The 56,319-nt window shown below is 75.2% G+C and carries 55 protein-coding genes and 1 pseudogene (1 of these 56 cut by a window edge); 26 read left to right on the top strand and 30 right to left on the bottom strand.

What is annotated here, in order from left to right:
• A pseudogene (locus LPU43_RS17805) lies at positions 1-332 on the top strand (hypothetical protein) (it extends 72 nt beyond the left edge of the window).
• Positions 333-381: 49 nt separating this feature from the next.
• Positions 382-855: an HNH endonuclease gene (locus tag LPU43_RS17800; RefSeq protein WP_229401575.1), complete on the top strand. Its 474-nt coding sequence runs from the start codon at positions 382-384 to the stop codon at positions 853-855.
• Between the two features lie 229 nt (positions 856-1,084).
• Here LPU43_RS17800 and LPU43_RS17795 read toward each other — a convergent pair whose 3' ends face one another.
• Entirely contained in the window at positions 1,085-1,813 is a 729-nt protein-coding gene (locus tag LPU43_RS17795) for a TioE family transcriptional regulator (protein ID WP_229401574.1), read from the bottom strand.
• A gap of 46 nt (positions 1,814-1,859) precedes the next feature.
• Here LPU43_RS17795 and LPU43_RS17790 point away from each other — a divergent pair, with 46 nt between their 5' ends.
• A complete protein-coding gene (locus LPU43_RS17790) occupies positions 1,860-3,083 on the top strand; it encodes an erythromycin esterase family protein (RefSeq protein WP_229401573.1) in 1,224 nt (407 codons plus the stop codon).
• 17 nt (positions 3,084-3,100) lie between these two features.
• Here LPU43_RS17790 and LPU43_RS17785 read toward each other — a convergent pair whose 3' ends face one another.
• Positions 3,101-3,916 carry a GNAT family N-acetyltransferase gene (locus tag LPU43_RS17785; RefSeq protein WP_229401572.1) on the bottom strand — a complete coding sequence of 272 codons (816 nt, stop codon included), beginning with the start codon at positions 3,914-3,916 and terminating at the stop codon, positions 3,101-3,103.
• 198 nt (positions 3,917-4,114) lie between these two features.
• On the opposite strand from LPU43_RS17785, the gene LPU43_RS17780 reads away from it, so the two are divergent.
• Complete coding sequence (locus tag LPU43_RS17780) at positions 4,115-4,681, top strand: maleylpyruvate isomerase N-terminal domain-containing protein (RefSeq protein WP_229401571.1); 567 nt, start codon at positions 4,115-4,117, stop codon at positions 4,679-4,681.
• A 102-nt stretch (positions 4,682-4,783) separates the two neighbouring features.
• Here LPU43_RS17780 and LPU43_RS17775 read toward each other — a convergent pair whose 3' ends face one another.
• The 6 genes from LPU43_RS17775 to LPU43_RS17750 all read right to left on the bottom strand — a co-directional run bounded on the left by LPU43_RS17775 (position 4,784) and on the right by LPU43_RS17750 (position 9,789).
• Positions 4,784-5,677 carry a hypothetical protein gene (locus LPU43_RS17775; protein WP_229401570.1) on the bottom strand — a complete coding sequence of 298 codons (894 nt, stop codon included), beginning with the start codon at positions 5,675-5,677 and terminating at the stop codon, positions 4,784-4,786.
• A gap of 60 nt (positions 5,678-5,737) precedes the next feature.
• On the bottom strand, positions 5,738-6,214 hold the full coding sequence (locus LPU43_RS17770; protein WP_229401569.1) for a DnaJ family domain-containing protein: 477 nt from the start codon (positions 6,212-6,214) through the stop codon (positions 5,738-5,740).
• 90 nt (positions 6,215-6,304) lie between these two features.
• On the bottom strand, positions 6,305-6,871 hold the full coding sequence (locus LPU43_RS17765; RefSeq protein WP_229401568.1) for a GNAT family N-acetyltransferase: 567 nt from the start codon (positions 6,869-6,871) through the stop codon (positions 6,305-6,307).
• A 55-nt stretch (positions 6,872-6,926) separates the two neighbouring features.
• Positions 6,927-7,769 (bottom strand): SDR family NAD(P)-dependent oxidoreductase, encoded by an 843-nt coding sequence (locus tag LPU43_RS17760; protein WP_229401567.1) that lies wholly within the window; start codon positions 7,767-7,769, stop codon positions 6,927-6,929.
• The gene (locus LPU43_RS17755; RefSeq protein ID WP_229401566.1) at positions 7,766-9,082 is read right to left on the bottom strand and encodes a flavin-containing monooxygenase; all 1,317 of its coding nucleotides are present in this window, start codon (positions 9,080-9,082) and stop codon (positions 7,766-7,768) included. The genes LPU43_RS17760 and LPU43_RS17755 overlap by 4 nt, the downstream gene beginning before the upstream one ends.
• A 62-nt stretch (positions 9,083-9,144) precedes the next feature.
• Positions 9,145-9,789: a TetR/AcrR family transcriptional regulator gene (locus tag LPU43_RS17750; RefSeq protein WP_229401726.1), complete on the bottom strand. Its 645-nt coding sequence runs from the start codon at positions 9,787-9,789 to the stop codon at positions 9,145-9,147.
• Between the two features lie 78 nt (positions 9,790-9,867).
• Between LPU43_RS17750 and LPU43_RS17745 the strand changes: the two genes are divergently transcribed.
• On the top strand, positions 9,868-11,217 hold the full coding sequence (locus tag LPU43_RS17745) for an MFS transporter (protein ID WP_229401565.1): 1,350 nt from the start codon (positions 9,868-9,870) through the stop codon (positions 11,215-11,217).
• A gap of 58 nt (positions 11,218-11,275) precedes the next feature.
• Positions 11,276-12,418 (top strand): hypothetical protein, encoded by a 1,143-nt coding sequence (locus tag LPU43_RS17740; RefSeq protein ID WP_229401564.1) that lies wholly within the window; start codon positions 11,276-11,278, stop codon positions 12,416-12,418.
• A gap of 14 nt (positions 12,419-12,432) precedes the next feature.
• On the opposite strand, the gene LPU43_RS17735 is transcribed toward LPU43_RS17740, so the two are convergent.
• Positions 12,433-13,914, bottom strand: a complete 1,482-nt coding sequence (locus LPU43_RS17735; RefSeq protein ID WP_229401563.1) for a peptide MFS transporter — start codon at positions 13,912-13,914, stop codon at positions 12,433-12,435.
• A 223-nt stretch (positions 13,915-14,137) separates the two neighbouring features.
• Between LPU43_RS17735 and LPU43_RS17730 the strand changes: the two genes are divergently transcribed.
• Complete coding sequence (locus tag LPU43_RS17730) at positions 14,138-14,479, top strand: RNA polymerase-binding protein RbpA (RefSeq protein WP_229401562.1); 342 nt, start codon at positions 14,138-14,140, stop codon at positions 14,477-14,479.
• 65 nt (positions 14,480-14,544) lie between these two features.
• Here the strand turns inward: LPU43_RS17730 and LPU43_RS17725 are convergent, their stop codons facing one another.
• From LPU43_RS17725 to LPU43_RS17710, 4 genes are read right to left on the bottom strand one after another with little or no spacing between them, the layout of a single operon-like run.
• A complete protein-coding gene (locus LPU43_RS17725; RefSeq protein ID WP_229401561.1) occupies positions 14,545-15,072 on the bottom strand; it encodes an FxsA family protein in 528 nt (175 codons plus the stop codon).
• 49 nt (positions 15,073-15,121) lie between these two features.
• The gene (locus LPU43_RS17720; RefSeq protein WP_229401560.1) at positions 15,122-15,910 is read right to left on the bottom strand and encodes a polyprenol monophosphomannose synthase; all 789 of its coding nucleotides are present in this window, start codon (positions 15,908-15,910) and stop codon (positions 15,122-15,124) included.
• A gap of 38 nt (positions 15,911-15,948) precedes the next feature.
• Entirely contained in the window at positions 15,949-17,547 is a 1,599-nt protein-coding gene (gene lnt, locus LPU43_RS17715) for an apolipoprotein N-acyltransferase (protein WP_229401559.1), read from the bottom strand.
• 33 nt (positions 17,548-17,580) lie between these two features.
• Positions 17,581-19,185, bottom strand: coding sequence for a methyltransferase domain-containing protein (locus LPU43_RS17710; protein ID WP_229401558.1), 1,605 nt, complete (start codon positions 19,183-19,185; stop codon positions 17,581-17,583).
• A gap of 74 nt (positions 19,186-19,259) precedes the next feature.
• On the opposite strand from LPU43_RS17710, the gene LPU43_RS17705 reads away from it, so the two are divergent.
• Entirely contained in the window at positions 19,260-19,844 is a 585-nt protein-coding gene (locus LPU43_RS17705; RefSeq protein WP_229401557.1) for a helix-turn-helix transcriptional regulator, read from the top strand.
• A 416-nt stretch (positions 19,845-20,260) separates the two neighbouring features.
• Here the strand turns inward: LPU43_RS17705 and LPU43_RS17700 are convergent, their stop codons facing one another.
• From LPU43_RS17700 to kdd, 6 genes are all read right to left on the bottom strand, one after another.
• A complete protein-coding gene (locus tag LPU43_RS17700) occupies positions 20,261-21,595 on the bottom strand; it encodes a glutamate mutase L (RefSeq protein ID WP_229401556.1) in 1,335 nt (444 codons plus the stop codon).
• On the bottom strand, positions 21,592-21,984 hold the full coding sequence (gene kal / locus LPU43_RS17695) for a 3-aminobutyryl-CoA ammonia lyase (protein ID WP_229401555.1): 393 nt from the start codon (positions 21,982-21,984) through the stop codon (positions 21,592-21,594). The genes LPU43_RS17700 and kal overlap by 4 nt, the downstream gene beginning before the upstream one ends.
• Positions 21,981-22,733: a lysine 5,6-aminomutase subunit beta gene (gene kamE / locus LPU43_RS17690; RefSeq protein WP_229401725.1), complete on the bottom strand. Its 753-nt coding sequence runs from the start codon at positions 22,731-22,733 to the stop codon at positions 21,981-21,983. Before kamE ends, kal begins: the two co-directional genes overlap by 4 nt.
• Positions 22,734-22,843: 110 nt before the next feature.
• Positions 22,844-24,403, bottom strand: a complete 1,560-nt coding sequence (gene kamD / locus LPU43_RS17685) for a lysine 5,6-aminomutase subunit alpha (protein WP_229401554.1) — start codon at positions 24,401-24,403, stop codon at positions 22,844-22,846.
• 73 nt (positions 24,404-24,476) lie between these two features.
• On the bottom strand, positions 24,477-26,051 hold the full coding sequence (locus LPU43_RS17680; protein ID WP_229401553.1) for an amidohydrolase: 1,575 nt from the start codon (positions 26,049-26,051) through the stop codon (positions 24,477-24,479).
• 5 nt (positions 26,052-26,056) lie between these two features.
• Positions 26,057-27,118 (bottom strand): L-erythro-3,5-diaminohexanoate dehydrogenase, encoded by a 1,062-nt coding sequence (gene kdd, locus LPU43_RS17675; protein WP_505845693.1) that lies wholly within the window; start codon positions 27,116-27,118, stop codon positions 26,057-26,059.
• Positions 27,119-27,261: 143 nt separating this feature from the next.
• Between kdd and LPU43_RS17670 the strand changes: the two genes are divergently transcribed.
• The 3 genes from LPU43_RS17670 (at position 27,262) to LPU43_RS17660 (ending at position 31,679) form a co-directional block, all read left to right on the top strand.
• Entirely contained in the window at positions 27,262-28,668 is a 1,407-nt protein-coding gene (locus LPU43_RS17670; protein ID WP_229401552.1) for a KamA family radical SAM protein, read from the top strand.
• Between the two features lie 340 nt (positions 28,669-29,008).
• Positions 29,009-30,661 carry a ribosomal protection-like ABC-F family protein gene (abc-f, locus tag LPU43_RS17665; RefSeq protein ID WP_229401551.1) on the top strand — a complete coding sequence of 551 codons (1,653 nt, stop codon included), beginning with the start codon at positions 29,009-29,011 and terminating at the stop codon, positions 30,659-30,661.
• Between the two features lie 64 nt (positions 30,662-30,725).
• Positions 30,726-31,679: an aminoglycoside phosphotransferase family protein gene (locus tag LPU43_RS17660; RefSeq protein WP_229401550.1), complete on the top strand. Its 954-nt coding sequence runs from the start codon at positions 30,726-30,728 to the stop codon at positions 31,677-31,679.
• Between the two features lie 481 nt (positions 31,680-32,160).
• Here LPU43_RS17660 and LPU43_RS17655 read toward each other — a convergent pair whose 3' ends face one another.
• Both LPU43_RS17655 and LPU43_RS17650 read right to left on the bottom strand, forming a co-directional pair.
• Positions 32,161-32,796, bottom strand: a complete 636-nt coding sequence (locus tag LPU43_RS17655; protein ID WP_229401549.1) for a response regulator — start codon at positions 32,794-32,796, stop codon at positions 32,161-32,163.
• Entirely contained in the window at positions 32,793-34,013 is a 1,221-nt protein-coding gene (locus tag LPU43_RS17650; RefSeq protein ID WP_229401548.1) for a sensor histidine kinase, read from the bottom strand. The genes LPU43_RS17655 and LPU43_RS17650 overlap by 4 nt, the downstream gene beginning before the upstream one ends.
• A 224-nt stretch (positions 34,014-34,237) precedes the next feature.
• Here LPU43_RS17650 and LPU43_RS17645 point away from each other — a divergent pair, with 224 nt between their 5' ends.
• Genes LPU43_RS17645 through LPU43_RS17635 form a run of 3 tightly spaced genes read left to right on the top strand, consistent with a single transcriptional unit; the run spans position 34,238 to position 36,610 of the window.
• Positions 34,238-35,275 (top strand): ABC transporter permease, encoded by a 1,038-nt coding sequence (locus LPU43_RS17645; RefSeq protein ID WP_229401547.1) that lies wholly within the window; start codon positions 34,238-34,240, stop codon positions 35,273-35,275.
• Positions 35,272-35,952, top strand: coding sequence for an ABC transporter ATP-binding protein (locus LPU43_RS17640; protein ID WP_229401546.1), 681 nt, complete (start codon positions 35,272-35,274; stop codon positions 35,950-35,952). The genes LPU43_RS17645 and LPU43_RS17640 overlap by 4 nt, the downstream gene beginning before the upstream one ends.
• A 46-nt stretch (positions 35,953-35,998) precedes the next feature.
• Entirely contained in the window at positions 35,999-36,610 is a 612-nt protein-coding gene (locus tag LPU43_RS17635) for a histidine phosphatase family protein (RefSeq protein ID WP_229401545.1), read from the top strand.
• Here LPU43_RS17635 and LPU43_RS17630 read toward each other — a convergent pair.
• Together LPU43_RS17630 and LPU43_RS17625 are read right to left on the bottom strand one after the other, a co-directional pair.
• Positions 36,540-37,046, bottom strand: coding sequence for an Lrp/AsnC family transcriptional regulator (locus LPU43_RS17630; RefSeq protein WP_229401544.1), 507 nt, complete (start codon positions 37,044-37,046; stop codon positions 36,540-36,542). The genes LPU43_RS17635 and LPU43_RS17630 overlap by 71 nt on opposite strands.
• A gap of 52 nt (positions 37,047-37,098) precedes the next feature.
• Positions 37,099-38,241, bottom strand: a complete 1,143-nt coding sequence (locus tag LPU43_RS17625) for an acyl-CoA dehydrogenase family protein (protein ID WP_229401543.1) — start codon at positions 38,239-38,241, stop codon at positions 37,099-37,101.
• A gap of 43 nt (positions 38,242-38,284) precedes the next feature.
• Here LPU43_RS17625 and LPU43_RS17620 point away from each other — a divergent pair, with 43 nt between their 5' ends.
• From LPU43_RS17620 to LPU43_RS17610, 3 genes are all read left to right on the top strand, one after another.
• Positions 38,285-38,602 carry a hypothetical protein gene (locus LPU43_RS17620; protein WP_229401542.1) on the top strand — a complete coding sequence of 106 codons (318 nt, stop codon included), beginning with the start codon at positions 38,285-38,287 and terminating at the stop codon, positions 38,600-38,602.
• A 120-nt stretch (positions 38,603-38,722) separates the two neighbouring features.
• Positions 38,723-38,944: a hypothetical protein gene (locus LPU43_RS17615; protein ID WP_229401541.1), complete on the top strand. Its 222-nt coding sequence runs from the start codon at positions 38,723-38,725 to the stop codon at positions 38,942-38,944.
• A gap of 49 nt (positions 38,945-38,993) precedes the next feature.
• Positions 38,994-39,923, top strand: a complete 930-nt coding sequence (locus LPU43_RS17610) for a 5'-3' exonuclease (RefSeq protein ID WP_229401540.1) — start codon at positions 38,994-38,996, stop codon at positions 39,921-39,923.
• A gap of 124 nt (positions 39,924-40,047) precedes the next feature.
• Here LPU43_RS17610 and LPU43_RS17605 read toward each other — a convergent pair whose 3' ends face one another.
• Entirely contained in the window at positions 40,048-42,843 is a 2,796-nt protein-coding gene (locus tag LPU43_RS17605) for a DEAD/DEAH box helicase (protein ID WP_229401539.1), read from the bottom strand.
• A gap of 86 nt (positions 42,844-42,929) precedes the next feature.
• Between LPU43_RS17605 and LPU43_RS17600 the strand changes: the two genes are divergently transcribed.
• From LPU43_RS17600 to LPU43_RS17575, 6 genes are all read left to right on the top strand, one after another.
• A complete protein-coding gene (locus LPU43_RS17600; protein WP_373321739.1) occupies positions 42,930-43,694 on the top strand; it encodes an HAD family hydrolase in 765 nt (254 codons plus the stop codon).
• Positions 43,695-43,791: 97 nt separating this feature from the next.
• Complete coding sequence (locus LPU43_RS17595) at positions 43,792-44,520, top strand: TetR/AcrR family transcriptional regulator (protein WP_229401538.1); 729 nt, start codon at positions 43,792-43,794, stop codon at positions 44,518-44,520.
• Positions 44,521-44,727: 207 nt separating this feature from the next.
• Complete coding sequence (locus LPU43_RS17590; RefSeq protein WP_229401537.1) at positions 44,728-45,444, top strand: tryptophan 2,3-dioxygenase family protein; 717 nt, start codon at positions 44,728-44,730, stop codon at positions 45,442-45,444.
• Positions 45,445-45,496: 52 nt separating this feature from the next.
• Positions 45,497-46,789 (top strand): tryptophan 2,3-dioxygenase, encoded by a 1,293-nt coding sequence (locus LPU43_RS17585; RefSeq protein ID WP_306416148.1) that lies wholly within the window; start codon positions 45,497-45,499, stop codon positions 46,787-46,789.
• Positions 46,786-47,964 (top strand): aminotransferase class V-fold PLP-dependent enzyme, encoded by a 1,179-nt coding sequence (locus tag LPU43_RS17580; protein WP_229401535.1) that lies wholly within the window; start codon positions 46,786-46,788, stop codon positions 47,962-47,964. Before LPU43_RS17585 ends, LPU43_RS17580 begins: the two co-directional genes overlap by 4 nt.
• On the top strand, positions 47,961-48,989 hold the full coding sequence (locus LPU43_RS17575; protein ID WP_229401534.1) for a methyltransferase: 1,029 nt from the start codon (positions 47,961-47,963) through the stop codon (positions 48,987-48,989). Before LPU43_RS17580 ends, LPU43_RS17575 begins: the two co-directional genes overlap by 4 nt.
• Before the next feature lie 43 nt (positions 48,990-49,032).
• On the opposite strand, the gene LPU43_RS17570 is transcribed toward LPU43_RS17575, so the two are convergent.
• Complete coding sequence (locus LPU43_RS17570) at positions 49,033-50,049, bottom strand: methyltransferase (RefSeq protein WP_229401533.1); 1,017 nt, start codon at positions 50,047-50,049, stop codon at positions 49,033-49,035.
• A 110-nt stretch (positions 50,050-50,159) separates the two neighbouring features.
• Between LPU43_RS17570 and LPU43_RS17565 the strand changes: the two genes are divergently transcribed.
• Positions 50,160-50,903 (top strand): zf-HC2 domain-containing protein, encoded by a 744-nt coding sequence (locus tag LPU43_RS17565; RefSeq protein WP_229401532.1) that lies wholly within the window; start codon positions 50,160-50,162, stop codon positions 50,901-50,903.
• 51 nt (positions 50,904-50,954) lie between these two features.
• Here the strand turns inward: LPU43_RS17565 and LPU43_RS17560 are convergent, their stop codons facing one another.
• The 3 genes from LPU43_RS17560 to LPU43_RS17550 all read right to left on the bottom strand — a co-directional run bounded on the left by LPU43_RS17560 (position 50,955) and on the right by LPU43_RS17550 (position 53,482).
• Entirely contained in the window at positions 50,955-51,440 is a 486-nt protein-coding gene (locus tag LPU43_RS17560; RefSeq protein ID WP_229401531.1) for a PepSY domain-containing protein, read from the bottom strand.
• Positions 51,441-51,512: 72 nt separating this feature from the next.
• Complete coding sequence (locus LPU43_RS17555) at positions 51,513-52,793, bottom strand: sensor histidine kinase (RefSeq protein ID WP_229401530.1); 1,281 nt, start codon at positions 52,791-52,793, stop codon at positions 51,513-51,515.
• Positions 52,790-53,482, bottom strand: coding sequence for a response regulator transcription factor (locus tag LPU43_RS17550; RefSeq protein WP_229401529.1), 693 nt, complete (start codon positions 53,480-53,482; stop codon positions 52,790-52,792). The genes LPU43_RS17555 and LPU43_RS17550 overlap by 4 nt, the downstream gene beginning before the upstream one ends.
• Before the next feature lie 102 nt (positions 53,483-53,584).
• Here LPU43_RS17550 and LPU43_RS17545 point away from each other — a divergent pair, with 102 nt between their 5' ends.
• A complete protein-coding gene (locus LPU43_RS17545) occupies positions 53,585-54,043 on the top strand; it encodes a septum formation initiator (RefSeq protein WP_229401528.1) in 459 nt (152 codons plus the stop codon).
• 69 nt (positions 54,044-54,112) lie between these two features.
• Here LPU43_RS17545 and LPU43_RS17540 read toward each other — a convergent pair whose 3' ends face one another.
• Positions 54,113-54,412: a TraR/DksA family transcriptional regulator gene (locus LPU43_RS17540; RefSeq protein ID WP_229401527.1), complete on the bottom strand. Its 300-nt coding sequence runs from the start codon at positions 54,410-54,412 to the stop codon at positions 54,113-54,115.
• A 497-nt stretch (positions 54,413-54,909) separates the two neighbouring features.
• On the opposite strand from LPU43_RS17540, the gene LPU43_RS17535 reads away from it, so the two are divergent.
• Positions 54,910-56,160: a low temperature requirement protein A gene (locus tag LPU43_RS17535; RefSeq protein WP_229401526.1), complete on the top strand. Its 1,251-nt coding sequence runs from the start codon at positions 54,910-54,912 to the stop codon at positions 56,158-56,160.
• Between the two features lie 25 nt (positions 56,161-56,185).
• Here LPU43_RS17535 and LPU43_RS17530 read toward each other — a convergent pair.
• Positions 56,186-56,319: SIP domain-containing protein (locus LPU43_RS17530; RefSeq protein ID WP_229401722.1), on the bottom strand; the 134-nt coding region annotated here is incomplete at its 5' end.

Raw genomic sequence — 56,319 nt, 5'->3', positions numbered from 1 at the left:
ACCGAGCGCATGCCGCACGACGAACTGGTCGACATGTTGCGCCGCGCCGGCCTGGCCGAGCCGGACCCGCGGGCCGCCGACACCACGCTGGGCGGCCCGGGCGAGGGCACTTACCACGGCCGTGGCGTCGGACGCCGCGAGTCCGCGGGCGGGGTGGGCGCGGAGACCGGCTGGCCGGACCAGCCGACGCGCGATCCCGCCGGGCTGGCCGGGCTACCGCGCAGCGACCTGCGGCTGGGCGACGAGACCACCGGCGGCCGGGCCGCCGAGCAGGCGATCGGCGCGCGCCCGGCGAGTCCGACACCGAGATCGACAACGGCACCCGACGCTGATCCCGCCCGGGCACGCCGTGTGGCGGCGCGGGTGCCCTAGGCTTCCCGCGTGCTGTCAGGAGTGCAGGGACTGTCGCGCCACTTCACCCAGGAGTCGCTGAGGGCGTACCTGCTCCAGCGCTCGCAGCGGCAGCCCGGCGGGTGCCTGATCGTGCGCGGCTACGGCAGCAGGCGCGGGGTCCACCAGAAGGTGGCCGGCCGGGCGTGGGCTCACGTCGCCGCGTACGCGGTCTTCGTCGGCGGCTACCAGCCGGGCCTGGAGGTCCACCACGAGTGCGGCGTGCCGGACTGCATCGAGCCGAGCCACCTGCGGCAGCTCTCCCACGCGGAGAACTGCCGCACCCGCTCGCAGCGGCCGCAGTGCCGCAACGGCCACGACCGCGAGCCCGACCCGGAGACGGGCCGCTACCGCAAGGTCTGCCGGCGCTGCAACAGCGAGGCGCAGAGGCGGTGGCGGGAACGCCAGGCCGCCGAGGTCGCCCGCGCCCGGGCCGCAGTCGGCGTCGCCCCGTCCACGCCCTGATCGGCTTCGACCGGGTGGGTGTGGGCTCGCCGTATGGCGGGCTCACAGACCCGACTACACCAGCGTAACTCATTACGCACAAGAACTGTCATTATGGTGTGCTGATGTTATGCCCCCTTTGTCCGGCTTATTTGCGGGATTGCTGTTAACAACAATCCGATAATCAAGGCAAGCGGCGGTGCGAATCGGCGGGACGTGCGGTGGGGAAGAGGCCGGGGGCGCGGCGCGGTTACGGACGCTGGCTGGCGCGGAGGTAGGCGTCGAGGGCGGCGGCACCGGCGAGCATGGCGCGGCCACGGGCCGACAGTCGGGCATGCCAGTCGCGCAGCGCCGATTCGAGAGGCGCGACGCCTCCGGCGGCGCAAACCTGGACGATCAGCGGGGCGATCTGCGCCAAGGGGTAGCCGCCCCGCCGGAGCTGGTGGACGAGCAACGCGTCGCGCACGTCCGCCGCGCCGTAGACCCGGTAGCCCGTCCGCCGGTCGCGGCCCGGCCGGACCAGGCCGGCGCGCTCCCACGCCCGCAGGGTGGCCGGGCGCACGCCGAGCCTGCGCGCCAAGGGGCCGACGAACGTGTCGCCGCGCTCCGCCGCCACGGGAGCGAGGCCGCCGAGCGCGTCCTCCACCGCCTGGAAGGTGCGGCGGTCGTCGAGGAGTTGCGCGTGGCTCTCGTCGACGCGCCGCAGCGCGTCCTCGACCGCGCCCCGGTTGACGGCGCGCATGATCTCCGCAGCCGTGGGGTGGCCGTGCCCGGGCACGAGGGCGAGGAACGCGCACAGCGCCTGGGCGTGCAGCGGCGTGTAGGCGCGGTAGCCGTGCGGGCTGCGCTCGGCCACCGGGAGGATGCCGGCCGCCTCGTAGTTCCGGACCGCCTGCGTGGACAGCCCGTGCGACCGCGCCAGGTCGACCGGCCTGAGCCGACCACCGTGTTGAGGGTTTAGCCGCACCGTCCTGCCCATGTCGCGGAAAAGTCTCCACCGTCGCTTCAACGATAGCGTTGAAGATATGACTGTCGCTGTCGAGGACGCCGCCCATCCCGTCGACGCCGCCACCGTCCTGGGGCTGCTTCCGGCCAGGCCACGGCTGCTCGCCCTCGGCGAGCCCACCCACGGCGAGGACGTCCTGCTCGAGGTGCGCAACGAACTGTTCCGGCAACTCGTCGAGCGGGAGGGCTACCGCACGATCGCCATCGAGAGCGACAGCGTGGCGGGCCTGGTCGTCGACGACTACGTCACCTCGGGCGCAGGCACCCTCGACGAGGTCATGCGGCGCGGCTTCAGCCACGGGTTCGGCGCGTCCCCGGCCAACCGGGAACTCGTGCGCTGGATGCGCGCGTACAACGACGGCCGGCCGGCGGCCGAGCGGCTGCGCTTCGTCGGGTTCGACGGCCCCCTGGAGATCACCGGTGCCGCGAGCCCCCGGCAGGCCCTCACCGCGCTGCACGCCTACCTCGCCGCCCGGACCGACGACGACCTGCTCACCCACGACGTGCAGACCCTCGACCGGCTGCTCGGCGACGACGAGCGGTGGACGGAACCCGCCGCGATGACGGACCCGTCCCGCTCCGTGGGGCGCACGCCCGAGGCCGAGCGCCTCCGGCTGCTCGCCGACGACCTCGTGGCCCTGCTCGACACCCAGGCGCCGCGCCTGATCGCGGCCTCCTCGCGGGACGACTGGGACCGGGCGCGCATGTACGGGCGCACTGCCGTCGGGCTGCTGCGGTACCACCACCGGATGGCCGACCCCGCGCCGAGCCGCATGGCGGGGCTGTTGGCCACGCGGGCGTCGATGATGGCCGCCAACCTGCTCGCCGTCGCCGAGCGCGGCCCCGCGCTGGTGTACGCCCACCACGCGCACCTGCAACGGCACGAGAGCACGATGCGGATGTGGCAGGGGCCGGTGCGGTGGTGGAGCGCCGGCGCGATCGTCGACGCCCGACTCGGCCAGGAGTACGCCGTGCTCGCTACCGCCCTGGGCACGATCCGCCACCACGGGGTGTCGACCCCGCCACCGGACACCGTCGAGGGGCTGCTGTACGCGCTGCCACAGGACCGCTACGTCGTCGACGTCCGCAGGCTGGCCGCCGCCCTCGGCGACGTGCCGCCCGCCGCCCGGGTCTCCCCCTGGTTCGGGTACGCGCCGCTGGACCCGGCGCACCTGGCGGGCAACGACGCGATCGTGTTCGTCCGGGACGCGCCGGCGGGGCGGACGTGGTGGCCGGCGGCCTGACCGGCGACGGTGCTCCTTCAGGGGGTGAGGGCGTGCTCGGTGAAGTGGCCGCAGGCGGTGAAGCCAAGGCGGCGGTAGACGGGCTCGCCGTCGGCGGACGCCTGCAGCACCGCGATCTCGTAGCCCGCGTCGCGGGCGGTGTGCAGGGTGGCCACAGTGACGGCGCCGCCGTAGCCGCGGCGGCGGGCGGTGGCGAGGGTGGCGATGTTGTAGATCCCGGCAACGCCCGCGTGCAGGAAGACCTCGGCGGAGCAGACGGGACGGCCGTCGACGTAGCCGACGAGGTAGCGGGCGGGGCAGTCGGCGTTGAGCGCCAGGTCGGCGGCGTCGGCGAAGAACCGGCGCACCGTGGCGGCGGGCGGGTCCCAGTTCGCGGCGAGAACCGTGGCGTAGTCGGCGAGCTGCTCCGCAGTGGTCACCAGGCGGATGTCCAGGCTGTCGGCGCGCGCCTCGGGCAGCGGGCCGCGCAGGTCCTTCCACATGCCGGTCTCGGTCTCCGACGCCTCCAGGCCGGCGGCCCGGAGGTACTCGGCGAGATCGCCCGGCGTGGAGGCGGGGCCCACCCACCAGGAGAAGGGGCGGCTGGTGGCGGCCAGGGTCCGGGCCGTCTCCGTGGCGCGGACCGGGGCGGTGGCCGGGGTGAAGCGGGCCGCCGCGACGATGTTGAAGGTGTCGTCGGCGAGACCGCTGTCGGCGATCAGCAGGTCGCCGGTCTCGGTGACGGAGGCGCCTTCCAGGTGCCGGTGCAGGTGGCAGGCGTGCTCGGCGAGGTTCTGCTCCATCGCCAGCAGAAGGCCGGGTTCATCGATCGGCGGGAGATTTGTGGAATTCATGGTGATTCATTGCAGCACGCCACCTGAGGTACCCGCAGGGTGGGGGCTGGCCGACCTCGCGGTGCGCACCGCCGCCGACCGTCCCGCGCCGCCGTCGCCTGAAGCGGGTGCCGGGCGTACCCGTCGGTGACCTGTGGGTGGTACCGGCGCGTGGTGGGTGCCCGTAGGATCGCGGCCGACGATCTGGGGGGTGACGGGGTGGACGGGTCACACGTGCGGGCCGCGTCCGGTGAGGTGCTGCGGGTGCTCGGCGCGCACGTCGACCGGGACTGGGCCGTGCCCGCCGGCACGCTGGAGTGGAGCTGCCTGGCCACGGCGGCGCACGTGGCGCACGACCTGCTCGCGTACGCCGGGCAGGTCGTCGGCCGGCCGGCGGACGGCTACCTGCCGTTCGACCTGACCGTCTCCCCCAGCGCGACCCCCGCCGACGTCCTGGCCGTCGTGGCTGCCTGCGCGGAGCTGCTGGCCACCGCCCTCGACGCCGCCGGCCCGCAGCAACGGGCCTGGCACTTCGGCGCCTGCGACCCGAGCGGGTTCGCGGCGATGGGCGTCGCCGAGTCCCTGCTGCACACCCACGACATCACCCGGGGCCTCGGCGTGACCTGGCGACCGCCCGCTCCGCTCGCCGCCGCCGTGCTGGAGCGGCTCTTCCCCGACGCCCCGCCCGGCCCGCCCGTCGAGGTGCTGCTCTGGATGACCGGGCGCGCGGAGTTCGACGGCCGCCCCCGCCGCACCTTCTGGACGTGGCAGGCCGCGCGGCCGTGACACGGTGATCATCGCCATGGGGCTTCCGGAAAGCCCTTCCCGCAGCGAGGGATCGGGTCGGCGGTCATCCGTGGCTGTCGCGGCCCTGGTGCGGGCGGTGGGTCAACTCTGCCGTACCGGTTGCGCCGGCGGACCCGCCGCCCGCACCAGGCCCACCACCACGAGCGCGTACGCGGTCAGCTTAACGGCGGCGGTCAACGCCGGAACCGGGGCCGGCATGGACAGCGTCGGGGTGATGGCGAACCGGCCGAACAGGGCACCGTCGTAGGCGGCGATGGGCAGGGGCGTCGCCGTGAGAGCCGCGTCCAGCAACGGCAGGGCGACGGCGGCGAGCAGCGCAGCGCCCCCGGCGGCCAACCACAGGGCCCGCCGGGCGAGCGCCACGGTCAGCACGAGCGAGGCCAGCGCCAGCAGCAGCGGCGCCACCACCGCCACCACCGCCAGGCCCGCCGCAGTCGCCGCCTCGCCCGGATCCGAGTTGTCGTACATGTCCCGTGCATCGACCAGAACGCGCCACACCTGCACGACCCGGACGAGCGCGTACCCCACGACGAGGGTCACGGCGAGCGCGCCACCGGCGAGGGCGAGACGCCGTCGGACGGCCGGGACCGGCCGCCGCGCCTGCTCGCCGCCGCGTGCGGCGAGCCACAGCAGCAGCACGACCGCGAAGGCGGTGCCCGCCCAGGTCGCCGCCAGCCCTTCCGTGAACGTGTGCCACCCGTCGACCTCGACGGGGGAATCGCGGTACACGGTCCAACCACTTGTCGCCGGTTCGGTGACGGGCATGGTGCGGACCGCGTCGACGGCGGGCACGGCGAGCGCGACCGGCAGCGCCCACCCCGGCGACGGCAGCCTGGCCAGCAACACGTACGCCAGCAGCAGGAGCACCACCAGCACCTCGGCGTAGCGCAGGAGCGGACGGTCGGTCAGGACCCCGAGGACGTGACCGACGGCGAGCAGGGCCGCAGTGAGCAGTGCGACGGCGGTGGGACGCACCCGAGCATCCTGGCACCGACCCGCAGCAGCCGCTGCCCCTCGTGTGACCGGCCCCGGGGGTCAGGGACGGCGACGCCAGGGGCGCCACCAGCCCCGACTGCTGCGCCCCGGGGTCACAGGGACCGTAGCGGCGGGGGCCTGCGCCCGGGCCCGCTCCCGGTCGGCGCGCCAGCCGCGCACCACCTCGTCGGCGTTGACGGGCCGCACGACGACCTGCGGGCCGGTGGGGTTGCGCAGCCAGGCGAGGACCTCCCGGTTGAGGTCGCCCACGTACGCCCGCACGGACGCCTCGGTGGGCAGGTCCCGCACCTCGTGAGGCACTTTCTCGACCCGGCGGCGCAGCAGCAGCGGGGTGGGCAGCAGCAGGTCGCCGGGGATCTGCTCGCGCTCCAGGAAACTCTTGATCCACCACGACTCGTCGTAGGGCAGGTGCCGCCCCGGCAGCGGCTTGCCCGCACCGGGCAGGTTGTCGAACTCGCCGCGTTCCTGGGCGGCGCGGATCTGCGCCTCGGCCGCGGCCTCCCAGCGATCGGTCACCTCGCCACCTCCCTGCGATCCACCGTAGCGGCCGTCCGAGGGGACAGCGCCGGGCCGAGGTGGCGCATTCCCCGGAGGGAAGCCGCGTGGTCAGGCGCTCGGGCGGGGCGGTGCCCGCCGTACGTGCCGGTGCCCGTCGTGGGGGAACGGCTCCCGGGCGGGCAGGACCTCCTCGAACAGGTAGCCGGCCTTCTCCGCCACCCGGCACGACGCGGTGTTGTCGACCTCGTGCAGCAACTCCAGCCGGGTCAGGCCGGCGGCGGCGAACCGGGCGAACGCCCACCCGGTGACCGCCTCGACGGCCCGGGGCGCGACGCCGCGCCCGCGCGCCCAAGCGGCGGTCCAGTACCCCACCTCGGCGTGCGCGCGGCCGGGCAGGACCTCCTTGACGACGACGGTGGCGACCAGCCGGTCGCCGCCGTGGGGCTGCGGCTCCACGACGGCGAAGTCGAAGCGCCGGTCGGCGGCCCAGCCCTGCCGGCTGCGGGCCATCCAGCGCCGCGCGTCGCGGGCGTCGGCGATCGGCCGCCGGACCCGGCGGCGCAGCACCGGGTCGCGATGGGCCTCCACCAGGGCGGCCACGTCGGTGTCGCACCACGGGCGCAGCAGCAGTCCGGGGTGGTGGGCCGTCGCGGGGGCGCGCAGGATGACCGGCATCCCCGTAGTGTGGCCCGGCGCGGCCGTCGGCGGTGTCCCGTGCCGGCGGTCGCCGTCACGGGCTGCGGGGCTCCTGCGCCGCCGGGTCGCGGTGGCGGGCGACCAGCCCGGCGGCCAGCGGCGCCGCGTCGAGGTCCCCGGCGGCGACCCGCCCGGCGACGGTACGGCGCACGAGGCGGTCGGCGAGCGCGGGCGCGTGCCGGGCGAGGGCCATCTCGAGGCGCCCCCGGGCGGTGGTCGCCACGTCGCGGGGGGCCCGGCGGGCGGTGGCGGCGCGCAGGATCGCCGCGACGACGCCCTCGACGGGCTCCGGGCGGGACACCCCGCTCAGGGACAGCCCGGCTGCGGCGGTGCTGTCGTGGATCGGCGAGGCGACCATGCTCGGATAGACGACGCTGACGCCGACGTGGGTGCCGACCTCCAGGCGCAGGGCGTCGGCGTACGCGACGAGGGCGCGCTTGCTGACCCCGTACGCGGCGGCCAGGGGCAGCGGCAGCACCGCCATCCGGCTGGCCACGAAGACGACCCGGCCGTGGGCGGCCACGAGGGCGGGCAGGGCCGCGGCGGTGGTCCGCCAGGCGGCGAGCAGGTTCACCTCGAGCTGCCGGCGCACGGTCTCGTCGGGCGACAGCTCGGCGGGGGCGGGTCCGCCGACGCCGGCGTTGTTGATCAGCAGGTCGAGGCCGCCGAGCCGGTCGACGGCGGCGGCCACGGCGGCCGGCGCGGCGGCCGGGTCGGTCAGGTCGGCGGCGAGCACCGGCACGTCGGGGTCGTCGTGGGCGTGCAGGTCGAGGCCGACGACGCGGGCGCCGCCGGCGGTCAGCGCCGCGCCGAGGTGGCGGCCGAAGGTGCCCCGGGCGCCGGTGAGCAGGACCCGCCGGCCGGTCAGGGCGCTCACGACGCGGCCCGGGCGGCGCGGCGGGCCCCGGCGGTCAGCTCCCGGCCCAGCTCGGCCAGGTAGGCGTCGAAGTCGACCCGCATCGCGGGCCGCCGCTGCCCCCAGCGGGCGGTGGCGGCGAGCAGTTCGGCGCGGCAGGCGGCCCGCTGTGTGGCGGGGTCGGGTGGGGCGTACCGGCCGGCCAGGTGAGCGGCGACGAGCCGGGCCTGCGCCTCCACGAGGGGGAACGCCGCCCCGGTGGACTGCATCAGCCCGACGAACATCAGGCCGGGGGCGTCGAGGTGGAACACGTGCCGGTACAGCGGCAGGGTGTCGGCGCCGTCGCCGAGCAGCGCCGGGTCGAGGAAGGGGATCTCGACGCGGTAGCCGGTGCACCAGACGACCAGGTCGACGGCGTCGACGCGGCCGTCGGTGAACGTGACGCGGTCGCCGTCGAAGGCCGCGATGCCGGGGCGGGCCTCGATGTCGCGGTGGGTGAGCCGGGACAGCAGCGCGTCGGAGAGGGTGGGGTGGTCCTGGAGGAATCCGTGGGCGGGGGTGGGCAGGCCGTAGCGGGCGGGCGGGCCGACGGTGGCGGCGAGCATCGCCTGGGTGACCCGTTGGCGCAGCCGCCAGGGCAGCCGGCGGGCCAGGGCCCCGTTGAGGGTGTCCGAGGGGCGGCCGAGCAGGTACTTGGGCACCACCCACACGCCGCGGCGCAGGGACAGCAGGGTGCGTCGGGCGGTGTGGGAGGCGTCGACGGCGATGTCCATGGCGGAGTTTCCGCCGCCGACGACGAGCACGCGCCGGCCGGTGAGCTGGTCGGGGCCCCGGTAGGCGTGGCTGTGGAGCTGTTCGGCGGCGCAGTCGCCGGGGTAGCCGGGCTCGGGGAGCCGGGGCACCCGGTTGTGGCCGTTGGCGACGACGACCGCCTCGACGGTGACCTCGGTGGGCCCGTCGGGGCCGGTGGCGCGCACCGTCCAGCGGCCGTCGGGGGTGCGGGTGACCCGGTCGACGGTGTGCCGCAGCCGGACGGCGGCGAGCAGGCCGAAACGGTCGGCGTAGTCGTGCAGGTAGCCGGCGACGCGGGTGTGGTCGGGGTAGTCGGGCCAGTCCGCCGGCATGGGGTGGTCGGCGAACTGGGTGCGGGCCCTGCTGGTGTTCAGGTGCAGGGTGCGATAGGCGGGCGAGTCCGGCGCCCCGTACACCCACAGGCCGCCGACCTGCTCGCCGGCGTCGAAGCAGACGGCGTCGACCCGGGCGTCGGCGAGGGCCTTGAGGGTGGCCAGGCCGGCGGCGCCGGCGCCGATCACCGCGATCCTCGGTGCGCCCATGGTTTCCTCCCCCGACCGTTAATCCAACGACGGTTGGATAATGCGCGGGTCGCCGACCGGCGTCAAGGGGCGGTCGGGCCGTAGAGCCCGTGCAGGACGCGGTGCAGCCAGGCGCGGAACTCGCGGCGCTCCCCCTGCTCCGGCCCTCCCGGCACGGCCAGCGCCACCACGTGCCCGTGCACCGCCCACACCAGGCCGCGCACGGTGACGCGGGGGGTGGGATCGACCAGCGCCCCGGCCGCCGCCGCGTCGCGCAGCAGCCCCTCGACCAGGTCGTACAGCGGGGTGGAGTAGCGCTGGTCCAGCTCGGCGTGCCGGTGCGGCTCCAGCCAGCGACGCAGCCACAGCGCGGTGGTCTCCGGCCGGGCCTCGAGGAAGTCGACGAACACGTCGACCAGGTCGTGCAGCGCCTGCCGGGCCGCCACGGGCCCGGCGTCGAGGGCCACCCGGGCGGCCCGCGTCGCCGACTCCAGGGCCTGCCGCTCGGCGGCGAACACCCGGGCGAAGCAGGCGTCGTAGAGCTGCGCCTTCGTACCCGTGTGGTGGGAGACCGTGGCCACGTCGACGCCGGCGGCCGCGGCGACCTGCCGCAGCCCGACGGCGTCGAAGCCACGGGCGGCGAACAGCGCCGTGGCGGCGGCGAGCACCACCTCGCGGGTGTCGCGGTTCTCGGCGCGCCGGGGGCGGCCCGGTCGACGGCGGGGCATGGTCACGGCCGCCATTGTCCCCCTACAATCCAGCAACCGTTGGATTTGCGGCGGCGCGCCGTGGAAGGGACGCAGACCATGACCGGGCTCCACCAGCGCGCCGGCACGCCGGCCGCCGACCTGCCGCGGGGCCCGCTGCTCGGCTTCGCCACCGGCTCGCTCGGCATGGGCGTGTGGGTGACCGTGCCCGGGCTGCTGCTGCTGTACTTCCTCACCGACGTGCTTGCCGTGACGCCGTGGCTGGCGGGCCTGGCGCTGCTGGCGCCGAAGGTCGCCGACGTGCTGCTGCACCCGTGGGTCGGGCACCGCTGCGACGTGGAGCTGGCCCGCCGGGGCGACCGCCGGCGGCTGCTGCTGGCCGGCTGCGCGCTGCCGGTGGCGTTCGCGGCCCTGTTCGCGGTGCCCGGCGGGCTCACCGGCGCGCCGGCCGCCGCCTGGGTCGTGGTCTGCTTCGTCGCCGGGAACCTGCTGTTCGCCGCCTACCAGGTGCCCTACCTGGCCACCCCCGCCGACCTGCGCATCGGCTACCACGAGCGGACCCGGCTGATGGCGTTCCGGATGGTGGTGCTGACCCTCGGGATCCTGGTCGCCGGGCTGCTCGCGCCCCTGCTGACCGGCGGTGACGCCGCCACCCGGGCCGGCTACCAGCGGATGGGGCTGCTGCTGGGCGCGGGCACCCTCGCGGCCATGGCGGTCGGGGTGGCCGGCGTGGCCCGGCTGCGCCGCGCCGCCGGGACCCTGCCCGCCGCCCACGCCCCGGGCGGGTGGCGGGCGTTGACGGCGGCGCTGCGCGACCGGCAGTTCCGCTGGCTCGTCGCCGCGTACCTGGCGATGTCGACCACCACCCACCTGGTGCTCGCCGGCGTGCCCTACTACGCCGAGTACGAGCTGGGCCGCCCGGCGCTGACCACCGTGCTGGTCGCGGCGTTCGTCGCCCCGGCGCTGCTGGTCACCACGGCGTGGCTGGCGGTGGCCCGGCGGGTCGGCAAGCAGCGGGCGCTGCTGACCGCGCAGGCGGCGTTCGCCGCCGGGTCGGCGGTCCTCGCCGTGGGCCGCCCGGCCGGCCTGCCGGTGCTCGTCGCGGCGGTGGCGGTGCTCGGGGTGGCGTTCGCCGGGATGCAGCTGCTGCCGTTCGCGATGATGCCGGACGTCATCCGCGCCGCCGGGGCCACCGGCGCGGGCACCTACACCGGGGTGTGGACGGCCACCGAGGCCACCGGCGCGGCGCTGGGCCCCTACGCGTACGCGCTGTGCCTGGCCGCCGGCGGGTTCGTGGCCTCGGCCGCCGGCGACCCGGTCGCCCAGCCCGACACGGCCTTGGCGGCGATCCGCTACGGCTTCGGGCTGCTGCCGGTGGTGTCGATGCTCGCCGCGCTGCTGCTGCAGCGCCGCTACACCCTCGACGGGGCGGCCCGCGCCGCCGGCTGACCCGCAGCCGGTGCGCGTCGCGGGGGCCGGCGGGCGGCCTGACTAGACTTCCGCCTCGATGGACGCCCAGCCCTCCCCCACCGACACCCGTCCCTGCGCGCACTGCGGGCGCGACGTGCCGCAACGGGCCGGAGCGGGCCGGCCGTTCCGCTACTGCCGCGACAACGACGGCGCCTGCCAGCGGGCCTCCCGCAACAACCGGATGCGGCACCGCAACGCCCCCGGCCTGCCCGGTCAGGTGGCCCGCACGTGGGAGGCGGTGGACCGCCTCGACCAGATCGTGGAGACCCTCACCGAGGCGCTGCACGCCGAGCTGTCCCCGGCGGGGGTGGAGCGGCAGGTGGCGCGGGTGCGCGCCGACACCGCCGCGGAGCTGGCGCAGGCGCACACCGAACGCGACGAGGCCCGCCGCGACGCCGAGGACGCCGCGGCGTCGGCCGCCCGCGCCCGCCAGGAGGCCCGGTCGGCGGTGGCCGAGGCGGACGCCGCCCGGCAGCGGGCCGAGGGCGCGCAGGCCGACGCCACCCGGGACCGGGAGCGCGCCGACGCCGCCGAGGCGGCCCGGGACGCGGCCCGCCGCGACGCCTCGGCGGCCGAGGCGCTGCGCACGCAGGCCGAGCGGGACCGCGACGCGGCCCGCCACGAGCTGCGCGAGGTGCGGGAGGACCGCGACGCGCAGCGGCGGCGGACGGCGGACCTGACCGCCGAGCGGGACGCCGCCCGCGCCGACGCGGCCCGGCACGAGGCGGCGGAGCAGGAGGCGCGGCGGCGCGCCGAGCAGGCCGACGCCGACGCGCAGCGGTCCCGCGCCGACGCCCGGCGGGCCGCCGAGCGGGCCGACGCCGCCGGCGCGGAGGCCGGGCGGGCGCGGGAGCTGGCCGACCGGCTGCGCGCCGCCGCCGACGACGCGCGGCGGGCCGCCGAGGCGGCGCACACGGCCGCGCGGGCGGCCGGGGAGGAGACGGCGGCGCTGGCGGCGCGCCTGGCGGAGGCCGTCACGGCCCGCGACGCCGTCGTCGCCGAGCTGACCGCCGCCCGGCAGTCCTCGGCCGCCGTCGAGGGCCGCCTCGGCGAGCTGGAGGCGCGGCTGCGCGCCGCCGAGGCCGAGCGGGACGCCGCGCAGCGTCGCTCGGCGCAACTGGTCGACCAGGTCAGCGACCTGGCCGCCGCGCTGGCCCGGCTGGGCGCCCCGCCCCGCTGAGCCGGGGTGGGCGGTCAGTGGATGCCGGCCATCAGGTGCCGGATCTGCCGGGCGAACATCACCGCGCCGAGGCCGAGCAGCACCGACGCGGCCCCGAAGGTGAGGAAGTACACCGGCTCCGGCCAGCTCTCGGCGAGCCGGGCGACCTGCCCGCCGATGGCGTCGCCGACGGCGGTGGCCAGGAACCACAGCCCCATCATCTGACTGGCGTACTTCACGGGGGCGAGCCTGGTGGTGGCGGAGAGGCCGACCGGGCTCAGCGACAGCTCGCCGGCGACCTGGATGGCGAAGACCGCGACCAGCCACCACGGGGAGACCAGGTCGCCGCCGACGGCGGCCTGCGCGGCGGCGGCCATCAGCACGAACGACAGGCCGTTGAGCACCAGACCCACGGCGAACTTCACGGGCGTGGAGACCCGGTGGCCCAGCCGCAGCCACAGCAACGCGAACAGCGGCGCCCCGATGATGATCAGGATGGGGTTGACCGACTGGAGCCACGACGCGGGGAAGGTGAACCCGAACACGTGGCGGTCGATGTTGTTCGCGGCGAAGATGTTCAGCACCGACCCGGCCTGGTCGTAGATCAGCCAGAACGACGCGGCGAACACGAACAGCCACACGTACGCCTTCATCCGGCTGCGTTCGGTGTCGCTGATCTCCCGGTCGACGAGGATGCGCGCGAAGTACCCGACGGTGATCAGCACGGTGGCGACCGTGAGCAGGTTGACCACGGTGTTGACGGTGAACAGCCCGGCCACGGCCAGGGCGGCCACGACGAGGACGGCCACGACGACGGCCACCCCGGCGCGGGTCAGCGCCCGGCGGCGGTCCGCGCCGAGCAGCGGGTCGGCGGGGCGTTCCCCGGCGTCGCCGAGGTTGCGCCCGCCCAGGACGTACTGGATCACGCCGAAGGTCATGCCGATCGCCGCCGCCCCGAACCCCAGGTGCCAGTTGACCTTCTCGCCGAGGAACCCGGTGATCAGCGGGGCGATGAACCCGCCCAGGTTGATGCCCATGTAGAACAGGGAGAACCCGGCGTCGCGGCGCGGGGAGTCCCGGTCGTACAGGTCGCCGACCATCGTCGAGATGTTGGGTTTGAGCAGCCCGGTGCCGAGCACGATCAGCGTCATGCCGGCGAAAACGCTCCAGGTGGTGGGCACCGCCATGACGTAGTGGCCGCAGGCGATGACGATGCCGCCCCACAGCACGCAGCGGCGGGCCCCGATGAGCCGGTCGGCGACCCACCCGCCGGGCAGCGCCATCAGGTACACCATCGCGTTGTACGTGCCGTACACGGCGTTGGCGGTGGAGTCGCGCATGCCGAGGCCGTCCTCGGCGACGGTGGCGGTCAGGTACAGCACGAGGATGGCCCGCATCCCGTAGAAGCTGAACCGCTCCCACATCTCGGTGAGGAACAGGGTGGCCAGGGCCCGGGGGTGGCCGAAGAAGGTCCGTTCTGCGGGCGGCCTGCCGGCGGCCGGCGCGTCACTGGTCATCGAAACCTCCGCACGGCTGGGACGGGTAACATCCCCGTAAACCGCCGAAACACTCCCGGCGATTCGCCCCGGTCGGGGCGCTGTCGCGGCCGGGCTACCCTTGTGGGGGCGCGCGGGGTGCCGTGCCCGGGTGCGGGTGCGGGGCCGCCGGGGTGGGAATGACCCGGCCGACGCGCACCGTTGTACGGACGAGACCAGCACCACCAACGAGGGGAATTCGATCATGGGCGAGCGCATGCTGCGCGGAAGCCGCCTGGGCGCGGTCAGCTACGAGTCCGACCGCAACACGGAGCTCGCGCCGCGGCAGACCCGCGAGTACCTCTGCGCCAAGGGCCACCAGTTCGAGGTGCCGTTCGCCGTCGACGCCGAGGTCCCCACGACCTGGGAGTGCAAGTTCGACGGCAGCGTCGCCCGGCTGGTCGACGGCACCGAGCCGGAGCAGAAGAAGGCCAAGCCGCCGCGCACCCACTGGGACATGCTGCTGGAGCGGCGCTCGATCGAGGAGCTGGAGGACATCCTCGCCGAGCGGCTCCAGGAGGTCCGCACCCGCCGCGGTCGCGCCTGACCCACACCCGCCGAAACGCCCCCGGAAGAGCCTTCCGGGGGCGTTTCGCTGTATGCGGACCGCCGTCAGCGGCCCGGGTCGACGATCTCGCCCTCGATGGCCCGGCCACCGTCGACCACCGTCGGCGCGGCCGGCGCCGGCTCCGCAGGCGCGCCGGCCCCCGGTTCGCCGCGGCGCACCCGCACCCGCCTCGGCCCGAACAGGTCACCGGCGAGCATCGACGACACCCGCCGCTCCGTGGCCCGGCGCACCCCGGCGCGGGCCAGCCGCCGCACCGGCGGCACCAGCAGCAGCGCACCCACCACGGCCCCGACCAGCCCCGGCACCGCCAGCAGCAGCGCGCCCAGCAACCCCACCAGCCCGTCGGTCACCTGCGGGCCGGGCGGCTGACCGGCCCGCGCGGCGGCCCGGAACCCCCGCCACGCCCGCATGCCCTCCCGGCGCAGCAGCACCAGGCCCAGCAGCGACGCCGCGAACACCAGCAGCACCGCCGTGCCGAACCCGATCCCCCGGCCCACGCCGACGAACACCGCCAACTCCAGCAGCACCCACACCAGCGCGACCACCGGCGCGAATCTCAGTCCTCGGCGCATCTCACCCCCGTCGCGTCATCCCGCCCGTCCAGCATGACACGCCCACCCGTCACGGCCACCGGCCCCGACCACCGCCCGCGCGGCGCCGCCACCCGGAACGCCGGTCCTGCACCGCCCACACGCTGATCCGCCACAACGCCTCCGCCACGATCAGCGGGCTCATCTTGCTCGCCCCCCGCCGCCGCTCGGCGAACGTGATCGGCACCTCCACGATCCGCGCCCCCGCCCGGTGGGCCAGCCGGGACAGCTCCACCTGGAACGAGTAGCCCTGCGAACACACCGACCCCAGGTCCACCGCGTCCAGGGCGGCCAGCCGGTACACCCGGTACCCGCCGGTGGCGTCGGCGACGGGCACCCCCAACGCCAGCCGCGCGTACAGGTTCCCGCACCGCGACAGCAGCAGCCGCCGCAGCGGCCAGTCCACCACCGTCGCCCCCCGGCACCAGCGCGACCCGATGACCACGTCGGCGTGCGCGGCGGCGGCCAGCAGCCTCGGCAGGTCCTGCGGGGCGTGGGAGCCGTCGGCGTCCATCTCCACCACCGCGTCGTAGCCGCGCCGCCGCGCCCACGCGAACCCGTCCAGGTACGCGGCGCCGAGGCCCTCCTTGCCGGGCCGGTGCAGCACGTGCACCCGCGCGTCGGTGGCGGCCAGGGCGTCGGCGAGGACCCCCGTGCCGTCGGGGCTGTCGTCGTCGGCGACCAGCACGTCCACGTCCGGGGCGGCGGCGCGGACCCCCGCCACGGCCGTGGTGACGTTGTCGGCCTCGTTGTAGGTGGGGATGACCACCAGCACCCGGCCCAGCGCCGGCCGGGGTCGCGCGCCCGCCGATTCGCTCACCACTCCTCCGCCCCCGCCGGCGCGGCGCCGGCGTGTCGCTACCCCGGGTCCACCCGGCGGCGGCGGCGCAGTACCGCCGCGCCGGCCAGCGCGGCCACCGCGCCGGCGGCCAGCACCGCCTCCGGCCACACCCCGACCCGGGTGGCCAGGGTCCGACCGTCGCCCAGGCGCAGCTCACGCACCACCACCGCGCGGGTGTTGAACCCGGTGGCGTCGGATACCCGCCCGTCCGGGGCGACGAACCCGGACACCCCGACCGTGGAGGCCATCAACGACGCGCGGCCGTGCTCCACCGCCCGCAGCCGCACCATCGCCAACTGCTGCCGCGCCTCGGCCACGTCGAACGTGGCGTTGTTGGTCTGCACCACCAGCAGCTGCGCGCCGCCGGTGACGGTGTCGCGGACCAGCCCGTCGTAGGCCACCTCGAAGCAGATCACGTCGCCCAGCGTCGCCGCCCCGGCGTCCACCACCCCGGGCCGGTCACCGGCGACCATGTCGCTGCGGACCCGGTCGACCTCCTTGCTGACCATCCGCGCCACGTCGCGCAGCGGCACGTACTCGGCGAACGGCACCGGGTGCCGCTTGGTGTACAACTGCGCCAGGTCGGGGCCGCTGCCGGGGCGCCACAGGATTCCCGCGTTGCGGCTCTGCCCCGGCCCGGGGCCGACGAGGACCGCCCCCACCAGGATCGGCGCCCGCACGGCGTCGGCGGCGGCGCTGATGCGCGCCCCGGCCGCCGGGTCGCGCAGCGGGTCGATGTCGCTGGAGTTCTCCGGCCACACCACCACGTCCGGCTGCGGGCGGGACCCGTCGGCCACCTGCCCGGCCAGCTCCAGGGTCGCCTGGACGTGGTTGTCGAGCACCGCCCGCCGCTGGGCGTTGAAGTCCAGGCCCAGACGCGGCACGTTGCCCTGCACCACCGCCACCGTCACCGTGGGGCCGCCGCCGGCCACCCCCACCGGCACCGCCAGCCCCAGGGCCAGCACCGCCACCGCCGCGAGCGCCGGCCCGGCCGCCGTCCACCGGGCCCGGCCGGCGGCCCGCCAGGGCCGCCACGCCGCCGCCACCAGCAGCCCACCGGCCACGGCCACGACGAACGTGACCAGCGGCGCCCCGCCGACCGCCGCCCACCGCAGCGCCGGGGAGTCGTCCTGGCTGAACGCCAGCCGCCCCCACGGGAACCCGCCGAACGGGGCCCGGGACCGCAGCGCCTCCTGCCCCACCCACAGCACACCGGTCAGCGCCGGCCACGACCACCGCCACCGCCGCACCAGCGGCGAGCACCACGCGGCGGCTGCGCCGAGCAGCGCCACGTACCCGGCCTGCAACAGCGACAGCAGCACCCACGGCAGGGAGCCGGTGTGCAGGTTCGTCCACGACAGCAGCGGCCCGAACAGGGCCACCCCCGCCAGGAACCCCAGGCCCGCGCCGGCGCGCGGCCGACGCCGGTGCGTCGCCGCGGCCAGCAGCGCCACGCCGACCGCCGCCAGCGGCCACACCCCGTACGGGGGGAACGCCGCCAGCAGCGCCAACCCCGCCGCGACCGCCAGCGCCACGGCCACCGGCAGCGGCAACGGCCGCCCGTCGCCGGCCCCGCCGACTGTCCGCGCCCGTCCTGCCCGCCGCAGCGTCGTCACCGGCACCTCACCACCACGATCACGCGCCGAAGGCTACCCGCCCGCCACGGCGACACCGGGCGCCCCCGCCGGGTCGCGGCGGCGCGCCACCAGCACCGCGTCGTGGTGGGTGACGTCCCGCCCGTCGTGGTCCACCACGGCGCGCGGCCGGGCCTCGGCCACCAGCACCTCCCACCGCCCGGGGTCGAGGTCGGCGGCGACCTCCCGCGCCGTGTACATCAGCTCGGGGAAGTGCGCCCGGTGGGCGGTGTCGCGCAGGTCCGCCGGATCGTGCCCGACGATCAGCAGGGTGCCGCCCGGGGCGACCGCGTCGGCCAGCCGCGCGAACAACCGCCGCCGCTGCACGCCCGGCAGGTGCATGAACTGCGCCGACACCAGGTCGTAGCCGCCGGCGGCCGGCGGCTGCTCCCGCAGGTCCGCCCGCTGGAAGGTGATCCGGTCGGCGACCGCCTCCCCCGCCTCGGCGGCGTGCGCGGCGGCCCGCCGCAGGGCCGTGCCGGCGATGTCGACGGCCGTGACCCGCCAGCCCCGCCGCGCCAGCCACAGCGCGTCGGCGCCCTCACCGCAGCCGACGTCCAGCGCCCGGCCCGGGGCCAGGTCGCCGGCCTCGGCCGCGAGCTGCGGGTTGACCCGCCCGCTCCACAACGCCGGCCGCTGCCCGTACCGCTGCTCCCAGCCCTCCCGCTCGAACATGGTGGCCAGGTCGTGCCGGTGGCGCCGCACGGCGGCGTCGGTGTCGGCGGCGACCAGGTCGGCGTTGATCGCCGCGGCGGCCGTCGAACCGGCCGCCGCCGCGGTGATCACCTGCGCGCGCACGTCGGCGACGTTGCCCGCCACCCACACCCCGGGCACGGCGGTGGCGCCGCTCGCGTCGGCGGGCACCTGCGCGCCGGCCCCCGCGTCGACCGGGGCCAGCCCCAGCGACGCCAGCACGCCCGCCGACGCGACCGCCCGGGACGCCACGACGAGGGCGTCGAGGCCGATGACCTCGCCGTCGGCCAGCCGCACCCCGGTCAGCGCGTCCCCGGTCACCTCCAGCGCGGCGACCGGGCCGTCGACCACGGGGATCTGCCGCGCCGCGAGCCGCTCGGCCTCCTCGTCGCCCGGCGCGGCCACGTCGTGCAGCAGCAGCGTCACGTGCGGGCTCCACTGCCGCCACAGGTGGGCCTGCGCCACCCCGGCCGCGCCGGTGGCCAGCACCCCGATGCGCCGGTCGCGCACCTCCCAGCCGTGGCAGTACGGGCAGTGCAGCACGTCACGCCCCCACCGCCCGGCCAGCCCCGGCACGTCGGGCAGCTCGTCGACGCAGCCGGTGGTCACCAGCAGCCGCCGGGCCCGCACCGCCCGCCCGTCGCCCAGCCGCACCACGAACCCGTCGCCGTCGCGCGTCGCCTCCTCGGCCGTCGCGTCGACGACCTCCCCGCCGTAGCCGGTGACCTCGTCGCGGCCGACGGCCAGCAGTCGCGCCGGCGCGACGCCGTCGCGGGTGAGGAAGTTGTGCGCCTGCCCGGCCGGGGCGTTACGGGGCCGCCCCGCATCCACCACGAGCACCCGCCGCCGCGCCCGCGCCAGGGCCAGCGCCCCGCTGAGCCCGGCGGCGCCCCCGCCGACCACCACCACGTCGTACCTGTCGTCCATCGCGTCTCCCTCGCCCGTCGTCGGGGGCCCACGGTGCCCCCACCCGGCGCGGGACGGCAAGTATCGTTGCCGGTATGGCAAACGAGGAGGCGGCGATCCTGGCCACCGTGGGCCCCCGACTACGGGCCCTGCGCACCCGACGCGGCATCACCCTGGCCCAACTCGCCCAGACCACCGGCATCTCCGTGAGCACCCTGTCCCGCCTCGAATCCGGCGGACGGCGGCCCACCCTGGAACTGCTGCTGCCCCTCGCCCGCGCCCACCAGGTGCCCCTGGACGAACTCGTCGGCGCGCCCGCCACCGGCGACCCCCGCGTGCACCCGCGCCCCATCGTCCGCCACGGCAGCACGTTCCTGCCCCTGACCCGCCGCCCCGGCGGCCTCCAGGCGTTCAAGCAGATCCTGCCCCCGCACACCCCCGCGCAGCCGCAGCAGCAGCAGACCCACGAGGGCCACGAGTGGCTGTACGTGCTCTCCGGTCGGGTCCGCCTGCTGCTGGCCGAGCACGACCTCCTGCTCACCCCCGGCGAGGTCGCCGAGTTCGACACCCGCCTGCCGCACGCCGTGGCCAACCCCGACCCGCACCCCGCCGAACTGCTCACCCTGTTCGGCCCGCAGGGCGAACGGATGCACGTGCGCGCCCGCACCACCACCGACTGACCACCCGGCCGCGAACACAAAATCGGGGCGCGGCGTACGCCGCGCCCCGATGCTCCCAGGCCCTTCCCGGCCGGTGGGGCGAGAATGAACGACGCCGACCTTCGGACCGACCCGACGTGGACTGGCTGCCCCCGCCTGGCCGTTGTCTACTGGCCGTGCCCTTCACCCCACCCGTACACCGGTAACCGCGGCCGGTTCGCGCCGCCCCGCCGACCCCCGCCCGCTGGACCTGGCCGCCGCGACCCGAAGGTCACTCGGCCAGCGGACGAAGGGACGAAGCGAACAACAGCCGCTTCCCGTAGTAGGACTCAAAGACGGTACGTGCTGCCCCCCGCCCGCTGTCAACCCACCCCGGCCTGTCGTGTGTCACACCACGGCGTGTCGTGTCCGCGCGTCTCGACGCGGTGACGGTGCGTTCAGCGATCCAGGTGATGCCGCAGCAACGCCCGCGCCGCCACCGGATGCTCCCCTGCCAGCAACCCACCGGCCGCCAACACGTAGTCGACGTCGACCACCGGCCGCGCCGCGCGCGGCAACGGCCACCCACCACCGTGGTCGGCCAACACCCCACCCAGCACCCCGGCGGCGTCCACCGCCGCCGCGTGACGCAGCACCCCGCCCGAACCCACCAGTAGCCGCACGTCCCGCAGGTCCCGGCCCGCCCGCTCCCCGGTCCCCGCCCCGCGCGCGTGCCGCCGCAACGCCACCGTCGCCGCCAGGGCCGCGAACCGCGCGTCGACCGCCCGCCCCGCCTCGTCGGAAGGCAGGAAACCCGGCTCCGCGGCCCGCACCGCCGCCGCCGCGGCCAGCCTAGCCTCCTCACCCGGGGCCAGCAGCCGCTCCTCGGCGGCGGCCCGCAACACCCCCGGCGCGCTCCACCGCACCCCCAGATCCCCCTCCACGGTGCGGGCCCGCCACAGCGACCCCGCGACCTCCCGCCCCGGCCCGCCGGCCCGCTCGTCCGGCGTCAACACCGAGTACACGTCCGTCGTCGCCCCACCGACGTCCACCACCGCCAGGTCCCCGCCCAGCGCGTCGGCGAGCACCTCCACCCCGCCCAGCACCGCGTCCGGGGTCGCCGCCCGCACCAACCTGCCGAACCGCGGCCCCCGCGACAACCGCTTACCGCCGATGACGTGCCGCAGGAACACCTCCCGGATCGCCGCCCGCGCCGACGCCGGCGCCAACACCCCGATGCGCGGCAACACGTTCTCCGCCACCGTCACCGGCACCCCCGCCCCGGCCAGCAACGCACCCAACTCGTCGCGGACGTCCACGTTGCCCGCCAACACCACCGGCACCCGCCACCGCGCCCGCGCCAACCGCGTCGCGTTGTGCGTCACCGTCTCGCCGTCACCGCCGTCGGTGCCACCCACCAGCAACACCACGTCCGGGCGGGCCGCCCGCAACGCCGCCACCTGCGCCCCGCCCAACCGGCCGGCCGCCACGTGCACCACGTTCGCCCCCGCCGACAAACCCACCCGCCGACCCGCCTGCGCCGTCACCAGCGGCTCGTAGCCCACCACCGCCAGGCGCAGCCCACCACCCGCCGACGAACAGACGTACCACGGCGCGCCCCGCACACCCAGCCCGGCCGTCGCCGCCGCCACCGCCGCGTCCAGGCCCCGCAGCACATCCGAACCCACCGTCGTCGGCGCCGACCCGGCACCCACCAGCCGACCCGCCTCCAGATCCACCACCGCCGCCTTCGTGTACGTCGACCCGACGTCGACGCAGACGGCGACGCTCACGCCACCGGCGGCACGACCACCGTGCCGGTCGCCGTCACCGCCACGACCGGCACGGCGAGGACCTCCGCCGCCGACGCCGACCGGTCCGGCCGACCCCGGCACACCACCCGCGCCTCGAAGTCGATCGTGCGGCTGCGGGTGCCCACCCGGGTCACCGTCGCCACCACCTCCAACACGTCACCGGCCTTCATCGGCGCCCGGAACTGCACATCCGAATACGACGCGAACAACCCCTCGTCGCCGTCGGTGCGGATGCACACCTCCGTGGCCACATCCCCGAACAACCCCAACGCGTACGCCCCGTCCACCAGGTTCCCCGCGTAGTGCGCGTGCGAGTACGGCACATACCGGCGATGGGTCACCGTCAGACCCACCCGGGAATCACTCACGCCTTCACCCTCCTGTTCGTCACCAACGCGTGCACCAGGTAACTGGCCACCTCACCCGGGGTCGTGCCCCGACCGAAGATCCGGTCCACACCCAACTCACCGGCCATCGACTCGTCGAACCGGGGCCCACCGACGATCAGCAACGGACGCCGCCCCGCCGGCATCGCCTCACGGAACGCCGCCGACATCTCCCGCGTGTTGTGCAGATGCGCGTCGCGCTGCGTCACCACCTGCGACACCAGCACCGCGTCCGCCCGCTCCACCCGGGCCGCCTCCACCAGCTCCGGCACCCCCACCTGCGCACCCAGGTTCGTCACCTTCAACTCCCGGTAGTACTCCAGGCCCTTCTCCCCCGCGATGCCCTTCACATTCAGGATCGCGTCGATGCCCACCGTGTGCGCGTCCGTGCCGATACACGCCCCCACCACCGACAACTTGCGCCGCAACCGCTGCTTGACGACGGTGTTGACCTCCTTCGCCGACAACAGCGGGAAGTCCCGCTCCACCACCCGCACCGCGCCCAGGTCCACCAGATGGTTCACCCGTCCGTACACCACGAAGAACGTGAACTCGTCACCCACCGGCTTCGCGTGCACCAACATCGCCGGGTCGATGCCCATCCTGTTCGCCAACTGCACCGCCGCGCCCTCGGCCCGCTTGTCGTGCGGCACCGGCAACGTGAACGACACCTGCACCATGCCGTCACCCGTGGTGTCCCCGTACGGCCGCACGATCTTCTTCTCACTCATGCCGTGCTGGCCGGGCATGCCTTCACGGCCCTCGCTCCGCTCGGTGCGTTCGCTCATGCCGTGCTGGCTGGGCATGCCCTCATGGCCCTCGCTTCGCTCGGTGCGTTCGCTCATGACGGCTGCTCCAGGATCTCCGTGGCCGGGTTGTAGTAGCCCGCCTCGTGCCGCGCCACCCCGTCCAGGCCCTTGCCCCGATCCGCCGGCCGCTTCATGATCCCGAACGTGCCCTCGGCGATCGCCGTCAACAGCGACTGATCCCCGATCCGGTCCAGCAGGTCCACCGCCTCCCCCAGCACCCGGTGCGCCCGCTGCTGGATGAAACCGCCCGACGCCGGCACGAAGTCCTCGTGCAACCCCCCCGCCGCACCCAGCACGTACCGCACGTTCTGCAACGCGATGTCCCGGTCCGACAGCCACGGCGTCACCACCGCCTCCGTCATCATCCCCACCAGCAGAATCCCCTGCCCCGTCATGGCCCCCACCAGGTTGAAGAACCCGTCCAGCAGGTTGCCCCGGAACACGTCACCGGTCATGTGCTTCGTCGGCGGCATCCACTTCAACGGCGCCTCCGGGAACAACTCCCGCGCCAACAACGCGTGCGCCAACTCCAACCGCAACGACTCCGGCACCTCCGGGTTGATCTCGAACGCGTGACCCAACCCCAACTGCCAGTCCGCCAACCCCGCCTCGTGCGCGAAGTACTCGTTGAGCAACTGCGACACCGTCACCGTGTGCGCCTCGTCCACCGCATCCGCCGTGGTCAGGTAGTTGTCCTCACCGGTGTTGATGATGATCCCCGCCCGCGCGTGCACCTGCCGCGAGAACCGCTGATCCACGAACGTCCGGATCGGGTTGATGTCGCGGAACAGGATCCCGTACATCGAGTCGTTGAGCATCATGTCCAGCCGCTCCAGGCCCGCGAGCGCCGCCATCTCCGGCATGCACAACCCCGACGCGTAGTTCGTCAGCCGCACGTACCGGCCCAACTCCCGCGACGACTCGTCCAACGCCGCCCGCATCAACCGGAAGTTCTCCTGCGTCGCGTACGTCCCCGCGAACCCCTCCCGCGTCGCCCCCTCCGGCACGTAGTCCAACAACGACTGCCCCGTCGACCGGATCACCGCGATCACGTCCGCGCCCGCCCGCGCCGCCGCCTGCGCCTGCGGAATGTCCTCGTAGATGTCCCCCGTCGCCACGATCAGGTAGATCCACGGCCGCTGCCTCGGATCCCCGAACCGCCGCACCAGCCGGTCCCGCTCCGCCCGCCGCCGGTCGATCCGCCGCACGCCCACGGCGACCGCCTTCCGGGCCGCCCGCCGGGCCGCGGTGGCGGCCCTGCCGGTGGGCTGCGTGAACCGCACCGACCCGGCGGCGGCCTTCTGCGCCAGCAGCGTCACGTCACCGATCTGCTCCCGCGCGCAAGCGTCGAACACCGGCAGCGCCACCCCGTGCCCCAGACCCACGTCGGCGACCACCGCGTCCACCAGCCGGTTCACCCACGGGATGCCGTCCGGATCGGCGCCGCTCACCCCGGCCAGCCGCAGCACCGCCCGCTCCACCGACACCGTGGTGTGGCTGCGCGCCAGCTCCACCACCGGCTGCCCGGCCCGGCGCGCCAACTCCCGCGCCCGCGCCACCAAAGCCGGATCCAGCCCAAGCTTGCCCGTCACGCCGTCACCCCGCCGCGCTCGGCGACGCCGTACCGGCGCCCGTGCCGTGCCGATGGTCCGCTCGCAAGCTCACTCACGTGGAAGTGCCCTCCTGATAGATCACGTCACCGCGCAACACCGTGGCCCGGCACACCGGCAGCGGCGTCGGGTCCTCCGCGCCGCGCGCCTCCGGGTCCTCGGCCTGCAACACCGGCAGACCCCGCTCCACCCCGGCCGGGGTGTCCCACACCGCGAACGTCGCCGGCGCGCCCAGAGCCAGCACGCCCTCGTTGTCCAGGTGCACGGCCCGCCACCCGCCCCGGGTGTGCGCCGCGAACGCCGCCCGCACGCTCATCCGCTGCACCGGGTTGTGATGCGACGCCGCCGCCCGCACCGACCCCCACGGGTCCAGCGGCGTCACCGGCGAATCCGACCCGAACGCCAACGCCACCCCCACCCCGTGCATGGCGCCCATCGGGTTCGACTCCAACGACCGGGACAGACCCAGCCGCGACTCGTACATCCGGCCCGCGCCACCCCACAACCGGTCGAACGCGGGCTGCACCGACGCCACGATGCCGTACTCCACGAACCCGGCGATCAACCGCTTGCCCATGATCTCCGCGTGCTCGACCCGGTGCCGCCCCGCCCGCAACCGCTCCACGCCCACCTTCCGCGCCGCCGCCGCGAACCCCGCCAGCACCGTGCCGATCGCCGCGTCACCGATCGCGTGGAAACCCCCCTGCACCCCGTGCGCCACACAGTCCAGAAGGTGGTCACGCACCTGCTCCGCGCTCACGTACCCGTGCCCACACGCCCCCGGCTCCCCATCCAGGTACGCCTCCGACACGTGCGCCGTCCGCGACCCCAACGCCCCGTCCGCGAACAGGTCACCGCCCGCACCCACCGCACCCAACTCCCGGGCCTTCGCGGCGCCCAACAGCTCACCCCAGTACCCGTACACCTCCGGCAACCCGGCACCCGAAATGCTTAACAGCCCCGTGAAGTCCTCCTCGTCCGAGATCTCCGGCCCACCACACTCGTGCACCGCCGCGATCCCCAACGACGCCGCGTGCGCCAACGCCACCCGCTGCGCCGCCACCCGCTGCCCCCGCGTCACCGACCCCAACGCCGCCGCCCGCACCACATGGTGCGCGTCCCGCCGCAACCACCCCGACGCGTCGAACCCCGCCGCCCTCGCCGCCTCCGGACACGCCGCCACCATCGCCGACGACACCAACGCCGAATGAATCGACGCCTGCGACAGGTACACCCGCCGCCCACCCGCCGCCCGACCCAACTCCGCCGCCCCCGGCAGCACCGGCTCCGACCAGCACGACTCGTCCCAGCCGTGCCCCAACACCACCGCATCCGCCGGCAACCCCGCCGCGAACCCCGCCACCGCCTCCAACAACCCACCCGCCGACCGCACCGCCGACAGATCCAGACCCGACAGGGCCAACCCGGTGTCCGTCGCGTGCACGTGCGCGTCCACGAACGCCGGCGTCACCAACGCGCCGCCCAGCTCCACCACCCGGTCGGCGCGCGGCGCGTCCGCCGCCGCACCCAACCAGGCGATCCGACCGTCACGCACCAGCAACGCCGACGCACTCGGATCAGCCGGACAGTGCAGCACGCCGCCGCGATACAACGTCGAGGGAGTCGTCATGACACTCAGTCTGCCGCCAACCGCGCCTCGAACAGCGCACGCACCCCCGGCTCGGACCGCAACAACTCCAACGCCAGCTCCGCGTGACCCGGCACGTACCCGTTACCCACCAGCATCGTCACGTCCGCCGCCAACCCCTCCGCGCCCAGCGCCGCCGCCGCGAAACTCGTCGCCATCGAGAAGAAGACCACCGTCCCGCCGTCCGCCGTCGACAGCACCGCCCCGTGCTCACAACCCGGCACGTCCACGCACACCACCGTCACGTCCGCCGGCACCCCCAGCGCCGTCGTCACCGCCGTCGACAACCCCACCGGATCCCGCGCATCCGCCAACGCCACCGACGAGGCCAGGCCCGCCCCCACCAGCGCGTCCCGCTCCGCCGCCACCGGCACCACCCCGACCGTACGACCCGCTCCCGCCCGCCGCGCCGCCGCCAACGACAACGACCCGCTCTTACCCGCCCCACCGATCACGGCCACCGTCACCGGCGACGCCTCACCGGCCTCCCGCCGCCGACGCACCAGATCACCGACCACCCGCGCCGTCAACGCCGGCGCCCCGCACACGTCCAGCACCGCCAGCGACAACTCCGGGTGCAGGTCCGCCGGCAGCACCGCCGCGATCGACCGGGCGAACAGGATCGCGTACCCGTCACAGGGCACCTGCTCGCTGCGCCCGTCCCACCGGGCCAGCCCGTCGGTGATCGTCAGCGGGGTCAGCGTCAGCGACACCAGCGTCGCCACCCGGTCACCCACCCGCAGCCCCAGCGGGGACCGCCGCCCCGCCTCCTCGACGGTGCCGATCAGCATCCCGCCCGACCCGGTCACCGGGTTCTGCATCTTGCCCCGCGCGGCCACGATCTCCAGGACCTCGGCGCGGACCTTCTCCCCGTCCCCGCCGTGCTTCTCCGACAACTGCCGGAAGCTCGCCGCGTCCAGGTTCAACCGCTCCACCCGGATCCGCACCTCGTTCGGCGCGATCACCGGGCTCGCGTCCAGCCGCCACGCCGCCTGCGGCAGCACCCCCGCCGGTTCGACAACGCGGTGCAGACCCACCGGTGACGTCACGCCGACCTCCCCATCCCAGCCGCTCGAAGCCCCGCCCAGGGCTCGCCTAGCGGGAAAACTTACGGCAGACTAATTTCTTCGCCGGATAATTTCCAGTAGCCTACGGGCCGCTGATCATCCGCACCACGCACCGAGGAGGGGCCGTGACCCAGACCCAACCGGTTGAGACCATCCCTCAGCCCCGTCACGCCCCGGTCGCCCCGCCGACCGCCGGGCAGCCGTACGAGTACCGCCGCCGCCCCCTGGCCGAACCCGACTGGACCCGCTTCCCCGGCTGGCGACACGTCACCCGCGAGCAGTGGGAGAACGCCCAGTGGCAGCGGGTCAACTGCGTCAAGAACGTCAAGCAGCTCCGCGCCGTCCTCGGCGACACCGTCGACGAGACCTTCTACGCCGACCTCGAAGCCGACCAGCGGGCCCTGGCCACCATGTCCATGCTGGTGCCCCCGCAGATGATCAACACGATGGTCCCGTTCGACGCGGTCACCACCGAGGCGTTCCTCGCCGACCCCATCCGGCGCTACATGATCCCCGTCGCCTCCGACCGGCGCACCGACTGGCCGTCCCACCCCTACGCCAGCCGCGACTCCCTCCACGAGCACGACATGTGGGTCGCCGAGGGCCTCACCCACCGCTACCCCACCAAGGTCCTCGCCGAGCTGCTCTCCACCTGCCCCCAGTACTGCGGGCACTGCACCCGGATGGACCTCGTCGGCAACTCCACCCCCACCGTCGACAAGCTCAAGCTCACCCTCAAGCCCGTCGACCGCTACGACGCCCACATCGCCTACCTCAAGGCCCACTCCGGCGTCCGCGACGTCGTCGTCTCCGGCGGCGACGTGGCCAACGTGCCGTGGCGCAACCTGGAGTCGTACCTGATGCGGCTGCTGGAACTGGAGACGGTCCGCGACATCCGGCTCGCCACCAAGGCCCTCATGGGCCTGCCCCAGCACTGGCTCCAGCCCGACGTCGTCGAGGGCCTGGAGCGGGTCGCCCGCACCGCCGCCCGGCGCGGCGTCAACCTGGCCATCCACACCCACGTCAACCACGCCCAGTCGCTCACCCCGCTGGTCGCGAAGGCGGCCCAGACCGCCCTCGACGTCGGCGTACGCGACGTGCGCAACCAGGGCGTGCTCATGCGCGGCGTCAACGCCACCGCCCCCGACCTGCTCGACCTCTGCTTCGCGTTGCAGGGCGAGGCCGGCATCCTGCCGTACTACTTCTACATGTGCGACATGATCCCCAACGCCGAGCACTGGCGGGTGCCGGTCTGGCACGCCCAGCAACTCCAGCACGACATCATGGGCTACCTGCCCGGCTACGCCACCCCGCGCATCGTCTGCGACGTGCCGTTCGTCGGCAAGCGCTGGGTGCACATGCTCACCGAGTACGACCGCGAGCGCGGCATCTCGTACTGGACGAAGAACTACCGCACCTCCATCGAGTCGGCCGACCTGGAGGCGCTGGCCAAGCGCTACGCCTACTACGACCCGATCGACACGCTTCCCGCCGCCGGCCAGCAGTGGTGGCACGAGCACCGCGACGACTGACCTCTCGGCACAGGCCGCGAACGGGCCTCGGCTGACGCCGAGGCCCGTTCTTTTTTCCTGTTTTTTTTGATCTTTTGGGCACTTCCTGTAAGGCGTCCTAGGAAACTAGAGCCTGGGCTGGCTGTCGGTGTCCCCGGGCCACACGGATCAGCATCGCCAGCCCGCTGGCGACGACCGCCGACAAGGCCGCCAACCGCAGCGTGAAGCTGGGATAGGGGGCTGAGGAACAAGTCTTGTTATGGTGGGGCCATGGCTTTCCTTTTCTTCGTCTGAGTCCGGGCACGGCCGATGCCGCCGTTTCTGCTGCCCGTAGACCCTTCGTAAGCCCAGGGAAAGTTCCATGCGCGACCACACTCATACCGCCCTGCCCATCACCGTCCCCGCTGTGGGGCAGCTGTCTGTCAGGTCCGTCACCAAGTCGTATGGCATCCGGACCGTCCTCGACCAGGTTTCCTTCACCGTCCGGCCGGGTGAGAAGGCCGCCGTCATCGGTGAGAACGGCTCCGGCAAGTCCACCTTGCTGCGGCTGCTCGCCTCGGCCGAGGCACCGGACAACGGAGAGATCACCGTCCGCTTTCCCGGCGGCACCGGTCACCTCGCCCAGACTCTCGGCCTCGATGCGGGCTGCACCGTTCAGGACGCCGTCGACCTCGCCCTGACCGAACTGCGCGACATGGCGCGAAGGCTTCGTGCGGCAGAGGATTTCCTCGCCGACGCGTCGGACGAGGAGCTCGCCGCCTACGGTGAGCTGTTGATCGCATTCGAGGAGCGTGGCGGATACGAGGCAGATGCCCGTGTGGATGCCGCCATGCACGGGCTCGGGCTGGCCCGGATCAACCGGGAGCGCCTGCTCAGCTCCCTGTCCGGCGGCGAGCAGTCGCGCCTCGCGCTGGCCTGTGTCTTGGCCGCCGCCCCGGAACTGCTGCTCCTGGACGAGCCGACGAACCACCTCGACGCGGCCGCCGTGCGCTGGCTGGAGGAATACCTGCGCGCGCACCGCGGCACCGTCGTCGCGGTCACCCACGACCGCGGCTTCCTGGAGCGCATCGCCACCACCATCCTCGAGGTCGACCGGGACGAGCGCACCGTGTGCCGGTACGGCGACGGCTGGGCCGGCTACCGCGCCGCGAAGGCTGCCGCCCGGCGCGGAGCGGAGCAGCGGTACGTGGACTGGGTCGAGGAGGTGGCCCGCGCCGAGGAACTGCTGGAGGCCGCCGGCAGGCGGCTGGCCGCCACCAGCCGTGACCCGAAGCAGGGCTTCGGCAAGCACCGCCGCTCCAGCGAGGCCAAGCTCGGCGGCCAGGTGCGCTCGGTGCGGGAGCGCCTGGACCGGCTGCGGCGTAACCCGGTGGCAAAGCCGCCGATACCGCTCCGGTTCACGACGGCGCTGCCGTCGGCAGCCGGTGGCCCGGCCCAGGGCACACTCGCCGAGCTCGACAACGTGCGCGTCGGGGAACGGCTCCGCCTCGACGGGCTCCTGACGATCGAGCCCGGAACGCGCCTCCTCGTCACGGGCGAGAACGGCGCGGGCAAGACGACGCTGCTTCGCGTCCTCGCGGGCGACCTGCAGCCGGACGCCGGCACGGTACGCCGCCCCGCCCGGATCGGCTACCTCGCCCAGAAACTGCCCCCGCACGCCACTCGGCTGCCGCTACTGGCCGCGTTCGCCGCCGGCCGGCCCGGCCTGCCGGACGAGTACGCCGAACAGCTCCTGTCCCTGGGCCTGTTCCGCGAACAGGACCTTCACGTCCCAGTCGCCGCACTGTCCGTGGGACAGCAGCGGCGGCTGCAGATCGCGACCCTGGTTACCCGGCCCGCGGACCTCCTCGTCCTCGACGAGCCGACCAACCACATCGCTCTCGACCTAGTCGAGGACCTTCACACGGCGCTCGCGGCTTACCCAGGGGCGGTGGTCGCGGTCTCGCACGACCGCGACCTCCGCGCACGCTTCGAAGCCGAGCATCTGGAACTGTACGCCGGCCGCAGGCGCTGACCGATGTCCGGCCTACCCCCGCCCTGAATCGCTTGACATCCATCACCACTGAGGCAAGGGATCAATGACCACCTTCCTGACACCACAACAGCGCGCCGACCGCACCTCCGCCGTCGTCGAGGCAGCCGTCACGGCCGGGCGCGGGCTCGGCCTGACCGTCACCGAGCCCACGGTGCTCCACGACGTCTTTTCCGTCGTCGTCCACCTGGCCCCCTCGCCGGTCGTGACCCGGATTCCCACCGTCCTGCCCCGCCCGGACGACCTGGCCGCCCTCGCGCGGCGCCAGCAGGACGAGCTGGATGTCACACGCTGGCTGGCCGACCAGGGAATCCCCGTGATCGGGCCCAGTCCGCTCTTGCCGCGCGAACCCGTGCAGCGCGACGGGTTCTCGATGACGTTCTGGCCGTTCGTCGAGGAGGCCCGGGACATGGAACCCGACTACGTGGCGAACGCCGAGAGCGTCGCCGACCTGCACGCGGCACTGCGCGCCTACCCGAGCCACCGCCTGGAGTTCCTGTCCGCGGCCGACCCTCGGTTCATCGCGGACAGCCTCGCCCTGCTCGACCACCATCCCGACCTGATCGGAGCGGCCGAGCTCGACCGCGCCCGCCGCGAATGGCAACTCCTCGAACCCCTCGTACGCTCACGCAGCGCTTTCGAAGCCCGGTTCCCCGGCATCGGCCTCCAGCCCATCCACGGCGATTCCCCGCCCGCCAACATTTTCCGCGCAGTGGACGGCGACCTCTTCGCCGACTTCGAACTGGTCACGCTTGGTCCCGTCGAGTGGGACCTGGCCGCTCTTGGACCCGAGCACGAAGCCGCCTACAACCGCGGCGCACGACGCAACGGCATGAGGCCGCTCGACGAGGAGGTCCTCGCCTTCGTCAACGCCGTGGGCATGCTGCGAGTCATCGCCACCCTCACCCTGGTCCCGCAGCTTCCCAAACTGATGGAGTACCTCAAGCCCGCGGTTGACCACTGGCAGACGATGCCCTTCGCCGCAGGCATGAGCAGCTGACACCGACCGACTGGTAGCTGAGTCTGATACTGACAGGCCGTCGTTGAGTGACGAGGCCGTCGGGAGATTTGCCGGGGGTTTCGTAGGTGAATGCTCCGCGAACACGACACCGCGAACACGACGAGCAGGCAACCATGACGGCGAGCGCGTGATCACCTTGCCACCATGCGGCTGGTGTCTGAGCCCTCACGGCCGCCGCCCAGCTTCGGACACCGGGCTCCGACGCGGCGGTGTGGGCACTGTCCGCGCTCCTCGGCCTGCCGCTCGCGGCGCGCCGCCGAGGGCCGGTGCCCGTCCTGGTGCTCGTCTGCACGGTTGGCTGCGGCCGCCCGTTCTCGCCAGCCCGACGGCTCATCGGGTCCTGCATAGCGCCTCAACCCTCGCGGCGGTACACAGTGCTCATGTCGGACGGGTGACGGTTCATGACGTAGCGAACGACCTGCCGCCGTCCCCGGCGGTGTAGCAGGCCCCCTCCCCCGGGTCAGCGCCGGATGAGGCCGAGCTGCGTCGCGGCGGCGACGGCGGCGGTGCGCGAGTCGACGCCGAGCTTGGCGTAGATCCGGGCGAGGTGGGACTTGACGGTGCCTTCGGTCAGGTACAGGCGGGCGCCGATGGCCTGGTTGGACAGGCCGCCCGCGACGAGGGTCAGGACCTCGGTCTCGCGGGGGGTCAGGGCCGCGCGGGGGTCGCGCAGCCGGTTCACGAGCCGGTCGGCAACGGCGGGGGCGAGGGTCGTCCGCCCGGCGGCGGCGGTGCGCACGGCGGCGGCGATCTCCTCGGGCGGGGCGTCCTTGAGCAGGTAGCCGGTCGCGCCGGCCGCGATGGCGGGCAGCGTGTCGGCGTCGGTGTCGTAGGTGGTGACGATCAGCACCCGAGGCGCGCCGGGCCGGGCGGTGATCTCGGCGGTGGCCTGGGCGCCGTTCATCGCCCGGCCGAACTGCAGGTCCATGAGGACCACGTCGATGTCGCCCACGCCGGCGCGGGCCACGGCCTCCTCGGCGGTGGCGGCCTCGGCCACGACCTCGAGGTCGGGCTCGGTCTCCAGTACGGCGCGGAGGCCGGCCCGGACGACGGGGTGGTCGTCGGCCAGGAGCAGCCGGATGAGCGGGCCTGTCACGGGTGCTCCTCGACGGCGCGGCCGGCGCCCGGGGCGACGGGTAGCTGGGCGGCCAGGGCGGTGCCCCGGCCCGGCGCGGACTCGACGGTGAGGGTGCCGCCGAGGGCGAGGACGCGGGCGCGCATCGCGGCCAGGCCGTACCCACCGCCCGGGGCCTCGGGCGCGGCAAGCCGGTGCGGGTCGAAGCCGTGCCCGTCGTCGGTGACGTCCACGGCCACCCGGTCGCCGAGGTAGCTGAGGGTGACGTCGGCGGTGCTGGCTTCGGCGTGGCGCACCGTGTTCGCGAGGGCCGACTGGGCGATGCGCAGCAGTGCCGTCTCGTGCGCGGCCGGCAGCGGCCGGGGTTCGCCGGTGAGGTGGAAACGCGCGGTGAGCCGGTGCCGGACGCTCGTGGTGCCGCACAGTTCCTCCAGTGCGCCGGCCAGGGTGGTGCCCTCCAGCGCGGGCGGGGCGAGGGCGGCGACGAAGCGGCGGGCCTCGGCGAGATTGTCGACGGCGGCCTGGCGGGCCTGGCCGACGTGGCGGGCGGCCCTGTCCGGCGCGCCGGGAAGGGCCCGCTCTGCGGCGCGCAGCAGCAGTTGGATGCTGGAGAAGCCCTGGGCCAGGGTGTCGTGGATCTCCCGGGCGAGGCGCTCGCGCTCGGTGAGGACGCCGGCGGTGTGCTGGGCGGCGGCCAGGTCGGCGCGCGTCGCGGTCAGCTCCTCGATCAGCCGCCGGCGGCGTTCGCTCTCGCGGTACAGGGCCTGGTAGCCCCACACCACGGCGATCGCCACGGCCGCGCCGAGGGCGGGGCCGATCGCCATCGCCGGGCTGAAGGAGCCCCGGTGCGCGGCGAAGCCGACGACGGCGGCCGCCGCGGTGATCGCCACGGCGGCCAGGCCGGCGCGGCGGGACAGCAGGTGCAGGTGCAGGAAGTACAGCGGGAAGGCCACCCACACCGCGTCCGACGACAGGGCCAGCAGGACCAGCCACACCGCGTCCACCGCGGCCAGCCACACCGCGGCGGCCCGCCGGGAGCGGCCGACGGAGGGCAGCAGGGGCCCGACCGCGTAGACCAGCCCGCACGCCACAGCCACCGCGGCGACCACCCCGGCGTACGGGTGGTCGCCGGCGACGGCCCGTACGGCGGCCAGGGCGAGCAGGCCGACGACGAGCAGGTGCAGGCACCAGGTCAGGGTCCGGGTGGCGGGCGTCAAGGCCGCAGCGGTGGTCTTCACGGTTCTTCCAGCGTAGGCAGCCACCGCCCCGGCGCGCCTCAATCGAAAGTTAGCACCGGCGGGCGGCCTTTCGGCACGCCACATCTGCTGCCTTGCGCCAGAAGCGGACCCCGGGGGCGAGCGGCGACCGTGGAGGTCTACCACGTACACCACGAGAGGGGCAGGCCGAAGCCGTGTTCGTCGCCTGGAGAGACCTGAGATTCGCCAAGGGGCGCTTCGCCCTGATGGGAACCGTCATCGTGCTGATCACCATGCTCGTCGGGCTGTTGTCCGGGCTGACCGCCGGCCTCGGCCGGCAGAACGTCTCCGCGATCACCGGCCTGCCCGCCGACATGCTCGCGTTCGGCGCGCCCGGCGGGGGTGAGGAGCTGTCGTTCTCCAACTCCACCGTCAGCGAGAGGCAGTGGCAGCAGTGGGCCCACACCCCCGGCGTGGACCGGGCGGAACCCCTGGGCATCACCACCACCAGGGCCACCGCCGGCGACCGGAGCACCGGGGTCTCCGCCTTCGGCGTCCAGCCCGGCTCGGCGCTCGCCCCGGCCGGCGACACGATCGACGGGCACGCGGCCGTCCTCTCCGTCACCGCCGCCGAGAACCTCGGCGTGGGCCCGGGCGACACCCTCACCCTCGGCGGGCAGCAGGTGAGCGTGGCCGCCGTGCGCGGCGACGCCTCCTTCAGCCACACCCCCGTCGTCTGGACCAGCCTGGGCCTGTGGCAGAGGCTGGCGCCCCCCGGCGGCGGGGCCGACGAGCCCGCCGCCACCGTCATCGCCCTGGACACCAGCGCCGACGCCGACATCCGGGCCGCCGACGAGCGCGCGGGCACCGAAACCGTCTCGAAGGACGACTCGCTCTCCGCGATCGGCTCCTACACCTCGGAGAACGGCTCACTGCAACTGATGCGCGGCTTCCTGTTCGCGATCTCCGCGCTCGTCATCGGGGCGTTCTTCACCGTCTGGACCATCCAGCGCAGCGGCGACGTCGCCGTGCTGAAGGCCCTGGGCGCCTCGACCGCCACCCTGCTCACCGACGCGCTCGGCCAGGCCGTCGTCCTGCTCGCCGGCGGCACCCTGCTCGGCACCGCCCTCGCCGCCGGCCTGGGCGCCCTCGTCGCCGGCGCGGCCGTGCCGTTCGTCCTCACTCCCGCCACCGTTCTCGTCCCGGCCGCCGTGATGATCGCGCTCGGCGCGCTCGGCGCGGCGCTGGCCATCCGCCGCATCACCTCCGTCGACCCGCTGACCGCCCTGGGGAGCGCCCGATGAGCCTGCACCTGACCGATGTCACCCTCACCTACCCCGACGGCGACTCCCGCCTGACCGCCCTCGACCGGGTCACCCTGACCGTGCCCAGGGGCAGCCTGACCGCCGTCGTCGGCCCCTCCGGCTCCGGCAAGTCCAGCCTCCTCGCCGTCGCCGCCACCCTGATCGCCCCGGACGCCGGCACCGTCACCGTCGACGGCGTCGCCACCACCGGCATGACGCGCGGCGAGCTGACCGCCCTGCGCCGCAGCCGGATCGGCATCGTGTTCCAGCAGCCCAACCTGCTGCCCTCCCTCACCGCGACCGAGCAGCTCCAGGTCATGGCGCAGCTCGACGGTCGCTCCCCCGCCGGGGCCCGGGGCCGGGCCCGGGAACTGCTCGACGCCGTCGGCCTCGCCGCCCAGGCGGACCGCCGCCCCCACCAGCTCTCCGGCGGGCAGCGCCAGCGCGTCAACATCGCCCGGGCGCTGATGAACGACCCCACGGTGCTGCTCGTCGACGAACCCACCAGCGCCCTCGACCACGAACGGGGCGCTGCCGTCGTCGACCTGATCACCCGCCTCACCCACCGGCGGGCCACCGCCACCGTCCTGGTCACCCACGACCGCGTCCACCTCGCTGCGGCCGACCGCGTTGTCGAGGTCCAGGACGGGCGGCTCACACCGGCTAGAGCATCCTAGGAGGCTAGCGCTACTGCCGGAACCGGGCAGGTGCTTGACTGGGCGGATGGGAGAGATCGTGCTCGTGCGACACGGGGAGACGGCCTGGAGTCTCGGGCGGCGGCACACCTCGTACACCGACCTGGAACTGACCACCGACGGCGAGCGGCAGGCGCGGGCCGTCGGGGGGCTCCTGGGCGGGCGGCGGTTCGTCCGGGTGCTGTCCAGCCCGCGCCGCCGGGCGCTGCGCACCGCCGAGCTGGCCGGGCTGGCCGTCACGGCCACCGATCCCGACCTGGCCGAGTGGAACTACGGCGAGTACGAGGGCGTGACGACCGCCGAGATCCACGCCGACCGCCCGGCGTGGAACCTCTGGACGGACGGCTGCCCGGGCGGGGAGTCCCCGGCCGAGGTGGGTGAGCGGCTCGACCGGGTGCTCGCCCGGGTCGCCCCGCTGCTGGAGCGCGGCGACGTGGCCCTGGTCGGCCACGGGCACGCCCTGCGGGTGCTGGGCGCGCGGTGGGTCGGGCTACCGCCGGCCGCCGGGGGGCTGCTCCGCCTGGACACCGCCACGGTGAGCCTGCTCGGTCACGAGCACGGCCGGCGGGTCATCGGGCGGTGGAACCAGCCGGCTCCCCCGCCGGCCGACCCCGCCCCCGAGCTGTCTGCTCGGCACTGATCCCCGGCGGCCGGTTCTCGTACGGGGTGGACAGCACCACGGTGGTGCGGGTGGTGACGTTGGCGGCCGTGCGGATCTCCTGGAGCAGCCGCTCCAGGTCCGCCGGCCCGGCCACCCGCACCAGCAGCATGTAGAAGTCCTCCCCCGCCACGGAGTAGCAGGAGTCGATCTCGGGCAGGTGGGCCAGCCGTTCGGGGGCGTCGTCGGGCTGTGACGGGTCGAACGGCCGGATCGCCACGAACGCGGTCAGCGGCAGGCCCAGCGCCTCGAAGGCGACGCGGGCGGCGTACCCCTTGATCACGCCGCGCTGCTCCAGCCGGCGGACCCGCTGGTGCACCGCGGACACCGACAGGCCCACCTTCTCCGCCAGATCCGTGTACGACAGCCGCCCGTCGGCGGTCAGCGCCGCGACGATGGCCCGGTCGGTCTCCTCCACGGCGTGCAACCTACCGGGAAAACGGCTCCCGTGCGACGACGCTCCCGCCGGGTCAGCCCTTCGCCAGCGCCCGGGAGATCACCATCCGCTGGATCTGGTTGGTGCCCTCGACGATCTGCAGCACCTTCGCCTCCCGCAGGTACCGCTCCGTCGGGTGGTCGGCCACGTAGCCGGCCCCGCCGAGCACCTGCACCGCGTCGGTGGCGACCCGCATGGCGACGTCCGTGGCGAACAGCTTCGCCTTCGCCGCCTCCGTCGAGTACGGGCGGCCGGCGTCGCGCAGCCGGGCCGCGTGCAGGGTCAGGGCGCGGGCGGCGGAGATCTGGGTGGCCGCGTCGGCGAGGAGGAAGCCGAGGCCCTGGAAGTCGATGATGGACCGGCCGAACTGCTGCCGCTCGCGGGCGTACCCGACGGCGTAGTCGAGGGCGGCCTGGGCCAGCCCGACCGCGCAGGCGGCGATGCCGAGCCGCCCGGAGTCCAGCGCGGACATGGCGATGGTGAAGCCCGCGCCCTCCGCGCCGACGAGCCGGTCGGCCGGCACCCGGGCGTCGTCGAAGGCGATCTGCGCCACCGGGGAGGCGTGCAGGCCCATGGTCCGCTCGGCGGCCTGCGGGACGATGCCGGGGGTGCCACGGTCGGCGAGCAGGCAGGAGATGCCCTTCGGGCCGGGGCCGCCGGTGCGGCAGAAGACGTTGTAGAAGTCGGCCACCCGGGCGTGGGTGATCCACGCCTTGGTGCCGGTGACGACGTACGCGTCGCCGTCGCGGACGGCCTTCGTGGTCAGCGCCGCCGCGTCCGAGCCGCCCTGGGGCTCGGAGAGGCAGTACGCGCCGAGCAGCTCGCCGCCGAGCATGTCGGGCAGCAGCTCGCGCTGGGCGGCGCTGCCGAACTGCGCCACCGGGTAGCAGGACAGCGTGTGCACGCTGACCGCCTCGGCGACGGCGAGCCACCGGCTGGCGAGGATCTCCAGGACCTGGAGGTACACCTCGTACGGCTGGGCGGCGCCGCCGTGCTCCTCGGGGTACGGCAGGCCGAGCAGGCCGGCGCGGCCGAGGGTGCGCAGCACCTCCCGGGGGAACTCGGCGCGCCGCTCGAACTCGGCGGCCCGGGGGGCGAGCTCCCGGTCGGCGAGTTCGGTGGCGAGGTCGAGCAGGTCGTGGGCCTCGTCGGTGGGGAGGATCCGGTCGACAGTCATAGCGCGATGAGCTCCGTGGGGGTGATGGTGAGCCGACCGCGTCGTGCGTGGGGCGGCCGGCGCGGTGCGGGAACCCGGGCCGGGGCCGGCTTCGGTGATCGGGGCGCGGGCGGGTCGACGGCCGCCGCGTCGGTTCCCACCCGTTCAGCTTAACGGTCGTTCGGCCGATCCCCGATCCCGGATCGGCCGGCCTCGGTGCCGCGCCCGCCACGTCCGGCTGGCGGAGCCGCGTCGCGCCGCCGACGCCCTGGCCGCCGTCGGCGCGTACGGCCTACCCGCCGCCAAGGCCCGGGTCGCGCTGATGGTCGCCCTCGGCGCGGGCGACCTCGACGGCGTCCGGGCCTGGTTCGACCAGTGGTGACCGGGGCCCCGGCCGCAGGGCCGGCTCGCGGCGAAGCCGCCCGGGCCGGGTGGCCGCGTCGCTAGCCTGGACCTGCGCCGACACCGGCGCGGGCGGCGCGGGAGAAAGGCGGGCGGCGCGGTGGCGGTCGACGAGCGGGCGGCGCGGCGACGGCGGGGGCTGCTGTGGGCCGGCATCCTCGCGGTGGCCGGGCTGGCGCTGCTGGTCGTCGGCCTGACCATCGCCAACGGGGCGGTGGCGTGGCTGGAGGTGGTCCTCGCGATCGCCCTGCTGGTGGCGAGCTACGCGGTGCAGCGCCTGGCACGGCGGGAGACCCTGTACCGGCGCGACGAGGACCGCTGACCGCCGCGCCGCACCCGGGTCGTCGGACGGTTGTGCCAGGCTGTCCGGCGTGGCACACCGACCCCCGATCCTGCTGATCGACGCCCCCAGCCTCTACTTCCGGGCCTACTTCGGCGTCCCCGAGTCCGCCGCGCGGGCCGCCGACGGCACCCCGGTCAACGCGGTGCGCGGCTTCCTCGACATGCTCGCCACCCTGGTCCGCGCCCGCCGCCCCGACCGGATGGTCTGCGCGCTGGACCACGACTGGCGGCCGGAGTGGCGGGTGGCGCTGCTGCCGTCGTACAAGGCGCACCGGCTGGCCCCCGAGGGCGGCGAGGTGGTGCCCGACACCCTTACCCCGCAGGTGCCGGTCATCCTGGACGTGCTGGCCGCCGTGGGCATCACCGCCGTCGGCGCGGCCGGCTACGAGGCCGACGACGTGCTGGGCACCCTGTCGGTGACCCAGCCCGCGCCGGTGGAGGTGGTCTCCGGCGACCGGGACCTGTTCCAGCTCGTCGACGACGCCCGGGGGGTGCGGCTGCTCTACGTGGGGCGGGGGGTGGCGAAGCTGGAGGACTGCGACGACACGGCGGTGCGTTCCCGCTACGGCGTGCCCGCCGACCGGTACGCCGACTTCGCGGCGCTGCGCGGCGACCCGAGCGACGGGCTGCCCGGGGTGGCCGGGGTCGGGGAGAAGACCGCGGCCCGGCTGATCGAGCGGCACGGTGACCTCGACGGTCTCCTCGCCGCGCTCGACGCCCCGGGCTCCGGCTTCGCCCCCGGCCTGCGGGCGAAGCTGGACGCCGCCCGCGACTACCTGGCCGTCGCGCCGAAGGTGGTGCGGGTGGCCCGGGACGTCCCGCTGCCGGAGCTGCCCACCGCGCTGCCGCAGGCGCCGGCCGACCCGGACCGCCTGCTGGAGCTGGCCGACCGATGGAACCTGGCCAACTCCTGCCGCCGCCTGGTCGACGCCCTCGCCGCCAGCCCTGACCGGCCCTGACCGGTCCGAGCCGGCCCTGACCGGCCGTCGATCAAGAGCTTTGCGTCAGCGGGGGCCCGCGAAGTGACGCAAAGCTCTTGATCGACGCTAGCCCCCGGGCGGGGTCAGCAGGGGTTGGGGGGGGTCAGGCGGGGGCGTGGTAGGAGAGGACGCCCCGGTTGACCGCCGCGATGGCCTGGCGGGCGGTGGAGCGCAGCTCCGCCGACGCGCCGCCGGAGTCGGCGAGCTGACCGAGCAGGTCGACCACCTGGCGGGCCCAGCGCACGAAGTCGCCGGCCGGCATCTCCCCGTCGATCTGGTGGCCGCTGGCCAGCACCTTGGCCAGCGCCTCCCCCCGCGCCCAGCGGTAGACCGGCCAGGCGAAGCCGAGGTCCGGCTCGCGGGTCACCGTGAGCCCCCGGGCCGCCTCGTCGGCCTCGATGTCGCCCCAGAGCTTGAGGGTGGCGTCGACCGCCTCCGCGACGGGGCCACGCGGCAGCGACGCCCGCTCGTCGACGTCGCGGCGGGCCTCGAAGACCACCACGGAGACGGCGGAGGCCAGCTCCGCCGGGGAGAGCCCGTCCCAGACGCCCCGGCGCAGGCACTCGGCGACCAGCAGGTCCGCCTCGGTCCAGATCCGGCCCAGCATCCGCCCCGCGTCGGTGACCGCGCCGTCGGCGGAGAGGTAGCCGCGCGCGGTCAGCAGCGCCACGATCCGGTCGAAGGTGCGGGCCAGGGAGCCCGTGCGGCCGGCGACCCGCTGGCGCAGCTCCTCGGTGTCGCGTTCCAGCCGGCGGCGCCGCTCGGCCCAGCGGGCGTGCTCCTCCCGGTCGGGGCAGGCGTGGCACGGGTGCCGGCGCAGCTCGGTGCGGAGCTGGCTGATCGCGTGGTCCTCCCCCGCGCCCTGCCGGGACCGGCCGCCCCGGCGACCGCCGTGCCGGTCCAGGCCGGTGCCGCTGATCTCGGCGGCGAGGTCGCGGCGGGCCGCCGGGGAGCGGTGGTTGAAGTGCTTCGGCACCCGGATGCGGGCGAGCACCTCGGCCGGGGTGGTGAAGTCGCCCGGGCTGACCCGGCCGGCCCAGCGGTCCTGGGTGAGCACCAGGGGGCGCGGCTCGCCGAACCCGCCGGTGGCCGGGTCGAGAACGACCGCGAGGCCGGCCCGCCGCCCGGACGGCACGCGGATCACGTCGCCGACGCGCAGCCGCTCCAGCGCGGCCACCGCGGCGGCCTTGCGCTGCTGCTGGCCCTGCCGGGCCACGGCGCGCTCCCGGTCGGCGATGGCCACGCGCAGGGCGAAGTACTCGTCGAAGTCGCCGTGGTGGCAGGCGGCCTCCGCGCCGTACGCCTCGATGGTCTCGGTGTTGCGCTGCACCTGCCGGGCCAGGCCGACCACCGACCGGTCGGCCTGGAACTGGGCGAACGAGGACTCCAGCAGCGCGCGGGCCGGCTCCGCGCCGACGGTGCCGACGAGGTTGACGGCCATGTTGTACGACGGGCGGAAGCTGGAGCGCAGCGGATAGGTGCGGGTGGAGGCCAGGCCGGCCACGTGCCGGGGGTCGGTCTCGGGGGACCAGACCACCACGGCGTGCCCCTCGACGTCGATGCCCCGGCGGCCGGCGCGGCCGGTGAGCTGGGTGTACTCCCCCGGGGTGAGGTCGACGTGGGCCTCGCCGTTGAACTTCACGAGGCGTTCCAGGACGACGCAGCGGGCGGGCATGTTGATGCCCAGGGCGAGGGTCTCCGTGGCGAAGACCGCCTTGACCAGGCCCCGGACGAACAGCTCCTCGACGACCTCCTTGAACACCGGCAGCATCCCGGCGTGGTGGGCGGCCAGGCCGCGCTCCAGGCCGTCGAGCCACTCCCAGTAGCCGAGGACCGACAGGTCCTCCCCCGGGATGGCGGTGACCCGGGACTCGACGACCCGGCGGATCTCCGCCCGCTCCTCCGGCGAGGTCAGCCGCAGGCCGGCGGCGAGGCACTGCTGCACGGCGGCGGCGCAGCCGGCGCGGCTGAAGATGAACAGGATCGCCGGGAGCAGCCCCTCCCGGTCGAGGCGGTCGACGATGTCGGGGCGCAGCGGGCCGCGCCAGCGGGGCCCGCGCCGGCCGCCGCCGGGGCCGGCGCTGCGCCCCTCCCCCAGCTCCAGGCGGCGCATCGTGTCGCGGGTGTAGCGCAGCAGCTCCGGGTGCACGTCGTGCTTGCGGGCGGCGTCGGCGTCGTGGAACAGGTCGAACATCCGCTTGCCGACCAGCATGTGCTGCCACAGCGGCACCGGCCGGTGCTCGGAGACCACCACGGCGGTCTCGCCGCGCACGGTGACCAGCCAGTCGGCGAACTCCTCGGCGTTGGAGACGGTCGCCGACAGGGAGACCAGGGTGACCGAGGCGGGCAGGTGGATGATCACCTCCTCCCAGACGCCGCCACGGAACCGGTCGGCGAGGTAGTGCACCTCGTCCATCACCACGTACGCCAGGCCCTCGAGGGTGGCCGAGCCGGCGTAGAGCATGTTGCGCAGCACCTCGGTGGTCATCACCACCACCGGCGCGTCGCCGTTGATGGCGTTGTCGCCGGTGAGCAGGCCGACCTGCTCGGCGCCGTGGCGCTCCACCAGGTCGTGGTACTTCTGGTTCGACAGCGCCTTGATCGGCGTGGTGTAGAAGCACTTGCGGCGCGGGGCCGGCCCGTCGCCGGACGCCGCCGGCTGCGCGGGGGCGCCGCGCAGCGCCAGGTGTACGGCGAACTCGCCGACCACGGTCTTGCCGGCGCCGGTGGGGGCGCAGACCAGCACCCCGCTGCCCCGTTCCAGGGCCTGGCACGCCTCCCGCTGGAAGTCGTCGAGATCGAACCCCAGGTCAAGGGCGAACTCGTCCAGCGCCGGGAACTGTGAGGCCTGCGCGGCCCGGCGGCGCGCCGCGGCGTACCGCTCGGCGGGGCTCGACATGTCCCCAAGATTAGTGCGTGCCCGCCGGGACCACCGGCCAAGGCCATCCGACAGCAGCGCCGGGGGCGGTCGGTAGGGTGCACGGCGTGCCGGACCATGCCGAACCGCCCCAGTCGAGTCCCCGAAGCGGCGACGCCGCCAGCGCCGGGGCGTCCCGGCGGCCCGTCGAGGCCGTGCTGTTCGACTTCCACGGCACCCTCGCCCAGGTGGAGGAGCCGCACGCCTGGGTGCTCGCCGCCGCGACGGCCTGCGGCGTGAGCCTGGAGCGGATGCGGGCCACGGCGCTGGCCGACCGCCTGCTCACCGCCGGCCGGGCGGGCGGGCCCCTGCCGGCCCGGGTGCCGCCGGCGGTGGCGGAGCTGTGGGCCGAGCGGGACCTCTACCCGCACGCCCACCGGGGCGCGTACACGGCCCTGGCGGCGACCGTGGACGCCGGGATCGAGGGCTTCGCCGAGGCGCTGTACGAGCGGGTGCTGGTGCCCGAGGGCTGGGTGCCGTACCCGGACACCGCGCCGACCCTGGCGGCGTTGAAGGCGGGCGGGGTGAAGGTGGCCGTGGTCAGCAACATCGGCTTCGACATCCGGCCGTTCTTCGCGGCGTGGGGGCTCGACGGGCTGATCGACGCGTACGCCCTGTCGTACGAGGTGGGGCGCTGCAAGCCGGACCCGGCGATCTTCTGGCGGGCGTGCGGGATGCTCGGCGTGGACGCGGAGCGGGCGCTGATGGTGGGCGACACGGCGGCCGACGCCGGGGCCGTGCGGGCCGGCTGCGCGGCGCTGGTGTTGCCGGAGGCGGAGCCGGGTCGGCCCAACGGGCTCGGCGCGGTGCTCGACCTGGCCCTGCGCGGCTGACCGGCTAACATCCCCTGACCTGCGGTTTCCGCTGCTAACACCGACGCGATAGCGCTGTGATTAGCGGCGTTATCATGATCCACGTATCGTCGCTGTCATGATCGACACGTCGCCCCGGGACCGGATCGTGCGGGCCGCCGCGGCGCTGCTCGCCCAGGGCGGCCGGGAGGCGGTCTCCACCCGGGCCGTCGCGCGGGCCGCCGGGGTGCAGGCGCCCACGCTCTACCGCCAGTTCGGAGACATGCGGGGGCTGCTCGACGCCGCCGCCAGCTACGGCTTCGCCGCGTACCTGCACTCCAAGGCCTCCCACGAACCCGCCGAGGACCCGGTGGACGCCCTGCGCCAGGGCTGGGACCTGCACGTCGAGTTCGGCCTCGCCGACCCCGCCTGCTACGCCCTCATGTACGGCGACCCGCGCCCCGGCGAGCAGCCGACCGCCGCCCGGGTGGCCGGCGACATCCTGGGCCAGCTCGTGCAGCGGGTGGCCGAGGCCGGCCGGCTGCGCGTCCCCGTCGACCGGGCCACCGGGATCACGCACGCCGCCGCGTCCGGGGTGACCCTCGCCCTGCTGCGCGTCGCGCCGCCCGAGCGCGACCCGGCCCTGTCGGCGGCGACCCGGGAGGCGGTGATCGCGGCGGTGGCCACCGACAGCCCCATCGCCCGCGCCGCCCCCGGGCCGGACCCCCGCTCCGCCGTGCGGCACGCCGTCGCGCTGCGGGCCGCGCTGCCGAGGCTCGCCACGGGGCTGACGGCGGCCGAGAAGGCCCTGCTCGCGGAGTGGCTGGACCGCGTCGCCGGCGCACCCCGGCCCGCGCCGCCGGGCTGAGCGACCGGCCGTTCCCGGGCGCCGCCGGCCCCCGCCATGTCGCCCGCCTTTCGCCGGAAACCGTCGGGAAGCCGCCATTCCCACCGGCAGTGGACAGTCTGCGACGGGGGCGTGACATATTGCAGTTGGTCGTTGGATACTGTGCGCCGCGATGATCCGTCGCGGTCGGGTTCACCTGCCCCCGACGTCGAACGAGGGGACAATTCCGTGAAGCGGGACCATTCTGCCGTGCTGCCCGGCGACGGCGACACGGACTACGCGCGCTACATGCGCACGGACGCGTTGCTGGACCTCCAGCGGCCTCCGGGGCAGATGATCCACCGCGACGAACTGCTCTTCCAGGTGGTGCACCAGTCCGCCGAGCTGTGGCTCAAGCTCGCGGAGGCCGAGCTGACCGAGGCGGCGTGCCGGATCGACGCCGGCGACCCGGCCGCGGCGGAGCCGCTGATCACCCGGGCGACGCTCGGGGTGCGACTGGTCACCGACCAGCTCGAGATGTTCCGCTACCTCTCCCCCGCCGACTTCCAGGCGATGCAGCCCGCGCTCGGCAACGGCTCCGGGGCCGAATCACCCGGCTGGCGGCGGGTCCAGGGCGCCAGCCGGCAGCTCGGCCGGGCGTTCTGCGAGCACCTCGCCGCCCGGCGGATCGAGCTGTCGGCGCTCGCCGCGGCGACGCCGACCGACCCGCTGCACCGGCTGGCCGAGGCGATGGTCGAGTGGGACGAGCGGGTCTCGTTCTGGCGCGTGCGGCACTACCAGGTCGCCGTCCGCATCGGCGGCCACGCCCCCGCCGGCACCAAGGGCAGCCCGGCGACCATGCTCGCCAAGCTGATCGAGCACCGGTTCTTCCCCGAGCTGTGGCGGGCCCGGACGAGCACCGCCGACGAGCCGACGGACGACCATTCCGCGCCCCATCTGCCGTAACCGGAACGCCCCGCCTCCCACCGTCCGTGTGCCACACAAACGTCATGTCGAGGTGCGGTTCGTGCGTGAGCTGACGAGTTGGGTGTCCGGCTTTTCCGACCCCGACAATTTTCCCTACCCCGCCGTGCTGGCCGAGTTCCACCGGGTCGGCAAACACTTCGTCGAAAAGGAACTGCTCGCCCTTCTCGACGAGATCCGGGCGCAGCTTCCCGCCGCCCGTGGCGGCCCGGACGCCGCCGGGCGGCCGGGCCCCGCCCGGCTGCTGCGCGACTTCCTCGACGTCGCCCTCGACAAGTGGGACGGCCGGTACGACTACCGCAGCTACCTCGGGCTGCCCCTGCTCGGGCTGCCCACCGGGGACGGGAACACGGCGGGCGACCCGGACGGCGGGCGGCGGGAACGCGACCGGCTCCTGGTCCGCCTCATCGCCGACGCGCTGGCGTTCGAACTGGCCGCCGGGGCCGGGGCCACGAGCCTGCTGCCCGAGCAGCGCCCCGGCCCGGCGCTGGTGGCCAAGCGCCACCGGCTCGGGGTCCGGGCGGCGGCGCCGGCGCTGACCCGCCTCGGCCTGGTCGCGCCGCCCGAGGGCTCCCGACCGCAGGCAGCGGCGGCGGCGCTGACCGCCCTCGCCCGCGCCGACCGCACCGCCGCCGAGGAGCGGATCCTGCGGCTGACCATGCTGCCGGTGTACGTGTCGCACGACGAGTACCTGTTCATCCGGGTGCTCCAGGCGTACGAGTGCGTCTTCGCGGCGCTCGCCGACGAGCTGCGCGCGGCGGTCGGCGACGTGGCCCGGGGCCGGGCGCGGCCGGCCGCCGACCGGCTCACCCACGCCCGGGACCAGCTCGCCGCCGCCGGCCCGCTCTTCTCGCTGCTGGCCACCATGCAGCCGGAGTCGTTCCGCACGTTCCGGGCGTACACGGAGGGGGCCAGCGCCATCCAGTCCCGCTCCTACAAGCTGGTGGAGTCGCTGTGCCGTACCCCCGACGGGGCCCGGCTGGCCTCGGCCGCCTACCGCTCGGTGCCGGAGGTGCGGGCCGGGGTGCTCGCCGGGGCGCCGACGATCGACGCCGCCTACCGGACGGCCGTGCGCGACGGCCGGCTGGCCGGGCCCGACCGCGACCTGGTGCGGCGGCGGATGGGCGAGTTCGCGGCGGCCCTGCTCCAGTGGCGCCGCACCCACCACCGGCTGGCCACCCGGATGCTCGGCGACCAGCCCGGCACCGGCTACACCGAGGGGACGCCCTACCTGGCCGCCGCCCGCTCCGTGCCGGTCTTCACCACCGTCGGCCACGGCCCGTGGCCGGCGTCGTCCCGCGAGGAGACCGGAGGCTGCCCCGCGTGAGCGCACCCGACCCGCGACCGGCGGCCGACGAGGCGCGCTGCCTCGACGCCGCCGCGCACGCCGCCCTGCGCGCCGAGTTCCCCCTGCTGGAGACCGGCGTCTACCTGAACAACAACTCCACCGGCGCGGTGCCCCGGGGCGCGCAGCGGGTGCTGGCGGAGTACGGGCGGACGCTGCGCACCTGGCGCGACGACGTGTGGCAGGGCTGGCACGTCGGCCTCGACCGGTACGCCGACTCGCTGGCCGCGTTCATCGGCGCGCCGGCGGGCAGCGTGGTCACCGACACGAACCTGAGCACCCTGCTGGCCCGGGTCGCCTCCTGCTTCGACTACCGCGCCCCGCGCAACCGGGTCGTCACCACCGACCTGGAGTTCCCCACCGTGCCGTTCGTCTGGAAGGCGTTCGGCCGGTACGGGGCCGAACTCGACGTGGTCGGCTCCGGCGGCCCGCTGTTCGACGAGGACGCCCTGTGCGGGCGCGTCGACGAGCGGACGCTGCTGGTGTGCGTGCCGCACGCCAGCTTCACCTCCGGCGCGACCCTCGACCTGCCGCGACTGGTCGCCCGCGCCCACGACGTCGGTGCGCTGGTGGTCGTCGACGCCTTCCAGACCGTCGGGATCGTGCCGCTGGACGTCACCGCGCTCGGCGTCGACGTCGTCCTCGGCGGCGCGCACAAGTGGCTGTGCGGGATCGCCACCGCCTTCCTCTACGTCCGCCCGGACCTCGCGTCGGAGCTGGAACCGGCGGCGACCGGCTGGCAGGCCGGCGACCGGGCGCTGACCTTCCAGCCGTCGACCGGTTGGGCGCCCGGTGCGCAGCGGTTCGCCGGCGGCACCCCGTTCCCGCTCACCTCGCTGGTCTCCCAGGTGGGCCTGGACCTGCTGGCCGGGGTGGGGGTCGACGCGATCCGCCGGCACTCGCTGGCGTGCACGGCCCGGATCGTGGAGCGGGCGGCGGCGGCCGGCGTGACGGTGGTCAGCCCGACCGAGCCGGGCCGGCGCGGCGGCGTCGTGTGCCTCGACGTGCCCGACGGGGAGACGGTCAAGCGCCGGCTCGCCGAGCGGGACGTGATCTGCAGTTGGCGGGGCTACCTGCGGGTCGGCCCGCACGTCTACAACACCCTCGACGAGGTCGACGCGTTCATGGACGCGCTGGAGAAGGAGCTGGGCCGATGACCGTCACCCTGTCGCCCCGGGCGCTGATGAGCCTGCTCGCCAACGGGCCCAAGGCCATGGACGTGCTGGAGACCGCCCTCGGCATGGGGCTGCTGGACGCCCTGGAGCCGGGGCCGGCCCGCCTCGGCGACCTCGCCACCCGGTTCGGGGTGCTGCCGCCGAGGCTGTACAAGTTCCTCGACTGCCTGGAGAGCCTCGGCTTCGTCGAGCGGTACGCCTGCGACGACCTCGCCGCGACCGCCTACCGGGCCGTTCCCGGGCTGCGCGACGCCGTGGTCGCGGTGGTGGGGCCGGACGCGCAGGAGCGGGACCGGGACCGCTACCCGTGGCGGGTGCTGCACGGCCGGCTGGCCGAGACCCTGCGCGGGGAGGTCAGCATGAGCGACGACGACTTCGCCTGGCCGCCGCGCACCGACGAGCAGACCGCCGCCTTCGAGCGGAGCATGGCCGTCGGGCTCGGCCCGGTCGTCGAGGCGGTGCACCGGCACGCCCGCGCCCTCTGGGCGGGCCGCCGCCGCCTGCTCGACGTCGGCGGCGGCGACGGCACCCTCGCCGCGCGCGTCCTCGACGACGCCCCCGACCTGCGCGCCGACGTCTACAACCTGCCGGCGGTGGCGCCCCTCGTCGCGGACACCCGGGCCCGCAGCGGCCACGGCGACCGGCTGGGCTTCGTTCCCGGCGACTTCTTCGCCGCGCCGCTGCCGACCGGCTACGACGCGCTGTCATTCGTCCGGGTGCTGCACGACTGGCCCGACGACGTGGCGCGCGGGCTGGTCGAGCGGGCGTACGCGGCGCTCGCCCCGGGCGGGATGCTGCTGATCTGCGAGGAGTTCCGCACCCCGGACCGGCTGGCGATGCAGTTCTTCTGGAGCTACTTCCTCATCGGCGTGGACAGCAGCGTCAGCCGGCTGCGGGAGGTCGAGTTCTACACCGCCCTGCTCGCCAAGGTCGGCTTCGAGCGGGTGGCGGTGCTGCCCGGCGCCTGGGAGCTGGTCGTCGCGCACAAGCCGGCCGACGCGCGGTGAGCAGGCCGGGCCGGGGCTGCGCCCGGCCCGGCCCGCCGCCGGGTCAGGCCCGCCGGCCGACCACCGCGCCGTTGGCGCCCGGCGCCTCGAACCACACGGTGCGCACGTCGACGAACCCGGCGTCGGCCAGCCAGGCGGCGTACTCGGCGCGGGAGTAGTTCTTCCCGCCCTCGGTCTCGACCAGCATGTTCAGCCCCATCAGGGCCGCCTCCGGCGGGCCGGTGCGCTCGTCGTTGAGCAGCAGCTCGCAGATGACCACCGCCCCGCCCGGGGGCAGCGCCGCGTGGCACCTGGCCAGCAGCGCCCGGTTGGTCGGCTCGTCCCAGTCGTGCAGGATCATGCTCAGCAGGATCACGTCGTGCCCGTCGGGCAGGGCCGGGTCGGCGAGGAAGTCGCCGGCGACGGCGTCGACGCGCCCGGTCAGCCCCGCCTCGGCGACGCGCTCGCGGGCCCGCTCGCACACGTGCGGCAGGTCGAGGATCGTGGCGCGCAGCTCCGGCAGCCGCCGGCAGAACTCGATCGGGAACGCGCCGGCCCCGCCGCCCACGTCGAGCAGCCGGGTGTGCGCGCCGAAGTCGTACGCGTCGGCCAGGGCGCGGGCGGTGAAGCTGGAGGTGGAGTACATGGCGTCCCAGAACTGCGCCAGCATCTCCGGGTCGGTGGTGTCGAACATCGACTGCTGCGCCCCCGGCTCCCAGGTGAGGGGCCGGTTGGTGCGCAGCGCGTCGCCGATGCGGTGCCACGGCAGGTAGGTGCGCAGGTCGGAGTAGCGGACCTGCGCGCCGAAGTAGTAGGGCCGCCCCTCGACCAGGAACTGCTCGGCGAGCTCGGAGTTGCGGTAGCCGTCGCCGGCCCTGACCAGCAGGCCGAGGGAGGCGCTGGCGGCCAGCAGCAGGTCGGCCGGGCGCTCGTCGAAGCCGAACTCGGCGGCGGCCTCGGCGACGGTCATGGTCCGGCCGCCGGCCAGGCGGGTGAACAGGCCGAGTTCGACGCCGACGGCGAGGGTCTTGAACCCCCACACACCGGCCACGAGGCCCATCAGAGGAGTGGGACTGATCATCGGCACATGAGATCACAAATGCCGCTCCCGTCCACTGTGGACACGCGGGCCCGGCGTCGCGGTGGCGGGTCGGCGGGAACCTCCCGGCGGCGGTGAGCGACTATCGGTACATGCGGTGTGAGCGGTGGCGGGAGATGCTGTCGGCCCAGCTAGACGGGGAGGAGACCCCCGCCGAGCGGAGCGCGGCCGAGGGGCACCTGGTCACGTGCGGTGACTGCCGAGCCTGGTTCGACGCGGCGGCGGCGGTGACCCGGCGGGCGCGTACCCGCGTGGTGGCCCCGGCGCCCGACCTCGCCGACGCGATCCTCGCCGCCGTCCCGGCCGGCCCCGCGCCCGCGCGGCGCGCGACGCGGGGCCGGCTGGTCGCCGGGCTGCGCGGCGCGCTGGGCCTGGTGGGCGCCGTGCAGGTGGTGCTCGGGCTGGCGCAGGTGGGGCGGGGCGCGGTCGGGGCGCACGCCCACGCGGCGGGCCAGCATCTCTGGCACGAGTCGGCGGCGTGGAACGTCGCCGTCGGCGCGGGGTTCCTCTTCGTGGCGGCGCGCAGGTTCGCGCCGGCCGGCGTGCTGCCGATGCTCAGCGCCTTCGTCGCGACGCTGGTGCTGCTGTCGGTCAACGACCTGATGACCGGCCAGGTCGCCGTGTCGCGGCTGGTCAGCCACGCATTCCTGGTGGTCGGCTGGGTGCTCACCGCGCTGCTGTCGCGGCCGGGGCTGCGCCCGGGCGGCCCGTCGCCCCGACAGGGACGCACGGGCCGGTCCCGGTGGCGCGTCGACCTGGACCAGGCCGAGGAGCCGACGCCGCTGCGGCTGCTGCCGCCGTACGCCGGTCAGGCGAGCACGCGCCGGGCCGCCTGACCGGCCGGGCCGGGCGCGGGCGGGTGGCCCGGCCCCGGCGGGCACGCCCGGTCAGTCGTCGTCGCCGTCGTCGTCCTTGTCATCGTCGTCGGCGTCGTCGTCCTTGTCGTCGTCGACCGGCTCCTGCTCGGCCTTGACCACGGTGCCGTCGTTGCGGTCCACATCGACCTCGTGCTCGGTCTGCCCGTTGACGACCTCGACGCTCCACACCTGGCGGCCGTCCTCGTCCTCAGCCTCGACCTCGACGACCTGGCCGCCGCCGGCGCGCGCCAGCGCGATCTCGCCGGCCCGCCGCTCGTCGACGCCCGCCCCGGGCGGAACGGTCGCGGCGGGCGGAGCGGTCGTCCCGGGCGGAACGGTCGCGGGAGCGGTCGCCGCAGGCGGAGCAGTCGCGGCGGGCGGGGTGGTCGCCGGAGCGGTCGCGGCGGGCGGAGCGGTCGTGGTGGCACCGACGGCCGTGGCACCGGCGGCGACCCCGGCCACCGCCAGCACCGCCGCGCCGCCGACCGACGCCATGATCAGGGACTTGCGTTTCATCTCGGTGCACCTTTCCTCGGTTGCTGTCATCGAGGATCGGCCAGGGCGGGATAGCGGCGCGCTGTACCGACGCTAAGACGCGGTTAAGGTCGCCGGCTGCCCCAGCCGGAGGCGCACCTGCGCGCCGCCGCCCGGGGCGGCTCGCAGCTCCATGCGGCCACCGGCCGCCTCGGCGGCCCGTCGGGCGATGTCCAGGCCCAGGCCGGTGGAGCCGGCGGGGCTGGCCCCCCGGCGCACCGTGGCCGCCGGCATCCCGGGGCCCTCGTCGGCCACGGTGAGGACCACCCCGTCGGTGTCCCGGGCGAGGCGCACGGCGAACCCGGTGCCGTCCGGGGTGTGCGCGAACACGTTGCCCAGCAGCGCGTCGAGCGCGGCGGCCAGCTCGTCGGCGGGCACCCGGACCGGCAGCGGGCCGGAGGCCAGGTCGCAGCGGACCTCCCGCCCGGTGTCCTCGGCCAGCACCGACCAGAACGCCACCCGATCGGCGACCACCGCCGCCGCGTCGGCGGGGGCGGCCGACGACCGGTCGCGGCGGGCCTGGCGGATCAGCCCGGTGACGGCCCGTTCCAGCCCGTCCGCCGCGGCGGTGATCCGCGCCGCGTCCTGCGGCTCACGCAGCGACTCGGCCTCCAGCCGCAGCGCCGTCAGCGGGGTGCGCAGCCGGTGGGACAGGTCGGCCACCTGCTCCCGCTCCTGCGCGAGCAGCACCTGGATGCGCCCCGCCAGGTGGTTGAGCGCGCCGGCCACCTCGCGCAGCTCCGCCGGGCCGGCGGGAGCCACCCGGGCGTCCAGCTCGGCGTTGGCCAGCCGGTGCGACACCGCGGAGAGCTGGGCGATCGGCCGGACCAGGGTGCGGGCCAGCCGGTCGGCCACCAGCAACCCGACCAGCACCAGCACCAGCACCAGCAGGGCCAGCAGCAGCCAGGCCCGCTGCACCCCGGCGGTCAGCTCGGCGCGCGGCACCACCGTGCGGATCACGCCCGTGCCGTCCGGGCGGCCCTGCACGGCGATGACCACCTCGCGTCCGGCGTCCGACTCCACGGTGAGGCTGCGGCCCCGCTCGGCCAGGGCCACTGCGGGGGTACGCGGGGCGGGCGTGCCCAGCACCGTGTCGCCGGGCAGGAAGACGCTGACCGGGCGGCCCGACTCGGCGGCGAGCTGCTCGACGGTCAGCCGGATGGTCGCGGCGTCGGCCGTGCCCACCACCGGCACCAGGCTCTGCGCGTCGGCGGTCGCCCGGACCGTGGCCCGGTCCTCCGCCACGGCGCGCACCAGCAGCGCCAGCGGGACGAGGAAGGCGACCAGGGTGAGCACGCTGACCGCGGCGGCGAGCAGCGCCAGCCGCGCCCTCACCCGCCGCTCCCCGGCGACTCCAGCCGGACGCCCACGCCCCGCACGGTGTGCAGGTAACGGGGTTGTTGCGCGCTCTCGCCCAGCTTGCGGCGCAGCCAGGACAGGTGCACGTCGACCGTCTTGTCCGCGCCGCCGTACGGGATCTGCCACACCTCGGTGAGCAGTTCCCGCTTCGTGACCACCTCCCCGGGCCGGGCGGCGAGGTGGTGCAGCAGGTCGAACTCGCGCGGGGTCAGCTCCACCGGCGCCCCGTCGAGGGTCACCTGCCGCGAGCGCGAATCGACCCGCAGCCCGCCGACGACCAGCGCCGGCTCTCCCGCCGCCGAGGACGCCGCGCGGCGCAGCACCGCCCGCACCCGCGCGTCCAGTTGGGCGGCGGTGAACGGCTTCACCACGTAGTCGTCGGCGCCGGCGTCGAGGACCCGGACGATCTCGGTCTCGTCGTCGCGGGCGGTGGCCACGATGACCGGGACCGCGCTGACCGCCCGCAGCATCCGCAGCAGCTCCCGGCCGTCGAGGTCGGGCAGGCCCAGGTCCAGCACGACGAGGTCGGGCCGGTCGTCGAGGGCGTCGCGCAGCCCCGCCATCGCGGTCGACGCGGCGGCCACGGCGTGCCCCCGGTCCCGCAGCGCCCGCACCAGCGGCGTGCGGATGGTCAGGTCGTCCTCGACGAGCAGCAGGCGGGGCACACGGTGCAGGCTAGTCGCCACGCCGGCCCCCGGCCCGCTTCTTAACCCTCCCTTAGCGTGGTGTGGCGCTGCCGCCAACCCTCGGTCGGGGATAGTCGGGGGATGCGCCGTCGCGTCCTCGCCTTCGCCGGGTGGCTGGCCACCGCCGTGCTCGCCACCCTGGTCGGGGTGGCCGCGATCCGGCTGGTCGGAGAGAGCATCACCGGTACCCCGGGCGGGGTGCTCAGCCAGGACGAGGTGGAGCGGGCGCTGGCCTCGCCGGAGCCGACGTCGGCGGGGCCGGGCGCGACGCCGCCGCCGGAGGCCGGTTCGCCGACGCCCGACGCCCCGCCTGCTGTCGGGCGTCGGGGGGTCTTCGCCACGTCCGGCGGCACCGCCGTGGCCGAGTGCGTGCCGGGCGGGGTGCGGCTGGTGTCCTGGGCCCCCGCGCAGGGCTACCGGGTGGGCGACGCCGACCGGGGCCCCGACGACGACGTCGAGGTCACGTTCGTGGGGCCGGGCGGCGAGCACGAGCTGAAGTTGCGGTGCGTGGCCAATGAGCCGGTGGCCGTCGACGACTGACGCGGCGACGGCCGCCGGCTCGCCCGCCCGGCTCGCGGGCGGGCGTCGGGGGGCCGGGCGGGTGGCCCGTCAGCGCTGGCAGGGCACGCAGCGCCGGGCGTGCGGCACGACCTGCAGCCGCTCCGGCGGGATCTGCGTCCCGCACGCCTCGCAGGCGCCATAGCGGCCCTCGGCCATGGCGCGCAGCGCGTCGGCGATGCGCTCCACGTTCTGCCGGGTTGCGGCGATCAGCGCGGCCCGGGTGTGGGCGTCGCCCGGGTCGCCGGTGTCGGCGGTCAGCTCGGTCAACCGGGCGGTCTGCGTCGCGTGGTCGTCGGTCAGCGTCACACGCAGGTCGGTGAGCCACTGGCTCTGGGTCTCGATGGTCATGTCACGTCCCTTCCGGGGAAAAAGAAAAAGGGCCGAAGCTGGAAAGCTTCGCCCTGGCCGATCCCGTTTGCGGAATGCGCTTCGGGAGGGCCACGACCGGTGGGGATCGGGCTCGGCAGCCCCTGGCCGGGGGCGACGGCGACGGCCGGCGCGCAGGCCGGCAGCGCCGGGCGGGCTGCGGGGCGACACCGCCCGACGGCAGCCGGCGTCGGCGTCACGACGGTGACGCGGACGCGGGCGGTCGGGGCGGCGGGATGCATCGGGCCACCATAGGCCGCCGCGCCGGAAAAGCCCAGCGGGATTGTCGGCCGGGTCGAAAAAGGCCGACGGAACCACCGGCTGTCCGGTTTGCCGGGCTCGGCCCCGGGAAGACGGCCCGCCGACCCGTCCCGCCCGGGCAGGAGGACCAGGTGACCCGTGAGCCCCCGGAAAGCGGGCCCGCCGGCCGGTCCCCCGACCCGAGGCCCCCACCCGCGGCTGGACGGCTCCGACCCGGGTTGCGGCCGGTCACCGAGGAGACCCGGGTCACCACGGCGGAGCTCTTCTTCGACGTGGTCTTCGTCTTCGCCTTCATCCAGGTCACCACGTTGATGACCGATCCGGCGCACCTCGGCACGCTGCGCGGCCTTCTGGTCCTGTCGATGCTCTGGTGGTCCTGGACGCTGTTCGCCTGGCTGGGCAACCGGGTCCGCGCCGACTACGGCCTGGGACGGGTGACCCTCCTGGTGGCCACGCCGGTCATGTTCGTGCTGGCGGTCAACACGCGCGAGGCGTTCGCCGAGACGGGCGACAGTGTCGAGCCGACGCTGTGGTTCGTCGTGTGCTTCGTCGCAGCCCGGGTCATCTACCTCGCCGTACGCCTCTACGCCTCGCCGGGGCTGCGCGGACGCGACGTCGCGGCGCTGACCGCGCCGATGGTCGCCGGCGCGGCGCTGCTGCTCGCCGCGGCCCTGCTGCCCCGCTCGGCGCTCGACCCGGACGCGGTGCCGGTGTCGCAGGTCGGCCTGTGGGCGCTGGCCGTCGTCGTGGACTACGCCGCCGCGCTGGCGCTGCCGGTGTCGGAGCGGGCCGTCCTCTCCGCCCGGCACTGGGCCGAGCGGCACAACCTGATCATCATCGTGGCGCTCGGCGAGGTGCTCGTCGCCGTCGGTCTCGCCGGGGCCGACCAGCCCAACACGCCCGGTCTGCTCGTCGCGTCCGCGCTCGCCGTCGTCGTCGCCGGCGCCCTCGAGTGGATCTACTTCGACCTCTCCGCGCTGGCGGGCGAGCACGCCCTGGCCGCTGCCACCCCGGCCCGGCGGGTCGCCATCGCCCGCTCCTGCTACAGCTACCTGCACCTGCCGATGATCGCCGGGATCATCCTGCTGGCCCTCGGGCTCAAGCAGGTGCCCGCCCTGTCCGGCGTGGCCGGTCACGCCGAACCACTGGACGACCTGGGTCGGCGCGCGATGTACGGGGGCGTCGTCCTGTTCCTGGTGGCCCACGCCGCCTTCCAGTGGCAGTTGGGCGCCGGGGCGCGGGCCGTGGTCTGGCCCCGGCTCACCGCCGCCGCGCTGCTGCTGGCGCTGCTGCCGCTGACCGCCCGGGTCTCCGCGCTGTGGGCGCTGAGCTGGCTCGCCGCGATCTGCCTGGTCACCGCGGCCACCGAGTTCCTGGTCAGTCGCCCGCAGCGGCGGCGGCTGCGGGCGACGCTCTCCGCCGAGCCCGGGTGCGCGACCGGCGGCGGCGCCGGTCGCGCACCGTCCTGACCGCGACGGGCAGGGCGGCGGCGGTTCAGGCCGGATCGGCGCGGCCCAGCCGCCAGTAGCCCATGAAGGCCACCGCCCGCCGGTCCAGCCCCCGCTCGACCACGAGGTGCCGGCGCAGCGTGCGGATCACGCCGGCCTCACCCGCCAGCCACGCGTACA

Origin of the sequence: Micromonospora okii (genome assembly GCF_020884795.1) — a bacterium.
GTDB classification, from domain to species: Bacteria; Actinomycetota; Actinomycetes; order Mycobacteriales; family Micromonosporaceae; genus Micromonospora; species Micromonospora okii.
Note: the sequence above shows the minus strand (reverse complement) of the source record. Positions and strands in the feature narration are given on the sequence as shown.

Coding starts and splice junctions, on each gene's coding strand:
- LPU43_RS17795 (WP_229401574.1), bottom strand. CDS start 1,813: ATGGGCAGGACGGTGCGGCTAAACCCTCAACACGGTGGTCGGCTCAGG.
- LPU43_RS17790 (WP_229401573.1), top strand. CDS start 1,860: ATGACTGTCGCTGTCGAGGACGCCGCCCATCCCGTCGACGCCGCCACC.
- LPU43_RS17785 (WP_229401572.1), bottom strand. CDS start 3,916: ATGAATTCCACAAATCTCCCGCCGATCGATGAACCCGGCCTTCTGCTG.
- LPU43_RS17765 (WP_229401568.1), bottom strand. CDS start 6,871: ATGCCGGTCATCCTGCGCGCCCCCGCGACGGCCCACCACCCCGGACTG.
- LPU43_RS17755 (WP_229401566.1), bottom strand. CDS start 9,082: ATGGGCGCACCGAGGATCGCGGTGATCGGCGCCGGCGCCGCCGGCCTG.
- LPU43_RS17750 (WP_229401726.1), bottom strand. CDS start 9,789: ATGCCCCGCCGTCGACCGGGCCGCCCCCGGCGCGCCGAGAACCGCGAC.
- LPU43_RS17745 (WP_229401565.1), top strand. CDS start 9,868: ATGACCGGGCTCCACCAGCGCGCCGGCACGCCGGCCGCCGACCTGCCG.
- LPU43_RS17740 (WP_229401564.1), top strand. CDS start 11,276: ATGGACGCCCAGCCCTCCCCCACCGACACCCGTCCCTGCGCGCACTGC.
- LPU43_RS17735 (WP_229401563.1), bottom strand. CDS start 13,914: ATGACCAGTGACGCGCCGGCCGCCGGCAGGCCGCCCGCAGAACGGACC.
- LPU43_RS17730 (WP_229401562.1), top strand. CDS start 14,138: ATGGGCGAGCGCATGCTGCGCGGAAGCCGCCTGGGCGCGGTCAGCTAC.
- LPU43_RS17725 (WP_229401561.1), bottom strand. CDS start 15,072: ATGCGCCGAGGACTGAGATTCGCGCCGGTGGTCGCGCTGGTGTGGGTG.
- LPU43_RS17710 (WP_229401558.1), bottom strand. CDS start 19,185: ATGGACGACAGGTACGACGTGGTGGTGGTCGGCGGGGGCGCCGCCGGG.
- LPU43_RS17705 (WP_229401557.1), top strand. CDS start 19,260: ATGGCAAACGAGGAGGCGGCGATCCTGGCCACCGTGGGCCCCCGACTA.
- kamE (WP_229401725.1), bottom strand. CDS start 22,733: ATGAGTGAGAAGAAGATCGTGCGGCCGTACGGGGACACCACGGGTGAC.
- LPU43_RS17680 (WP_229401553.1), bottom strand. CDS start 26,051: ATGACGACTCCCTCGACGTTGTATCGCGGCGGCGTGCTGCACTGTCCG.
- abc-f (WP_229401551.1), top strand. CDS start 29,009: ATGCGCGACCACACTCATACCGCCCTGCCCATCACCGTCCCCGCTGTG.
- LPU43_RS17660 (WP_229401550.1), top strand. CDS start 30,726: ATGACCACCTTCCTGACACCACAACAGCGCGCCGACCGCACCTCCGCC.
- LPU43_RS17645 (WP_229401547.1), top strand. CDS start 34,238: ATGGGAACCGTCATCGTGCTGATCACCATGCTCGTCGGGCTGTTGTCC.
- LPU43_RS17640 (WP_229401546.1), top strand. CDS start 35,272: ATGAGCCTGCACCTGACCGATGTCACCCTCACCTACCCCGACGGCGAC.
- LPU43_RS17635 (WP_229401545.1), top strand. CDS start 35,999: ATGGGAGAGATCGTGCTCGTGCGACACGGGGAGACGGCCTGGAGTCTC.
- LPU43_RS17625 (WP_229401543.1), bottom strand. CDS start 38,241: ATGACTGTCGACCGGATCCTCCCCACCGACGAGGCCCACGACCTGCTC.
- LPU43_RS17605 (WP_229401539.1), bottom strand. CDS start 42,843: ATGTCGAGCCCCGCCGAGCGGTACGCCGCGGCGCGCCGCCGGGCCGCG.
- LPU43_RS17595 (WP_229401538.1), top strand. CDS start 43,792: ATGATCGACACGTCGCCCCGGGACCGGATCGTGCGGGCCGCCGCGGCG.
- LPU43_RS17575 (WP_229401534.1), top strand. CDS start 47,961: ATGACCGTCACCCTGTCGCCCCGGGCGCTGATGAGCCTGCTCGCCAAC.
- LPU43_RS17570 (WP_229401533.1), bottom strand. CDS start 50,049: ATGATCAGTCCCACTCCTCTGATGGGCCTCGTGGCCGGTGTGTGGGGG.
- LPU43_RS17565 (WP_229401532.1), top strand. CDS start 50,160: ATGCGGTGTGAGCGGTGGCGGGAGATGCTGTCGGCCCAGCTAGACGGG.
- LPU43_RS17560 (WP_229401531.1), bottom strand. CDS start 51,440: ATGAAACGCAAGTCCCTGATCATGGCGTCGGTCGGCGGCGCGGCGGTG.
- LPU43_RS17545 (WP_229401528.1), top strand. CDS start 53,585: ATGCGCCGTCGCGTCCTCGCCTTCGCCGGGTGGCTGGCCACCGCCGTG.
- LPU43_RS17540 (WP_229401527.1), bottom strand. CDS start 54,412: ATGACCATCGAGACCCAGAGCCAGTGGCTCACCGACCTGCGTGTGACG.